At 73.8% G+C, this 55,977-nt stretch carries 48 protein-coding genes; 27 read left to right on the top strand and 21 right to left on the bottom strand.

What is annotated here, in order from left to right; all coding sequences use genetic code 11:
- Position 1: 1 nt before the first annotated feature.
- The gene (locus AB0G11_RS27290) at positions 2 to 676 is read left to right on the top strand and encodes a winged helix-turn-helix transcriptional regulator (RefSeq protein ID WP_219509368.1); all 675 of its coding nucleotides are present in this window, start codon (positions 2 to 4) and stop codon (positions 674 to 676) included.
- A gap of 49 nt (positions 677 to 725) precedes the next feature.
- Positions 726 to 1,571 (top strand): MBL fold metallo-hydrolase, encoded by an 846-nt coding sequence (locus AB0G11_RS27285; protein ID WP_357589226.1) that lies wholly within the window; start codon positions 726 to 728, stop codon positions 1,569 to 1,571.
- Between the two features lie 40 nt (positions 1,572 to 1,611).
- Here the strand turns inward: AB0G11_RS27285 and AB0G11_RS27280 are convergent, their stop codons facing one another.
- Complete coding sequence (locus tag AB0G11_RS27280) at positions 1,612 to 2,388, bottom strand: MerR family transcriptional regulator (RefSeq protein WP_357589224.1); 777 nt, start codon at positions 2,386 to 2,388, stop codon at positions 1,612 to 1,614.
- A 158-nt stretch (positions 2,389 to 2,546) separates the two neighbouring features.
- Between AB0G11_RS27280 and AB0G11_RS27275 the strand changes: the two genes are divergently transcribed.
- A complete protein-coding gene (locus AB0G11_RS27275) occupies positions 2,547 to 3,770 on the top strand; it encodes a serine hydrolase domain-containing protein (protein ID WP_357589222.1) in 1,224 nt (407 codons plus the stop codon).
- Positions 3,771 to 3,785: 15 nt separating this feature from the next.
- On the opposite strand, the gene AB0G11_RS27270 is transcribed toward AB0G11_RS27275, so the two are convergent.
- Positions 3,786 to 5,297 (bottom strand): phosphodiester glycosidase family protein, encoded by a 1,512-nt coding sequence (locus tag AB0G11_RS27270; RefSeq protein WP_357589220.1) that lies wholly within the window; start codon positions 5,295 to 5,297, stop codon positions 3,786 to 3,788.
- A gap of 144 nt (positions 5,298 to 5,441) precedes the next feature.
- Here AB0G11_RS27270 and AB0G11_RS27265 point away from each other — a divergent pair, with 144 nt between their 5' ends.
- The 8 genes from AB0G11_RS27265 to AB0G11_RS27230 all read left to right on the top strand — a co-directional run bounded on the left by AB0G11_RS27265 (position 5,442) and on the right by AB0G11_RS27230 (position 13,672).
- Positions 5,442 to 6,710 carry an extracellular solute-binding protein gene (locus AB0G11_RS27265; protein ID WP_357589218.1) on the top strand — a complete coding sequence of 423 codons (1,269 nt, stop codon included), beginning with the start codon at positions 5,442 to 5,444 and terminating at the stop codon, positions 6,708 to 6,710.
- Positions 6,707 to 7,549: a sugar ABC transporter permease gene (locus AB0G11_RS27260; RefSeq protein WP_357589216.1), complete on the top strand. Its 843-nt coding sequence runs from the start codon at positions 6,707 to 6,709 to the stop codon at positions 7,547 to 7,549. Before AB0G11_RS27265 ends, AB0G11_RS27260 begins: the two co-directional genes overlap by 4 nt.
- Positions 7,546 to 8,364, top strand: coding sequence for a carbohydrate ABC transporter permease (locus AB0G11_RS27255; RefSeq protein WP_219509374.1), 819 nt, complete (start codon positions 7,546 to 7,548; stop codon positions 8,362 to 8,364). The genes AB0G11_RS27260 and AB0G11_RS27255 overlap by 4 nt, the downstream gene beginning before the upstream one ends.
- Positions 8,365 to 8,412: 48 nt before the next feature.
- Positions 8,413 to 9,600, top strand: coding sequence for an ROK family transcriptional regulator (locus AB0G11_RS27250; RefSeq protein ID WP_219509375.1), 1,188 nt, complete (start codon positions 8,413 to 8,415; stop codon positions 9,598 to 9,600).
- 10 nt (positions 9,601 to 9,610) lie between these two features.
- Positions 9,611 to 10,852 carry a Gfo/Idh/MocA family oxidoreductase gene (locus tag AB0G11_RS27245; protein WP_357589214.1) on the top strand — a complete coding sequence of 414 codons (1,242 nt, stop codon included), beginning with the start codon at positions 9,611 to 9,613 and terminating at the stop codon, positions 10,850 to 10,852.
- Between the two features lie 32 nt (positions 10,853 to 10,884).
- Positions 10,885 to 11,838, top strand: coding sequence for an endonuclease/exonuclease/phosphatase family protein (locus AB0G11_RS27240; protein ID WP_357589212.1), 954 nt, complete (start codon positions 10,885 to 10,887; stop codon positions 11,836 to 11,838).
- A 78-nt stretch (positions 11,839 to 11,916) separates the two neighbouring features.
- Positions 11,917 to 12,489, top strand: a complete 573-nt coding sequence (locus tag AB0G11_RS27235) for a TetR/AcrR family transcriptional regulator (protein ID WP_357589211.1) — start codon at positions 11,917 to 11,919, stop codon at positions 12,487 to 12,489.
- 1 nt (position 12,490) lies between these two features.
- On the top strand, positions 12,491 to 13,672 hold the full coding sequence (locus tag AB0G11_RS27230; protein WP_357589209.1) for an FAD-dependent monooxygenase: 1,182 nt from the start codon (positions 12,491 to 12,493) through the stop codon (positions 13,670 to 13,672).
- A gap of 24 nt (positions 13,673 to 13,696) precedes the next feature.
- Here the strand turns inward: AB0G11_RS27230 and AB0G11_RS27225 are convergent, their stop codons facing one another.
- From AB0G11_RS27225 to AB0G11_RS27215, 3 genes are read right to left on the bottom strand one after another with little or no spacing between them, the layout of a single operon-like run.
- Positions 13,697 to 14,761 (bottom strand): saccharopine dehydrogenase NADP-binding domain-containing protein, encoded by a 1,065-nt coding sequence (locus AB0G11_RS27225; protein ID WP_357589207.1) that lies wholly within the window; start codon positions 14,759 to 14,761, stop codon positions 13,697 to 13,699.
- Entirely contained in the window at positions 14,758 to 16,701 is a 1,944-nt protein-coding gene (locus AB0G11_RS27220; RefSeq protein ID WP_357589205.1) for a phosphopantetheine-binding protein, read from the bottom strand. Before AB0G11_RS27220 ends, AB0G11_RS27225 begins: the two co-directional genes overlap by 4 nt.
- 21 nt (positions 16,702 to 16,722) lie before the next feature.
- Positions 16,723 to 17,841 (bottom strand): class I SAM-dependent methyltransferase, encoded by a 1,119-nt coding sequence (locus AB0G11_RS27215; protein ID WP_357589203.1) that lies wholly within the window; start codon positions 17,839 to 17,841, stop codon positions 16,723 to 16,725.
- A gap of 115 nt (positions 17,842 to 17,956) precedes the next feature.
- Between AB0G11_RS27215 and AB0G11_RS27210 the strand changes: the two genes are divergently transcribed.
- Genes AB0G11_RS27210 through AB0G11_RS27180 form a run of 7 tightly spaced genes read left to right on the top strand, consistent with a single transcriptional unit; the run spans position 17,957 to position 35,354 of the window.
- Positions 17,957 to 21,709, top strand: a complete 3,753-nt coding sequence (locus AB0G11_RS27210) for an amino acid adenylation domain-containing protein (RefSeq protein ID WP_357589201.1) — start codon at positions 17,957 to 17,959, stop codon at positions 21,707 to 21,709.
- The gene (locus tag AB0G11_RS27205) at positions 21,706 to 28,140 is read left to right on the top strand and encodes an SDR family NAD(P)-dependent oxidoreductase (protein ID WP_357589199.1); all 6,435 of its coding nucleotides are present in this window, start codon (positions 21,706 to 21,708) and stop codon (positions 28,138 to 28,140) included. The genes AB0G11_RS27210 and AB0G11_RS27205 overlap by 4 nt, the downstream gene beginning before the upstream one ends.
- 2 nt (positions 28,141 to 28,142) lie before the next feature.
- Positions 28,143 to 29,684: an ABC transporter substrate-binding protein gene (locus AB0G11_RS27200; RefSeq protein ID WP_357589197.1), complete on the top strand. Its 1,542-nt coding sequence runs from the start codon at positions 28,143 to 28,145 to the stop codon at positions 29,682 to 29,684.
- A 1-nt stretch (position 29,685) separates the two neighbouring features.
- A complete protein-coding gene (locus AB0G11_RS27195; RefSeq protein ID WP_308125948.1) occupies positions 29,686 to 30,621 on the top strand; it encodes an ABC transporter permease in 936 nt (311 codons plus the stop codon).
- The gene (locus AB0G11_RS27190) at positions 30,618 to 31,409 is read left to right on the top strand and encodes an ABC transporter permease subunit (protein ID WP_357589195.1); all 792 of its coding nucleotides are present in this window, start codon (positions 30,618 to 30,620) and stop codon (positions 31,407 to 31,409) included. Before AB0G11_RS27195 ends, AB0G11_RS27190 begins: the two co-directional genes overlap by 4 nt.
- Complete coding sequence (locus AB0G11_RS27185) at positions 31,406 to 32,875, top strand: ATP-binding cassette domain-containing protein (RefSeq protein WP_357589193.1); 1,470 nt, start codon at positions 31,406 to 31,408, stop codon at positions 32,873 to 32,875. The genes AB0G11_RS27190 and AB0G11_RS27185 overlap by 4 nt, the downstream gene beginning before the upstream one ends.
- The gene (locus tag AB0G11_RS27180) at positions 32,862 to 35,354 is read left to right on the top strand and encodes a class I SAM-dependent methyltransferase (protein WP_357589191.1); all 2,493 of its coding nucleotides are present in this window, start codon (positions 32,862 to 32,864) and stop codon (positions 35,352 to 35,354) included. The genes AB0G11_RS27185 and AB0G11_RS27180 overlap by 14 nt, the downstream gene beginning before the upstream one ends.
- Before the next feature lie 33 nt (positions 35,355 to 35,387).
- On the opposite strand, the gene AB0G11_RS27175 is transcribed toward AB0G11_RS27180, so the two are convergent.
- From AB0G11_RS27175 to AB0G11_RS27145, 7 genes are all read right to left on the bottom strand, one after another.
- A complete protein-coding gene (locus tag AB0G11_RS27175) occupies positions 35,388 to 36,335 on the bottom strand; it encodes an NAD(P)/FAD-dependent oxidoreductase (RefSeq protein ID WP_219509207.1) in 948 nt (315 codons plus the stop codon).
- Positions 36,335 to 37,063 carry a class I SAM-dependent methyltransferase gene (locus AB0G11_RS27170; RefSeq protein ID WP_219509205.1) on the bottom strand — a complete coding sequence of 243 codons (729 nt, stop codon included), beginning with the start codon at positions 37,061 to 37,063 and terminating at the stop codon, positions 36,335 to 36,337. The genes AB0G11_RS27175 and AB0G11_RS27170 overlap by 1 nt, the downstream gene beginning before the upstream one ends.
- Positions 37,064 to 37,140: 77 nt before the next feature.
- Positions 37,141 to 37,929: an SDR family oxidoreductase gene (locus AB0G11_RS27165; RefSeq protein ID WP_357589189.1), complete on the bottom strand. Its 789-nt coding sequence runs from the start codon at positions 37,927 to 37,929 to the stop codon at positions 37,141 to 37,143.
- 25 nt (positions 37,930 to 37,954) lie between these two features.
- A complete protein-coding gene (locus tag AB0G11_RS27160) occupies positions 37,955 to 38,530 on the bottom strand; it encodes a TetR/AcrR family transcriptional regulator (protein ID WP_219509201.1) in 576 nt (191 codons plus the stop codon).
- Positions 38,531 to 38,616: 86 nt separating this feature from the next.
- A complete protein-coding gene (locus tag AB0G11_RS27155; RefSeq protein WP_357589187.1) occupies positions 38,617 to 39,801 on the bottom strand; it encodes an MFS transporter in 1,185 nt (394 codons plus the stop codon).
- Positions 39,798 to 40,118, bottom strand: a complete 321-nt coding sequence (locus tag AB0G11_RS27150) for a hypothetical protein (RefSeq protein ID WP_357589185.1) — start codon at positions 40,116 to 40,118, stop codon at positions 39,798 to 39,800. The genes AB0G11_RS27155 and AB0G11_RS27150 overlap by 4 nt, the downstream gene beginning before the upstream one ends.
- A 607-nt stretch (positions 40,119 to 40,725) precedes the next feature.
- Complete coding sequence (locus tag AB0G11_RS27145) at positions 40,726 to 41,562, bottom strand: NmrA/HSCARG family protein (protein WP_219509196.1); 837 nt, start codon at positions 41,560 to 41,562, stop codon at positions 40,726 to 40,728.
- A gap of 87 nt (positions 41,563 to 41,649) precedes the next feature.
- Between AB0G11_RS27145 and AB0G11_RS27140 the strand changes: the two genes are divergently transcribed.
- Positions 41,650 to 42,303 carry a helix-turn-helix domain-containing protein gene (locus tag AB0G11_RS27140; RefSeq protein ID WP_357589183.1) on the top strand — a complete coding sequence of 218 codons (654 nt, stop codon included), beginning with the start codon at positions 41,650 to 41,652 and terminating at the stop codon, positions 42,301 to 42,303.
- A gap of 248 nt (positions 42,304 to 42,551) precedes the next feature.
- On the opposite strand, the gene fxlM is transcribed toward AB0G11_RS27140, so the two are convergent.
- Together fxlM and AB0G11_RS27130 are read right to left on the bottom strand one after the other, a co-directional pair.
- Positions 42,552 to 43,781: a methyltransferase, FxLD system gene (gene fxlM / locus AB0G11_RS27135; RefSeq protein ID WP_357589181.1), complete on the bottom strand. Its 1,230-nt coding sequence runs from the start codon at positions 43,779 to 43,781 to the stop codon at positions 42,552 to 42,554.
- Positions 43,782 to 43,875: 94 nt separating this feature from the next.
- Complete coding sequence (locus tag AB0G11_RS27130; RefSeq protein ID WP_357589179.1) at positions 43,876 to 44,388, bottom strand: helix-turn-helix domain-containing protein; 513 nt, start codon at positions 44,386 to 44,388, stop codon at positions 43,876 to 43,878.
- 97 nt (positions 44,389 to 44,485) lie between these two features.
- Here AB0G11_RS27130 and AB0G11_RS27125 point away from each other — a divergent pair, with 97 nt between their 5' ends.
- The 3 genes from AB0G11_RS27125 (at position 44,486) to AB0G11_RS27115 (ending at position 47,174) form a co-directional block, all read left to right on the top strand.
- Positions 44,486 to 45,268, top strand: coding sequence for a DUF899 domain-containing protein (locus tag AB0G11_RS27125; protein WP_357589177.1), 783 nt, complete (start codon positions 44,486 to 44,488; stop codon positions 45,266 to 45,268).
- A 67-nt stretch (positions 45,269 to 45,335) separates the two neighbouring features.
- Positions 45,336 to 46,547, top strand: a complete 1,212-nt coding sequence (locus tag AB0G11_RS27120; RefSeq protein WP_357589175.1) for an MFS transporter — start codon at positions 45,336 to 45,338, stop codon at positions 46,545 to 46,547.
- 117 nt (positions 46,548 to 46,664) lie between these two features.
- Entirely contained in the window at positions 46,665 to 47,174 is a 510-nt protein-coding gene (locus AB0G11_RS27115) for a GNAT family N-acetyltransferase (protein WP_219509181.1), read from the top strand.
- Positions 47,175 to 47,220: 46 nt separating this feature from the next.
- Here the strand turns inward: AB0G11_RS27115 and AB0G11_RS27110 are convergent, their stop codons facing one another.
- Positions 47,221 to 48,129, bottom strand: a complete 909-nt coding sequence (locus AB0G11_RS27110; protein ID WP_357589173.1) for a LysR family transcriptional regulator — start codon at positions 48,127 to 48,129, stop codon at positions 47,221 to 47,223.
- Between the two features lie 121 nt (positions 48,130 to 48,250).
- Between AB0G11_RS27110 and AB0G11_RS27105 the strand changes: the two genes are divergently transcribed.
- Positions 48,251 to 49,003, top strand: coding sequence for an SDR family oxidoreductase (locus tag AB0G11_RS27105; RefSeq protein WP_219509179.1), 753 nt, complete (start codon positions 48,251 to 48,253; stop codon positions 49,001 to 49,003).
- Between the two features lie 34 nt (positions 49,004 to 49,037).
- Here AB0G11_RS27105 and AB0G11_RS27100 read toward each other — a convergent pair whose 3' ends face one another.
- The 3 genes from AB0G11_RS27100 to AB0G11_RS27090 are packed head-to-tail and all read right to left on the bottom strand — an operon-like array spanning position 49,038 to position 51,244.
- The gene (locus tag AB0G11_RS27100; protein ID WP_357589171.1) at positions 49,038 to 49,436 is read right to left on the bottom strand and encodes a VOC family protein; all 399 of its coding nucleotides are present in this window, start codon (positions 49,434 to 49,436) and stop codon (positions 49,038 to 49,040) included.
- Between the two features lie 15 nt (positions 49,437 to 49,451).
- On the bottom strand, positions 49,452 to 50,966 hold the full coding sequence (locus AB0G11_RS27095) for an FAD-dependent monooxygenase (protein WP_308125946.1): 1,515 nt from the start codon (positions 50,964 to 50,966) through the stop codon (positions 49,452 to 49,454).
- Positions 50,967 to 51,022: 56 nt separating this feature from the next.
- The gene (locus tag AB0G11_RS27090) at positions 51,023 to 51,244 is read right to left on the bottom strand and encodes a hypothetical protein (RefSeq protein WP_357589169.1); all 222 of its coding nucleotides are present in this window, start codon (positions 51,242 to 51,244) and stop codon (positions 51,023 to 51,025) included.
- A gap of 116 nt (positions 51,245 to 51,360) precedes the next feature.
- Here AB0G11_RS27090 and AB0G11_RS27085 point away from each other — a divergent pair, with 116 nt between their 5' ends.
- Positions 51,361 to 52,257 carry a LysR family transcriptional regulator gene (locus AB0G11_RS27085; protein WP_357589167.1) on the top strand — a complete coding sequence of 299 codons (897 nt, stop codon included), beginning with the start codon at positions 51,361 to 51,363 and terminating at the stop codon, positions 52,255 to 52,257.
- Positions 52,254 to 53,030 carry an endonuclease/exonuclease/phosphatase family protein gene (locus tag AB0G11_RS27080; RefSeq protein WP_357589165.1) on the top strand — a complete coding sequence of 259 codons (777 nt, stop codon included), beginning with the start codon at positions 52,254 to 52,256 and terminating at the stop codon, positions 53,028 to 53,030. Before AB0G11_RS27085 ends, AB0G11_RS27080 begins: the two co-directional genes overlap by 4 nt.
- A 9-nt stretch (positions 53,031 to 53,039) precedes the next feature.
- Here the strand turns inward: AB0G11_RS27080 and AB0G11_RS27075 are convergent, their stop codons facing one another.
- On the bottom strand, positions 53,040 to 53,237 hold the full coding sequence (locus AB0G11_RS27075; protein WP_357589163.1) for a hypothetical protein: 198 nt from the start codon (positions 53,235 to 53,237) through the stop codon (positions 53,040 to 53,042).
- A gap of 69 nt (positions 53,238 to 53,306) precedes the next feature.
- A complete protein-coding gene (locus AB0G11_RS27070; RefSeq protein ID WP_219509168.1) occupies positions 53,307 to 53,624 on the bottom strand; it encodes a TetR/AcrR family transcriptional regulator C-terminal domain-containing protein in 318 nt (105 codons plus the stop codon).
- A gap of 26 nt (positions 53,625 to 53,650) precedes the next feature.
- Between AB0G11_RS27070 and AB0G11_RS27065 the strand changes: the two genes are divergently transcribed.
- Together AB0G11_RS27065 and AB0G11_RS27060 are read left to right on the top strand one after the other, a co-directional pair.
- Positions 53,651 to 53,998 carry a hypothetical protein gene (locus AB0G11_RS27065; protein WP_357589161.1) on the top strand — a complete coding sequence of 116 codons (348 nt, stop codon included), beginning with the start codon at positions 53,651 to 53,653 and terminating at the stop codon, positions 53,996 to 53,998.
- A gap of 159 nt (positions 53,999 to 54,157) precedes the next feature.
- The gene (locus AB0G11_RS27060) at positions 54,158 to 54,724 is read left to right on the top strand and encodes a dihydrofolate reductase family protein (protein ID WP_219509161.1); all 567 of its coding nucleotides are present in this window, start codon (positions 54,158 to 54,160) and stop codon (positions 54,722 to 54,724) included.
- 49 nt (positions 54,725 to 54,773) lie between these two features.
- On the opposite strand, the gene AB0G11_RS27055 is transcribed toward AB0G11_RS27060, so the two are convergent.
- The gene (locus tag AB0G11_RS27055; RefSeq protein ID WP_357589159.1) at positions 54,774 to 55,784 is read right to left on the bottom strand and encodes an RNA polymerase subunit sigma-70; all 1,011 of its coding nucleotides are present in this window, start codon (positions 55,782 to 55,784) and stop codon (positions 54,774 to 54,776) included.
- Positions 55,785 to 55,977 lie beyond the last annotated feature (193 nt).

Below are 55,977 nucleotides of genomic sequence, written 5' to 3'. Positions count from 1 at the left end.
CATGGCGGGCAAGCGGAAGTACGACGACGGATGCGCGGTGTCGCACGGGCTCGACCTGATCGGGGAGCGGTGGACGCTGCTGGTGGTGCGCGAGCTGCTTCTCGGCCCCAAACGCTTCACCGACCTGCGTACCGGCCTGCCGGGCGTCAGCCCGGACGTGCTGACCCAGCGACTCCGCGAGCTGGCCGAGGCCGGCATCGTGCAGCGGCGCAAGCTGCCCGCCCCGGCCGGCTCCTGGGTGTACGACCTGACCGAATGGGGCATGCAGCTCGAACCGATCGTCCGGCACCTCGGCCGCTGGGCCAGCCGCTCGCCGAGGCTCCGGCACGACGCCGCGATCGGCGTCGACTCGCTGGTCCTGTCCTTCAGGGCGCTGTTCGCCCCGGAAGCCGCGGCCGGGCTCGACGCCGTCATCGCCCTCACCATGGGCGAGCAGCGCTTCCGCGTCGAGATCGCCGGCGGCCGGCTCGACGCCGCCCGCGGGGAGGCGGAGCACGCGGACGTGGTCATCGGCACCGATCCCGCCACGCTGACCGCGCTGCTGCACGAGGGCCTGCCCGTCGCCGACGCGCTGAAGGCCGGCGACCTGGTGATCGACGGCCCCCTGGACCTGGTCGAACGGTTTCTCGGCCTCTTCCCGCTCCCCGAGCCGGCCCCGCTCCCCGGTCCCCAATGATCACGTGCGGGTGACCGCCCCGTGCGGAGCGCGTGGCAGGATCGCGGCCATGTCCCTGCGTGTTCCCCGCCTCCGGGTCGGCTCGGCCGAGATCATCGCCCTGGCCGACGCCGAGGGCCCGTTCTTCTCCCCGCGTGCCGAGGCCTTCCCCGAGGCCACGGCCGCCCAGTGGGCCGAAGCCGACCGCTACGACCCGGGCGCGGTCGACGCCGAGGGCCGCTGGCGGCTCCAGTTCCGCGCGTACGCCATCCGCGGGGACAAGGGCCTCACCGTCGTGGACGCCGGGATCGGCCCGGCGGACAGCCCGGCCGGCTCGTGGGCGCCCGTGCCCGGCAGGCTCCCCGATTCACTCGCGGCCGCGGGCCTCGACCCGGCCGAGGTCGACACCGTGGTGCTCACGCATCTGCACACCGACCACGTCGGGTGGGCGGTCGTGACCGGGGCGGCCGTCCCGCCGGCGGACGGCGCGCCCGCGCCCGGCGGCCGTCGCCCGTACTTCCCGAATGCCGACTACCTGCTCCAGCGGGCCGAGTTCGAAGCCCTCGACGCGCTCAACCCGCAGCTTCGCGAGACCTTGACCGACCCGCTGGAGGCGGCCGGCCGGCTCCGGCTTCTCGACGGGGACACGCGGCTGCGCGCCGGGCGCATCGTCGCGACGCCCGGTCACACGCCCGGGCACCAGAGCGTGGTGGTGGGCGACGGGCGCGAGCTGGTGCTCGTCACCGGCGACCTCCTGGTGCACGCGCTCCAGGTGCTCCACCCCGAGCTCGCCTACGCGCACGAGCTCGACCCCGGGGCGGCCAGGCGGTCAAGGAAGCGCATGCTCGACCGCGCACCCGCCACCACGCTGCACCTGGCGACACCGCACCTGACGGAGCCGTTCGTCGCGGTGTGACCGCGGCCGGCTCCGGTGCTCAGGCGACCGCGAACCCCGGTCATTGACGCGGGACGTCGATGCCCGCCGCGCGTAGTTCCGCCTCGACCAGCGCGTTCAACCGGGCGATGCTCGGCGCTTCGTCCTCCCGGTGGTGGTTGACCAGGCCGTAGCGGGCGGCGGCGTCGGACCGGCTCCGGGACGCGGGCGGCGGCGCCAGCAGCGCGCGGTCGGCCAGCAGCCTGTCGGCCAGCGCCGACGCCAGCTCCTCGATCCGCGGGTCGCCGGGATCCCAGGACATCGCATCGACGCCGCGCTTGGTCAGCTCGACGAGCTCGGGATCGTCAAGCGAGTGTTCGAGCCGGGTCAGGAAGCTCTCGAAGATCTCCGGAACGAGTGCCCGGGCCAGCAGCAGAGCCTCCCGCTGGGCGGCCACGTAGTCAGGGCCGAAGCCGAGTTCGGCGAGCCGCTCCAGGACCGCGCAGGCCCGGTCGGGCAGCAGGGCCCGGTCACCGTGGGCGAGCCGGTGCAGCGTGTCGCGGCGCGCGGTCAGGTCCTCGATCCGCTGGGTGAGCCGCCGCTCGACGTCGTGCAGCGACGCGGCGAACTCCTCGGGGCCGGAGTCGAGCAGGTCACCGATCTCGGCCAGCGGCACACCGGCCTCGGCCAGCGTGCGGACCTGGACCAGCCGCAGCAGGTCGGTCGACCGGTAGCGCCGGTAGCCCGACCCGTCCCGCTCCGGCTCCGCGACCAGGCCGAGCCGGTGATAGTGCCGCACGGTCTTGATCGTGACGCCCACGAACGCCGCCGCCTGACCGATCGTGAGCCCGTCTGCCATCGGCACAGCGTACCGGCGGCCCTCGCGTCCACGGGTGACGCGACCGGGTTGACGTTGACCTAAGGGCAGGGTGCACGCTCCCCGCAAGGCCCCTCGGAGGGGCGAACACCACGCTCACCGCACGCCCCCTCGAAGGGGCGAACACCAGGAGGTTCAGGATGGGACAGAGCACCGGCGGCTTCTCCGACGCGGGGCTGCGCAGACTGCGCGAGGTGCTGGCGCGCCATGTCGAGTCCGGGAAGATCCCCGGGCTGGTCGCCCTCGTCAGCAGGGGAGACCGGACCCACGTCGAAGCGCTCGGGACGATGCGGCACGACGGCGGCGCGCCGATGCGCCGGGACACGATCTTCCGGATGGCGTCGGTGTCCAAGCCGGTCACGATGGCCGCGGCGATGGTCCTGCTCGACGAGTGCCGGCTGCGGCCGGACGACCCGGTCGACGAGTGGCTGCCCGAGCTCGCCGACCGGAAGGTGCTGAAGCGTCCCGACGGGCCGCTGGACGACACCGTGCCGGCCGACCGGCCGATCACCGTACGGGACCTGCTCACCTCGACGCTCGGGCTCGGCATGGACTTCGAGCTGCTGAACGCCCCGATCAGGGCCGCGCTCTTCGAGGCGACCGACTACGGCGTGGCGTCCGGACCGGCGCCGGATCCGGACGAGTGGATGCGCCGCCTCGGCGAGCTGCCCCTGTCGTACCAGCCCGGGCAGCGGTGGCAGTACGACCTCAGCCACGAGGTGCTCTGCGTGCTCGTGGCCAGGGTCACCGGCCGGCCGTTCGGGACGTTCCTGCGCGAACGCGTCCTCGACCCGCTGGGCATGACCGACACCGGCCACCACGTGCCCGCCGCCAAGATCGACCGGCTGCCGCCCCTGTACGGGCCCGATCCGCGGACCGGGGAGTTCGTCGTGTGGGACGAGGCCGAGGGCGGACGGGTCAGCCGGCCCCCGGTGTTCCAGGGCTGCGCGCTGGTCTCCACCGTCGACGACTTCCACGCCTTCTTCCGGATGCTGCTGAACCACGGCGTGCACCAGGGGCGGCGGATCCTGTCCCGGCCCGCCGTCGAGCTGATGACCACCAACTGCCTCACGCCCGAGCAGCAGGCCGCCCGCGACAGCATGTACCGGAACATCGCGCACCTGTCGGCCGGGCTTGCGCTGCACGGCGGCTGGGGCTACGGCATGGCGGTGCGCACCCGCCGGAGCGACTACGCTCCCGTCGGCCAGTTCGGCTGGGACGGCGGAACGGGCACCACCGTCTACGCCGACCCGGCCAACCAGCTCACGGGAATCCTGCTCACCCAGACCGGGATGTCCACCCCGGCCCCGGCGCGGCTGTTCCACGACTTCTGGACCACCCTCTACCAGGCCCTCGACGACTGAATGCCGGGGCCCCGGCTACGGTCTGACCAGGATGGCGTTGCCCAGGGAGCGTTGTCCCGTGGCGTCGGAGGGCCGGTTGACGATGCCCGCTCCGGACGTGGCGAGCACGCTGGAGCCGCCGCCGTCGAGGTTCATCGCCTCCACCGCGCCGAGCCGCTTCATCAGCTCGGCCGTCTGCGCGATGCCGAGCCCTTCGCTGTATCCGGCCTGCCTGCCGTCGACGACCACGAGCATCAGGCGCCCGCGGTCGTCCATGCCGATCATGGATCGCGGGTTGGCGCGCAGCGTCCAGTTGTAGGTGAACGTCTGGTCGGCGCCCTCCCGGATCAGCCCGTCGGCGCCGGCGTTGACGGAGATCCTGCCGTCACGGACCAGGGTGGGCCCGACCTGCAGGATCGTGGTGTCGGGGGTGAGGGGTACGCGGTGGCCCCTGCTGTCCTCGACGCGCTCGGTGACGGTCAGCTTGCTTCCCGGGGCGGCGTGGCCGAGCAGCCAGGCGGCGCTGTCGCCGATGGCCTGGACGACCGATCCGCCGGCCGGGACGGCGGCGCCGCGCGTGGTGTTGACCGCGAGCACGGTGCCGTTGGCGTCGAGCACGGCCTCGGCGCCCTCGCCCGCGGGTGGCACGCCCCATTCGGGGGTGAAGAGCACCAGCTCGCTGGAGTCGGTGCACCTGAGGTCGTGCTGGGGCTTCTCGGTGGGCTGGTCGCCGCCGACGCCGCCGCAGTTCCACACCTCGCCGGGCAGCCGGTTGACGCCGTCGATCTCGGCCGTCGCCCCGCCCGCGCGCAGCGTCACGCGCGCGGTGAACGCGTCGACGTCGACCCGGCGGCCGCCGTGCGTGATCTTGATGCCACCGCGGCCCTGGGTGGCGGAGCCGATGAGCTTGCCGTTCTTGACGTACAGGCCGCCGGGCGCCCGGTTGTAGAACCACTGGGCGTTGATCCCGGCGGCGGCGCCGGTCGCGGCCATGAGGTCGGTCAGCGTCTCGGGGCCGTTGAGCGCCTGCCCGAACTCGGTGTCCACGGTGCCGCGGAACTCGCGGAAGTCGACGCGCAGCACGTGCACCTTCTGGGGCGCGTTCGCGTCGGCGCCGTCCTGCGCAGTGTAGCGGGTGCCGCCGGCGAAGCCCGCGGCCCTGACGCGGGTCAGCTCGGCGGACGCCTCGCCGCTGGTGGCGTAGCGGCCCACCCGTACGGTCCACCCGAGGACGTCCGCCGGGCGGTCGGCGAAGTCCGGGAGGTCGACCCGCTCGACGCGGGGGGTGAAGCCCTTCTCGCGCAGGGCGGCGGCGATCCGGTCGGCGATCTGTCTCGGTCCGAGCGCGGTGCCCGCCGTGGCGGCCGGGCCGTCGAGGGTCGCGGGCAGGTAGACGTGGACCGTCCAGTGGTCGTCGGCGTCCTGGGCGCCCAGCGAGAGCGTGGTCAGGCTGACGCCCGGGGGCAGGCCGGGCGGGGTCGCTCCGGCCGTGGCGGGCAGCAGCACGGTCAGGGCCGCTACCAGGGACGTTAAGGCTGTGCTGGGCATGTGCGTCCTTCGTTCTCGTGGCCGGCCCGGCGGAGACCCGTGTCTTGACGGCGCATCGAGCGGCTCCTATTCTTCAGGGTCAATTAATAAATGACCCTGAAAAAAAGAGCAACCCTCCGCACCCCACCGACCCAAGGACCCTTCATGAGGAATCTGCTTCGGCTCGCGGCGGCCGCACTCACCGCCCTGCCGCTGACCGCGTGCGCCGCCGCCGGGAGCGACGGCCCCGTCGCGCTCACCTGGTGGCAGGGCCCGAACGCCGAGACGCCCACGCGGGAAGCCGTGGCCGCCTGCACGCGCGACGGCAAGTACACGATCAAGGTCGAGACCCTCCCCGAAGGCTCCGACAAGCAGCGCGAGCAGCTCGTCCGGCGGCTGTCGGCCAAGGACCGGGCGGTCAACCTCATCACCATGGACGTCGTGTGGACGGCCGAGTTCGCCGAGGCCGGCTGGATCCTGCCGCTGCCCGGCGCCACCGCCAAGACCGTCACCGACGGCACGCTCGACGGCGCTCTCAAGTCCGCCACGTGGAAGGGCGAACTCTACGCGGCGCCGCTGCTGTCGGGCTCGCAGCTGCTCTGGTACCGCAAGTCGCGAGCCGCGCAGGCGGGCATCGACCCGGCCAAGGGCGAGCTGACCTGGGAACAGCTCCTGGCCGCGGCCGGCCGCCTGCCCGAGGGCGAGCGCGGAGTGGCCACGCCCGGCAACCGCTACGAGGGGTACACGGTCTTCGTCAACGCGCTCGTCGCCTCGGCGGGCGGGCAGGTCGTCGACGCCGAGGGCCGTCCGGGACTCGACGGCGACGCCGGGCGGGCCGCCGCCACCGTCATCGGCTCCCTGGCCACCGGCCCGGCGGCGCTGAAGGGCCTGAGCACGCTCGACGAGGAGACCATGCGCGCCGCCTTCGAGCAGGGGGAGGCGTCGTTCATGACGAACTGGGGCTACGTCTACGCCGCGGCCGCCGAGCGCGCCGCGAAGGAGCCCGCGTTCAAGAAGGTCTTCGACGACTACGGCTGGGCCCGCTACCCGAGGGTCGCCGCCGACCGGCCCAGCGCCCCGCCGCTCGGCGGCTCCAACCTCGCCATCGGCGCCGGCACGCCGGAGGACCAGCGCGAGAGCGCCTACGCGGCCATCGCCTGCCTGACCTCCGCGCAGTCGCAGAAGGGCTTCATGATGGGCGCCGGCATCCCCGCCGCCCGCGCGTCGGTCTACGACGACGCCGAGGTACGCGCCGCGTTCCCGTTCGCCGACGTCATGCGCGACTCGATCGCCGAGGCGGAGCCCCGGCCGATGGTGCGCAAGTACAACGCCCTGTCGACCGCGATCCAGACCGCCTTCCACCCGCCCGCGTCGGTGACCCCCGACACCGCGGCCAAGGCCCATGCGGCCGTCGCCGAGGCCGTGGGACAGTGAACCGGATCCGCACCGAGCGGCGGCTGGGCTGGCTCATGGCCGGCCCGGCGCTGCTCCTCATGACGGCGGTGACGGTGGTGCCCGTCCTGCGGACCGTCGCGCTGTCGCTGGAGAGCTACTCCCTGAGCGCCCCCGGCGAGCGCGCGTTCGCTGGGCTCGGCAACTACCGTGAGATCCTCGCCAGCGGCGACTGGTGGCGCGACCTGTCCTCGACGGTCATCCTGACGGTCACCAGCGTGGGCATCGAGTTCGTGCTCGGCTTCGCCCTGGCGCTGGCCATGCACAAGGTCCTGTGGGGCAGGCAGCTGCTGCGCACCGTCGTGCTCGTGCCGTACGCCGTGCTCACCGTGGTGTCGGCGTTCGCCTTCCGCTTCGCCTTCCAGCCGTCGGTGGGCTTCGTGGGCGGCGACTTCAACTGGCTCGGCGAGACCTGGTCGGCGTACACGGTGATCGTGCTGACCGAGGTGTGGAAGACGACGCCGTTCATGGCGCTCATGCTGCTGGCCGGGCTGGTCACGGTGCCCGGCGAGGTCCACGAGGCGGCCAGGGTCGACGGGGCCGGCGCCTGGCAGCGCCTGTGGCGGGTGACGATCCCGGCCATCCGATCGGCGATCATGGTGGCGCTGCTCTTCCGCACGCTCGACGCGTTCCGGATCTTCGACACCGTCTACATCCAGACGCAGGGCGCCGTCGGCACCGAGACCCTGTCGTTCCTGAGCTACCGCTTCCTGATCAGGGATCTGGAGGTCGGCCTCGGCTCGGCCGTCTCGGTGCTGCTGTTCGTCTGCGTGGCGATGATCGCGGCCGGATTCGTCAGAGCGTTCAGAGGTGAATCATGAAACGGCGCGTCGCGGACATCCTGGTCACCCTGACCGTCGCGGTCTGGACCCTGGCCCCGATCGCCTGGGTCGTGAGCCTGTCGCTGAAGCCCGCCACCCTGCAGAACGACGGCCGCTTCCTGCCCGCCTCGCCGACGCTCGACAACTACACCGGGCTGTTCACCAAGCCGGTGTTCACCAGCGCGCTGGGCAACTCCGTGGGCATCTCGCTCATCGCCACGACCGTCTCGGTGATCGTCGCCATCTTCGCGGCCTACGCGATCGCGCGGCTGGCCTTCCGCGGCAGCGGGCTGGTGCTCGGCACGGCCCTGTGCCTGACGATGTTCCCGGCGATCGCGCTGGTCGGGCCGCTGTTCACGCTGTGGACGGAGCTCGGCCTGTTCGACACCTGGCTCGGCCTCATCATCCCGTACGTCTCCTTCTCGCTGCCGCTGGCGATCTGGCTGCTGACCTCCTTCTTCCGCACCATCCCGCGCGCGCTGGAGGAGTCGGCGCAGGTCGACGGCGCCACCCGGCTCCAGGCGCTGGTCCGGGTCGTCCTGCCGGCGGCCGTCCCCGGCGTGGTCACCACGTTCCTGCTCACCTTCCTGGGCTGCTGGGGCGAGTTCCTGTTCGCGATCTCGCTCACCTCGACCGAGGCCTCGCGCACGGTCCCCGCCGCGCTGGCCTTCTTCACCGGTGACTCGGAGTTCCAGCAGCCGTACGGCGCCATCGCGGCGGCCGCCCTGATGGTGACGGTGCCGGTGGTCGTCCTCGTCCTGCTCGCCCAACGCCGCATCGTCGCCGGGCTCACCTCCGGCGCCGTGAAGGGGTGACACCATGCCTCACGCCGGAACCCACCGTCTGCCCGAGAGAGTGCTGCCATGACGTCTTCCGCGACCGCTCCCTTGCTGCGCCGGCTGAACGCCGAGAAGGCGCTGGCCGTCCTGCGGGAGGTCGACACGATCCGCCTCGCCGAGCTGGCCGACGCCTCGGGCCTGTCCAGGCCCACGGTCGACGCGGTGATCGAGGATCTGCGCAGGATCGGGCTGATCGCCGAGACCGAGGACGCCACCGCCGGCCGCCGCGGCCGTCCCGCCAGGCTCGTCCGGCTGCGGGCGGAACGGGGCTACGTCGTCGGCATCGACATCGGCGTGCACAAGTGCGTCGTCTCGGTGGCCGACCTGCGCGGCGCAGTCCTGGCCACCGAGGTGCGGCAGCTCGGGCAGGAACTCGGCCGCAAGGCCCGGCTCGACGGTGTTCGGAGGACCGTACGAGCCGCGCTGAAGCCCGCCGGGGTCGACCGGTCCGCCGTCCTGGCGGTGTGCACGGCCACGCCCGGCGTCGTCGACCCCCGCACCGGGGTGGTGCTGGCCTGCGACGTGCTGCCCGACTGGAAGGGCCTCAACCTCAGGACCGAGCTGGGCCGCTCGTTCGGCGCGCCGGTCCTGGCCGACAACGACGCCAACCTCGCCGTGGTGGGGGAGCGCTGGCGCGGCGTGGCCGCCGCGAGCGAGGACGTCATCTACGTGCTGGCCGGCGAACGCCTGGGCGCGGGCATCGTCTCGGGCGGCCAGGTCTTCCGCGGCCACGACGGGGGCGCCGGTGAAATGGCCTTCCTCAGCCTGCTGGAGCACACCCCGGGAGCCGAGGGCATCGGCGCGCTGGCCAGCCATGTCGGCAAGGAGGTCGTGGCCAGGCTGCGCGAGCACGGCGAGCCGCAGCCCGGCCAGGCCGAGGGGCTGACGGGCGACGCCGCGCTCCTGATGGCCGCCGCCCGCGACGGCGACGAGGAGGCCCAGCAGGTCCTCGAGCAGATCCTGGCCCGCATCGCCAGGGCGGTCGGCACGCTGGCCCTGCTCCTGAACCCTGAGCTGATCGTCATCGGAGGCGGCGTGGCGGCCGCCGGCGAGCAGATCGCCGAGCCGATCCGCCGCAGGCTGCCGCAGATGACCTCGCTGCCGCCCCGGCTGGAGGTGTCGTCGCTCGGAGACCGGGCCGTCACCGCCGGGGCCCTGCGCACCGCCCTGGACGTCGTCGAAAGTTCCCTGCTGGACAACCTGAATGGCTGAGAAGAGAAGCATGTCACCTGTGTCGCTGGCCATTGTCGGAGCCGGGGACCGCGGCAGCGGATACGCCCGGTGGGCGCTGGAGCACCCTGACCAGGCCCGGATCGTGGCCGTCGCCGACCCGGTCGAGGAACGGGCCCAGGCCCTGGCCCGCCCGAGCGGCGCCCGGGTCTTCCCCGATTGGAGGCAGCTGGCCGAGGCGGGCCGGATCGCCGACGCCGTCGTGATCGCCACCCAGGACTCCGACCACGCCGAACCGGCCCGGACCTTCGCCGGGCTCGGCTGCCACCTGCTCGTCGAGAAGCCGCTGGCGCCGACCGAGGCCGAGTGCCGCGCCATCGTCTCGGCCGTCCAGCGGACGGGGGTGATCTTCGCCGTCTGTCACGTGCTGCGGTACGCGCCGTACACCGACACCGTGCGATCCGTGCTGAGCTCGGGCCGGATCGGCGAGATCGTCTCCGTCCAGCACCTCGAACCCGTGGGCTTCTGGCACCAGGCGCACTCCTACGTGCGCGGCAACTGGCGCAGGTCCGACCAGGCCAGCTTCATGCTGCTGGCCAAGTCGTCGCACGACCTCGACTGGCTCCAGTACGTGGTCGGCCGCCCGGTCCGCCGGGTGTCGAGCTTCGGCGGGCTCAAGCACTTCCGCCCGGAGAACCGCCCCGAGGGAGCGGCCTCACGCTGCCTCGACTGTGCCGTCGAGCCCGGCTGCCCGTACTCCGCGACGCGCCTGTACTTCGGGCGGCTGCGCGAGGGGCGGCACGGCTGGCCGCTGAGCGTCGTCACACCCACCTTCACCGAGGAGGCCCTCACCGGCGCCCTCCGGCACGGGCCGTACGGCAGGTGCGTCTACGACTGCGACAACGACGTCGTCGACCACCAGGTCGTCGCCCTGGAGTTCGACGGGGGAGCCACCGGCACGTTCACCATGACCGGCTTCAACACCGGCGGGCATCGCCGTACCCGGATCTTCGGCACCCACGGCGAGCTGTCGTGCGACGGCCGGAGCGTCGTCGTCGAGGACTTCCGCACCGGCGACTCCACGACGATCGCCGTCACGCCGACCGGCGACCCCACGGCGGGCGGCGGCCACGCGGGCGGCGACGAGCGGCTCATGGAGGCGTTCGTCCGCGCCGTCGCCACCGGCGACCGCGGCCTGATCCGCTCGGGCCCCGCCGAATCACTCGCCTCCCACCTGGCCGTCTTCGCCGCCGAGCGGGCCAGGCTCACCGACCGGGTCATCACCGTGGAGTGAGGCCGGAACCGCAACAGGAAGGAGCTCGCCCCATGCGAGCAGCGCTCAGAACGGTCCTTTCCGCCCTCATCTGCTTAGCCCCGCTGCTCGCCCCCGGGCCCGCCCATGCGGACGCGCCCGACGCCGAGAACTGGCCGCGCCCGCGGTTCATCAGCTACAACGTCTGCGGCGGCGCGAGCCACTGCCCGCCGATCTACGAGGACTCCGCGATCGCGTGGCGGGACGTGGTCGTGCGCGCCCTGGACGCCTGGGACGCCGACCTCGTGATGCTCCAGGAGGTCTGTTACGGGCAGTGGACCCTGCTGCGTGACCACCTGCGCGGCCGTACGGGCGAGCCCCGGTACGACTCGGTGTGGGCGGCGGCCCTGCCGTCCGCCCCCGGCTGCTCGCGCTGGGGCGACGACCTGCGCTTCGGCCTGGTGATCTTCGCCAAGGGCGGGACCGGGACGATCGACAACGGCTCCCGCGTCGTCCACCCGCTGCCCGAGGCGCGCGACGTCGAGAACCGGATCCTGCTGTGCGCCCGCGCCACCGTCACCGGCCGCCAGGTCCGCGCCTGCAACACCCACATCGACCCCGACGACGCGACCGCCAGGCTCCAGGTGGAGCGCGTGGCGACCCTGACCGAGGGCTACGCGGGCCAGGGCGAGCCGGTGGTGCTGGGCGGCGACTTCAACGTGCTCCCGGCGGACGACACCCTCGACCCGCTGTACGGCCACACCGGCGGGCACGGCGTGTTCCAGGAGGTCGACGAGAACGACAAGGAGCACTTCGGGGCAGCGTGCGCGCAGACCCGGGACCGCTGCAGGAGCGGTGAGGCGACGGCGAAGCTGCCCTGCTCGCCCCACGTCAGCGAGCCCGGGAAGATCGATTACATCTTCCTCAGCCACTACTGGTTCACGACCGTCCGCGGCGACGCGGCGGCGTGCACGCCGGGCATGTCGGACCACCACCTGCTGCGCGGTGCGGCGGCCTGGGAACACTGACCGGCCCTTGCCCGTGGCCTCGTCCGGGCATACGATCAGGGCAGTCGTACAGGACGACTGCCCTGATCGGAGGAAGCCATGACGTCCCCGGCGGCCGAGCGCGGACGCGACGTGCGGAAACGCCTGCTGAACGCGGCGGTGGAGCTCATCCCCGAGCGCGGCTGGGCGGCGGTGAGCACCCGGGTCCTCGCCGAGCGCGCCGGGGTGACGCCGAGCGTGGTGCACTACCACTTCCCCTCGCTGCCGAGCCTGCTGCGCGAGGCCGCGACCGGCCGGATGAGGGAGCTGCTGGCCGGGCTGAACGAGCTGCTGGAAGGCGCCCGGTCGCCCGGCGACGCGATCGGGACGATGCTCGCGTCGGCCGAGGAGTACACCGGCGCCGACGCGAGCTCGCTGCTGTTCGTCGAGGCGTACCTGGCGAGCACCCGCGACGACGAGCTGCGCGGGCAGATCGCCGAGCTGGCCGCCGAGTTCCGGCAGCGGTTCGGCGGGTGGCTGGAGCGGCACGGGGTGCCCGCCCCGTTCGAGACGGCCGCCGTCCTGGCGGCCTCCGTGGACGGCCTCCTGCTGCACCGTGGCCTGGGCCTCAGGGCGGACGATCTCTCGGCGGTGCTCCGCAGGCTCGTCCCCGCGCCGGTCGAGGAGGGATGACGTGCGAACGGTGATCTGCGGGGCCGGGATCAGCGGCCTGGCCCTGGCCCACCGGCTCGCCGCCCTGGGCGGCGAGGTCGTGGTGGTCGAGCGCGCCCCCGGGCCCCGACCGCAGGGATACATGATCGACTTCTTCGGCCCCGGGCTGGAGGCGGCCGAGGCGATGGGCCTGCTGCCCGCGCTGGAACGAGCGGCCTACCACTACGACGAGGGGCGGCTGGTCGACCGGGACGGCCGCCGCCGCGCCACGCTCCGGACCAAGAGCTTCTCACGCGGCCCGCTGCTGAGCCTGCTGCGCCCCGACCTCGAGGCCGTCCTGGCCGACGCCCTTCCGGCCTCCGTCGACCTGCGCTACGGCACGGCCCTGACCGGCGTGGCGAACCGCCCCGGCGGCGTGACGGTGACGCTGGCCGACGGCGGTGTCCTGGACGCCGATCTGCTCGTGGGCGCCGACGGGATCCACTCGACCGTCCGCCGGCTGGCCTTCGGGCCGGAGGACCGCTACCTGCGCTACCTCGGCCTGCACACGGCGGCGTTCGTCTTCGACGCGCCGGACGTGCACGCCGCCGTCAGGCACGCGTTCTGCCTCACCGACTCCGCCGACCGGCAGATGGGCTTCTACGCGCTCCGCGACGGCCGGGTCGCCGCGTTCACGGTGCACCGCAGCGCCGACCCCGCGACTCCGGACGACCCCCGGGCGGCCGTCCAGCGGGCCTACGCCGGCCTGGGCTGGGTGACGCCGCGCGCGCTGGAGCGGTGCCCGCCGGCCGAGGAGATCTACTACGACCAGGTCGCGCAGATCGAGCTTCCGGAGTGGAGCACCGGCCGGGTCGTCCTGGTCGGGGACGCCGCCCACGCCGTGTCGCTGATCGCCGGGCAGGGCGCGTCGCTCGGGCTCGCCGGCGCTTTCCTGCTCGCCGACCGGCTCGCGCACGAGCCGGCGATCGAGCGGGCCACGGCCGGGTTCGAGCGGCTGTGGCGGCCCGTGGTCGAGGACAAGCAGCGCAACGCCCGGTCGATGGCCCGCTGGTTCCTGCCCTCCTCACCGGCCGACCTGCGGGTCCGGCGCCTGATGCTCCGGCTGAGCCGGGCGCCCCTCGTCATGGGCTACGTCAGCTCGGTCCTCGCGGGCAAGGACACCAGGCTCGCCGACGTCGCGGGGCCACGTCACCACCCCTGCTGAGCCGTCCCCGGCCCGGCGCGAGGGTCAGCTGACGACGAAATCCTCGACCAGTGGGTCGTCGCGCAGCTCGGCGGCGGTGGCGTCCGGGTCCAGGACCTCCGCCGCCAGATGGACGCCCGGCGGCACGGAGCCGGTGAGCACGGCGCGGGCGGCGAGCGCCATCACCACCCCGCTCAGCGCGTACGAGTCGACGGCCGTGAGGACGATCCGGCCGGGACCCGGCGGCTCGCCGGGACGGGGGCGGGCGGTGAAGAGCATGACGTAGAAGGCGCCGAAGTCGGCGTTGTCCGCCAGCGAGGCGCGCACGACGGAGCCGGCCAGCGCGGCGGGATCGGCGCCGTCCGCCTCGGCCCAGGCCGCCGCGAGAGCCTCGGGGAGCCGGCCGGAGACGAAGACGTTGTAGCACCGCACCTCGTCGGCGCGGGTGTCGGCGGCCAGGGTCTGCGCCTCGGTGGTGAGGTACGGCCAGGCGTGCACGGGGACGGGGAAGCCCGGCAGCCGCACTCCGTGCAGCGGCGCGAGGGCGTTCGGCTGGACCCGGCCCCCGCGCCAGGCCGCCATCGGCGCCCCGAACCTGGGCCCCCTGGTCAGCAGCGCGTCCACGGCGGACAGGGGGGTGAACACGGCCGCGCCGCCCACGTACACGTCGAGCCGGCGCGGCGCCCGTCCCTTCGCCAGCAGCCTGGGCAGGAGCCCGGACAGGCCCGGCATGACTCCGGCGGAGAACACCGCGATACGGTCGCCCGCCAGGGGGTGGCCGGTGAGGGCGTCCTTGGCGGCCAGCTCGCCGCCGATGTCGACGTAGTCGGCCCCGGCGGCGAAGGCGGCGCGGGCCACGGTGTCCAGGACCCGGTACGTGGGCCCGGCGCAGCTGACCACGATCCGGCAGCCGTCGCAGAAGGCGGCCAGCTCGGCGGGGTCGTGGAGGTCCACGCGCACGGCGTGGGCCGGGCCGGGGAGGGAGGCGGCGACGTCGGCGGCTGCCGCCACGTTCCTGCCGCCCACGCGCAACGGGCCGAGGCCGAAGGCCGCGATGCGCTGAGCGGCCGTCCGGCCCACCGCGCCGGTGGCGCCGAGCAGCCCGATCATCGCCCGTCCCCGAGACGGGCGCGGACGGCCAGCGCCACCCCGGCCACGGTCGGGTCGGCCAGGAACTCGCGTACCGGAACGGACGCCCCGGCCTCCTTGGCCAGGCGCACCACGGCCCGCACCGCGAGCAGGGAGTCCCCGCCCAGGCCGAAGAAGTCCGCGCCCCGGTCCAGCACGGGAACCTCCAGGAGCTCCTCGAAGACGTCGGCGACCGCCTGCTCCAGGTCGTCGGCGGGCGGGCCCTCCTGGTGGCGGACGGCCGCTTCCGGCAGCAGGCCGAGACGCAGCCTCTCGTCCGGCGCGGGTTCAGCGGCCTCGGGCAGGTCCGGCACCCGGTCCCAGCCGGAGCCGTCGGCGAGGGCGTCCACCAGGTCGACGAACTCGGCGAAGGCCGCCGTCACCTGATCGAGGTCGAAGAGCTCCTCGACGAGGGAGAAGACCGCGACCATCTCCGGGCCGAGCTCGAAGCAGCGCACCTCGATCGCGACCTGCGGGGTGCGCAACTGGTGGAAGTAGTCGGAGGCGACCACCCGGCCCAGCGGCCCGGCGTCCTCTGGAGGGCGGCCGCCCATCGCGGCGTCGACGCCGAGCACGCTCTGGAACACCACCGGCCCGACCGGCCGCCGGCTGCCGCGTCGGCGGGCCAGCTCCCGGCCCACCTCCACGCCGGTGACCAGGTTGTGCGCCGCGTGCTCGCCGGAGGCCACCTGCGCGGCGGTGGCGAGCTCGGCGAACGTGGCGGCCGGGTCGAGGTCGAGGGGGAGCAGCATGGTGGCGGCGAAGGCGCCGACGACCCGCTGCACGTCGGGGTGGAGCGGCAGCCGGTTGAGCTGCAGGGCGTTCAGCAGCATCCGGCGATGCCCGGCCCAGCGGGCCAGCACCACGCCGAACGCGGTGAGCATGGCCGTGGACGGGGTGACGCCCCGGCTCGTGCACTGCTGCCGCAGCGCGCTCCAGCGATCGGCGCTCCAGCGATGCTCGCGGTTGCCCATCGTGACCGGGCGCACCCGCTGCGGGTCGGCGGCCAGCGGCAGGGCCGGCGGGCCGGGAAGCGCTTCCAGGCGGGACCACCACCAGTCGCGGTCGGCCTGCCACGCCTCGGTGGCGGGCAGGCCGGCGAGCGAGGCCACGTAGTCGCCGAAGTGGATCTCCAGCGGCGGCAGGGCGGCGTTCCAGTCGGCGACGAAGGCGAGCAGGTCGCGGCTGAGCACGCTGGACGACCAGCCGTCGAAGACGAGCAGGCTCAGGCCCAGGTGGAGCCGCCCCTCGTCCTCCGGGAGCAAGGTCAGCCGCACGTCCAGCCCGGGGCCGCGGGCGGGGTCGGGGCCGCTGGTGCTCATCTCGTGCCGTACGTCCCGCAGCGTGGCGGCGATCTCGTCCGGGCTCGCCTCGCGCAGGTCGTACACCCGCACCCGCGGCACGGCGCCGGGCGCGCCGGCGGGCAGGACGTGCTGGCGGCCGTCGGAGGTGACGCGCGCCCGGAGCGTGGGCTGGTGCGCGGCCAGCCGCTCGATCGCGTCCGTGAGCGCGTCGGCGGCCTCGTCGCCGTCGACGCCGGTCAGCGCGTGGTCGAGGTAGTAGTGGGCCGAGTCGTAGGACAGCTCCCAGCCGTCCTGCTGGCCGACGAAGTACCCCTGCTGCAGGGGGAGCAGGGGGAACTCGGCGTGCGGGTCCGGGCGCGGGGTGACCGTGATCGGCAGGGCCCGCGGTCCGGGGCCGCCGGCCGCGCGTCGCCGGACGAGCTCGGCCAGCTCGTTCAGCGTGGTGTCCACGCGCACGTCGGACAGGGCCAGCGCGACGCCGAGGCGTTTGCGCACCAGCGCGGACATGCGCACCGCGAGGACGGAGTCGCCGCCCAGGCGCAGGAAGCCGGTGTCGTACGGGATCTCCTCGGGCGGCAGGTCGAGCAGCTCCGACCAGATCTCGGCCAGTTCCTTCATGGGCACTCCCATCGTCAGTGATCAGCGGGTGGCGGCGAACAGGCGCTGCGACAGCGCGGTCAGAGGGTCGTCCCGTCGGGGCAGGTCCACGTCGACGCGCAGCCCGCTGCCTTCCAGGGCGGCCAGCCATTCCTCGCGGCGCAGGTAGGTGCGGGTGGTGCCGGCTCGGGCGTCGTGCCGCTCGGGCGGCCCGTCCGCGGTGGACAGCGCGAACGGCATGGAGGTCAGCGACTGAGGGTGTTCGCGGACGGTCTCGATGAGCAGCACCCGGCCGCCGGGGGCCAGCAGCGCGGCGATCCGGTCGAGCAGTCGGCCGACGTGCGGGGCGTTGTGCGCCATCGTCGCCGCGACGACCAGATCCAGCTCTCCCGGCTGGCGCGGCAGGTCGCGGGCGATGTCGAGCAGCGCGTAACGCAGGAAGCCCGCGCCGAACCGCCGCCGCGCGGCGTCGAGGAAGAACGGCGACAGGTCGGTGAACAGGTAGAACTCGACCGGACGGCCGTCCAGCGCGGGCAGCAGGTCGGCGGTGGTCGCGCCGATGCCGGCGCCCAGTTCGAGGATGCGCAGTGGACGGCCGGTCCGTCCGGCGAGATCCCTCAGCACCTCGGCCGCGGCGGCGTTGAGGTAACGGCTGATCAGGTTGCCGCGGTACACGGCCTCGGCCGTGCCCGGCTCGCCGTCCGGGTAGAGCAGCGCCTGCACGCCGACCTCGTCGCGCAGCAGCGCGGGCAGCTCCCGCAGCGACCGCAGCATCAGGTCCGCGAGCTCGGCGGGGTAGCCGAGCGCCGCCCGCGCGGACTCCATGCGGGCCCGGGCTTCGGTCAGCTCGGCCCGGCGTGGTGCGCGCAGGCCGTGGTAGCCGCCGGCGGCGTCGCGGCCGGCCAGGCCGTGCTCGTGGAGGGCGGCGAGCCAGTGCCCGGGGATCCACCGGTGGCGGGGTACGGCGCCGAGGTCCTGCGCGACCGCGCCGGGATCGTGCGTTCCGCCGTCGCGCAGCCGGGTGCGCCGGTGCAGGTCGGCGGCGATGCCGAGCAGGATCAGCCGGTCCAGGTCCTGTACGGCTGCCGCGGCGCCACCGGTGGCGGATCCGGCGATCGCGGTGCGCCCGGCGCGGTCCGCGCGGTCGTTCAGTGGCGACATGAGGCGAGATCGTACGAAATAACGGTAATCATTTTCAAGATCTAGACAAAAGCCCTCGAAGCATGTAGCAATGAAAACCGTTTTCGTTTTACTGTCTCCGTGGAAGGGGCCTCCCTTGGGTTCGGCCACCGTCGATGAAGTACTGGCCTGTCTGGCCGACGTGCTGGAACTCCGGCCTTCGGACCTCGACCCCGACGTCCCGCTCACCGCCCTGGGCCTGGAGTCCTTCACCGCCGTGCGGCTGCGGCGGCGGCTGGTCGAGGACGCCGGGCTGAACCTGCCGCTGACCGCCTTCCTCGGCGACGCGACCGCCCGCACCGTCGCCTCCGGCACCGTGCCGGAAGAGCCGGCCGAGGAGGAGCAGTCGTTCCCGCTCACTCCCGTCCAGGCCGCCTACCTGGTCGGCCGGGACCCCGCGTTCCCGCTCGGCGGCGTGGCGACCTTCTACTACTTCGAGTACGACCGCACGCCCCAGGACACGCCCGAGGCCGACCTCGACCGGCTGGAGAGCGCGTGGAACCGGCTGGTGCGACGGCACCCGATGCTGCGCATGGTCGTCGGCCCCGACGCCCGGCAGCGCGTGCTCGCCGAGGTCCCCGGCTACGTCATCCCGCGCACCGACCTGCGCGGGGAGTCCGCCGAAGCCGCGGCCGAGGCGCTGGACAAGCTGCGCGCCGAATGCTCCCACCAGATGCTCCCCGTCGACCGCTGGCCGCTGTTCGACCTGCGTGCCGCGCTGCTGCCGGACGGCCGCACCCGGCTGTTCGTCGGTGTGGACGTGCTCGCCCTGGACCTCATGAGCTGGATGCGGCTGATGAGGGAGTGGGGCCGGCTCGTCGCCGACCCCACCCTGGAGCTGCCCGCTCCGCCGCTCGGCTTCGCGGATCTCGTACGGCGCAAGGCGGCCGACCCCGTCGAACGGCGGCGGCGTGAGACGGACGCGGCCTACTGGGCGCGCCGCGCGCCTGCCCTGCCGGACGGGCCGGCACTGCCCTGGAGCCGGGGCCCGGCGGAGTTCAGCGGGCACAGGCTCACCCGGCACGCCGCCGAGCTGTCCGCCGAGGAGTGGACGCGGCTCCGCAAGCAGGGCGCGGCGCACGGGCTGAGCCCGACCGGGCTGCTCCTCGCGGCCTTCGGCCTGGTGCTCCAGCGGTGGGGCGCCCGCGAGCCCTTCTGCCTGAACACCACCCTGTTCGACCGGGACGACCTCGCGCTCGGCGACGACACCCCCGGCCTGGAGAGCGTCGTCGGCGACTTCACCAGCACGGTCCTGGTGGAGATCCCGGTCGCGGACCCGGGCCGCTGGTACGGCTTCGCCGGCTATGCCGCGTCCGTCAACCGGCAGTTCTGGACCGACCTCGACCACCGGGCCGTCTCCGGCATGGAGGCGCTGCGCGCCGCGATCGAGGCAGGGGAACGGCCCAGGGAGACCGACGCGGCCACCGGGCTGCCCCTGCCCACGCACACCGTGGTCTTCACCAGCGGCGTCGGGCTGGCGGGGGCCGGGCAGGCGCCCGCGGCCTGGCTCGGCACGGAGGTCTTCGGCGTGTCGCAGACGCCGCAGGTGCTGCTCGACCACATCGTGTGGGACGAGAACGGCCGGCTCCGCATCGCGTGGGACGCCGTGGACGGAGCGCTGCCCGACGGGTTCGTCGACGGGATGCTGGCCGCGCACGTCCGCCTGCTGCGGCGGCTGGCCACCGAGCCGGATCTGTGGACCGACCCCGCCCTCGGCTGGGACCCGTCGTTCCTCCCTGACGAGGACGTGCCCGGCGGGGCGTTCGGCGAGGCCGGGCCGCTCCTGGACGATCCGCTGCGCGCCGCCGCCTCGCGCGACCCCGGCGCGCCTGCCCTGCTCGGCCCGGCCCGCAGCGTCGAGGCGGGGGAGCTGGCCGAGCGCGCCGCTCGCAGCGGGCGGGCGCTCGCCGCCCTCGGGCTCAGGCCGGGGGAGCTGGTGGCGGTGGCGGCGGACAAGGGCATCGCCCAGGTCACCGCGCTGCTCGGGGTGCTCGCCGGGGGAGCGGCGTACGTGCCCGTCGAACCGTCCTGGCCCGCGAGCCGGGTGGCCTCGCTGTGCGAGCAGGCGTCCATCCGGCACGCGCTGCTCGCCCCGGAGGCCGACGCCACGCTGTGGCCGGACGGGATCACCGTCCATCGGCTGGACGACGACGGCGTGCTCGCCGGCCCCGAGGCCGAGCCCCGGCGCCCGGAACCGGACGACCTCGCCTACGCGATCTTCACGTCGGGCTCGACCGGACGCCCCAAGGGCGTGGCCGTCGAGCACCGTGCCGCCCGCACCACCCTCGACGACCTCGCCGGACGCTTCCCCCTCACCGCCGAGGACCGGGTGCTCGCCCTGTCCGCGTTCAGCTTCGACCTGTCGGTCTACGACATCTTCTCCGTGCTCGGCTCGGGCGGCGGCGTCGTGCTGCCCGAAGCCGCCCGCCAGCGCGACCCCGGCCACTGGCTGGAGCTGATGGCACGCCACCGCGTCACCGTCTGGAACACCGCGCCGGCCCTGCTGGAGATGCTGGTGGAGTACGCCGAGCTGGAGCCGGAGGCGACCCGGCGGGCGCTGGCCACGCTGCGGCTGGTGTTGCTGTCGGCGGACTGGATCCCCGTCACGCTGCCCGATCGGCTGCGGGCGCTGGCCCCGCAGGCCGAAGTGGTCAGCCTGGGCGGGGCGACCGAGGCGTCCATCTGGTCGATCTGCCATCCGATCGGCGAGGTCGACCCCGCCTGGCCGAGCATCCCGTACGGCAGGGCGCTGCGGGGGCAGTCCTTCCACATCCTCGACGAGCACGGCCGGCCCTGCCCGGTCGGCGAGCCCGGCGAACTGCACATCGGCGGGGACGGGCTGGCCCGCTGCTACGTCGGGGACCCGGCGCAGACGGCCGAGCGCTTCATCACCCATCCGATCCTGCGCCGACGCCTCTACCGGACCGGCGACCTGGGGCGCTGGCGGCACGACGGCACGATCGAGTTCCTCGGCCGGCTCGACCGGCAGGTCAAGATCCGTGGCCATCGCATCGAGCTGGGCGAGATCGAGGCCACGCTGGACCGGCTGCCCTCGGTCCGGCAGGCCGTGGCCCGCGCGGTCCCCGGACCCGACGACCGGCCCCGGCTGGTCTGTCACGTGGTGCCCGCGGACCCCGCCGCGCCGCCGTCGGACGACGACCTGACAGAGGCGCTGCGGGCAAGCCTTCCCGCCTTCATGGTGCCCAACAGGTTCCTGATCGCGGACGCGCTGCCGATCACCGACAACGGCAAGATCGACTACCGGGCGCTCGCCAACCCGTACAGCCGACCGCGGGAAGAGGCCGCACCGCCCGCCCCGGCGGCGGCCCGTCCCGGGACGGACGCACGCACGGTCACCGCGACCGTGACGCGCGGGCTGCGGCTCAGCCTGACCGTGTCGGCCGACGGCGTGATGGAGCTGGTCGTGGAAGGCGACGCGGGCGACCCCGCGCGGACCGTCACCCCGGCCGCCCAGCCCGAACCACCGCCCGCGCCGCCTGCCGCCCCGGGGCACACGGAGCCGGATCCCCAGGTGGAGCGGGCCGTGGCCCGGGTGTTCAGCGAGCTGCTCAAGACGCCGGTCGACGTCACCACGCCGTTCTTCCGGCTGGGAGCGTCCTCCCTGACCGTCGTCCTCGCCCACCGCACGCTGAGGGCGGAGCTGGACGAAGGGCTCACCGTGGTCGACATGTTCGCCCGGCCGACCGTCCGGGAGCTGGCCGCGTTCATCACCTCCCGCAAGGAGGCGGCCCAGGCCGGGCCGGAACCCGTACCCGAACCCGATCCCGTCGCCGGACGGGCCGCCGCCCGCCAGGCGGCGCGGGCACACGCCGCGGAGCTCGCCGGATGAGCGCCGTGCCGGACACCACCGGGCCCGGGCCGATCGCCGTCGTCGGCCTCGCCTGCCGCTTCCCCGGCGCCCCGGACGCCGACGCCTACTGGGAGCTGCTGCGCGACGGCCGCACGGGCCTCACCAGGTTCACCGAGAGCGAGCTGGACGGGCGCGGAGTCCCCGGACGGCTGCGCACCCATCCCGGGTACGTGCCGGTCGGCGGGATCATCGACGGTCAGGCGGACTTCGACCCGGAGCCGTTCGGGTTGAGCGACGCCGAGGCGGCCCTCCTCGACCCGCAGCAGCGCCTGTTCCTCGAATGCGCCTGGCACGCCCTGGAGCACGCCGGCCACGGTGGCGGGCGCGACGCCGGCGCGGTGGGCGTCTTCGCGGGCGCCATGCAGAGCGCCTACCTGGCCGGCAACCTCGCGGGCCGCTGGGATCCGACCGGCTCCGGCCGCGATCCGCTCGGCAGCCTGCAGACCGCGATCTCGACACAGGCCGACTACCTGCCCCTGCAGACGGCGTACCGGCTGGATCTCACCGGACCGGCGGTGGCGGTGGCGACGAGCTGCTCCACCTCGCTGGTCGCCGTGCACCTGGCCGCGCAGTCGTTGCTGTCCGGCGAGTGCGACACCGCCCTCGCCGGCGGGGTGTCGCTGATCGTGCCCCAAGGGCAGGGGTACGTGCACGTCGACGGCGGCGTGTACTCGGCGGACGGCACCGTGCGGCCGTTCAGCGAGCACGGCACCGGCGTCGTCTACAGCCAGGGCGTCGGCGTGGTGGCGCTGCGCCGCCTGGCCGACGCGCTGGCCGACGCGGACCCCGTGCTGGCCGTGCTGCACGGCTCGGCGACGAACAACGACGGAGCCGGCAAGGCTGGGTTCACCGCGCCGTCCGTGCGCGGTCAGGCCCGCGTGGTGGCCGAGGCGCTCGCCGTCGCCGGTGTCTCGCCCCGTGAGATCGGCCTCGTCGAGGCGCACGGCACCGCCACCCCGCTGGGCGACCCCATCGAGGTGGCCGCGCTGCGGCGGGTGTTCGGGGACAGCGGCCCGGCCTGGTGCGGGCTCGGCTCGGTGAAGGGCAACATCGGCCACGCGAACTCCGCCGCCGGCATCGCCTCGTTCATCAAGGCCGTCCTGGCCGTGCACCACCGCGTACTGCCCCCGACGCTGCACGCCCATCCGCTCAACCCCCTTCTCGACCTGGAGCGATCGCCGTTCGAGGTGATCACCGCGGCCCGGGAGTGGGACACGCCTTCGCTGGCCGGGGTGAGCTCGTTCGGCATCGGCGGCACCAACTGCCACGCCGTGCTGGGACCGGCCCCGCACCGCCCGCCGGTCCCGGCCGACCGGCGGCCGCAGCTGCTGGCCGTGTCAGCGGCCACCCCCGAGGCGGCGCGCGCCACCGGACGGGCCCTCGCGGCCCGGACCGAGCTCGACGAGGCCGACCTGGCCTACACGCTGGCGGTCGGCCGCTCCCCGCTGGCCTACCGCGTGGCGGGGGTGGGCCGGGCCGGGCTCGCCGCGGCGGCGCCGGTCGAGGCGGCCGGCCCGGCCCCGCGCGTCGTGTTCGCCTTCCCCGGCGCGGGCAGCGCCGGCCCCGGCATGGGCGGCGGGCTCTACCAGGACGAGCCGGTCTTCGCCGAGGCCGTCGACGCGTGCGCCCGCCTGCTGCTCCCGCTGCTCGGCGCTGACGTCCGTGACGTCCTGGACCCGGGGATCGCCGAGGATCGCGTCCGCGACGTCGCCTTCGGGCTGCCCGCCCTCTTCGCCGTGTCGTACGGCGCGGCCCGGCTGCTGGAGTCCTGGGGCGTGCGGCCCGACGCCCTCGTCGGCCACAGCCTCGGCGAGTGCACGGCCGCGGCGGTGAGCGGCGCGCTGCCCCTCGCCGAGGCCGCCAGGCTGGTGGCGGCCCGGTGCGCGGCCGCCGCCCGCGCGGCCGGGGGCGGCGCGATGCTGGCTGTGCCGCTCGGCGAGCACGACGTGCGCGAGCTGCTGTCGCGCCATCCCGGGCTCGATCTCGCCGCCGTCAACGCCCCGGGCGCCTGCGTCGTGTCCGGCCCCGCCCCGGCCGTCGACCGGCTGGCCTCCGAACTGCGGACCGGTACGAGGCTGCGGGTGACCGCGGCGATGCACTCCCGGCTGATGGAGCCGGAGCTCCCCGGCCTGGGCGAGGCGCTCGCCGGGCTGACCGGCGGCGTCCCGGCCGTCCCCGTGTTCAGCACGGTCACCGGCGCCTCGATCGGCGCCGAGCTGGGCCGGGCCGGGCACTGGACGCGGCAGTTGCGCGAGCCGGTGCTGTTCGAGCGGGCCCTGCGGGCGGCCGTCGGCGACGAAGGGCAGGCCCTGGTCGTCGAGGTCGGCCCGGGTACCGCCCTGGCGGCGCTGACCCGCAGGAACGCGCTGCCCGGCGTGCGCTCGGTCGTCACCACGATGACGCCCGACGAGCCCGGGAGCGCAGCAGTGCGGCAGGCGGCGGGAACCCTGTGGGCGCACGGCGTGCCGGTGGACCTGGCCGCGCTGCCGGCCCCGGGCAGGCGGCGGGTGCACGCACCCGGGTACGCCTTCCAGCGCCGCCGCCTGTGGATCGACCCGCCGGCTTCGGGCACGCCCGGCGAGCATCCTGACATCACCGGGGACGAGCCGCTGCAACTGCCCGTCTGGAGCCAGGTGCCCCCGGCCGAGCCCGCCGCTGCGCCCGGCGGCCGCTGGGCCGTGACCGGAACCGGCGCCCTGGCGGACGCGCTGCGCGCTGAACTGGCGGCCGGTGATCTTCCGGCCGCCGGCGAACCGCCGACCGGGCTGGTCGTCGTGGTCACGGAGGACGGCGACGACTCCCCGGACGGGGTCTCCGCCGCCGTCCTGGACTTCGGCGCGGTCGCGGGCAGGTGGGCCGCACAGGCCGAGCAGCCGGTCCTGTTCCTGGTCACCCGGCACGCCGAGCAGGTGGCAGGCGATCCGCCGCCCGATCCGGCCAGGGCGGCGCTGAAGGTGCTGCCGCGGGTGCTCGGCCAGGAACAGCCCGGCCTGCGCTGGGCCACGCTCGACCTCGGCAGCCCCGCCGATCCCGGAGCCGAGGCGGGCGCGGTGCTCCGCGAGCTCGCCACGCTGGCGGCCGGGACGCAGGCGGGCGCCGAGACGGCCCTGCGGGGCGCGACCCGGTGGCGGCGCGGCACGACCTCCTGGCGGCCCGGCGGCGGCGAACGGGCGCCGTCACCCGGCACCGTCCTGATCACGGGCGGGCTGGGCGCTGTGGGCCAGGTGCTCGCCAGGCATCTGGCCGGTCGCGGCCATCGGGTGGTGGTCACCTCGCGCACGGCGGGGCGGGGCGGCAAGCTCGGCGAGGCCGGCGTGGAGGTGCGCGTCTGCGACGCCACCGACCCCGCCGCCACGGCGGCCCTGGTCGAAGAGCTGTCCGCCGACGGGCCGCTCGAACTCGTCGTGCACGCGGCCGGCGTGATCGCCGGGGCACGGCTGGACCCGCTCCGATCCCTGGAGGCCGGGCAGGTCACCGGGCAAGTGGGGGCCAAGCTCGGCGGCGCGGTGGCGCTGCGGGACGCGATCGCCGCACTGCCCGAAGCGAGGCGTCCCAGGACCGTGCTGCTCATGTCCTCGGTGACCACGCTGGTGGGCGGCGTCGGCATGGGCCCCTACGCGGCCGCCAACGCCGCGATGGACGCCTTCGCCCGCGCCGCCACCGGCCCCACCCGGTGGGTCAGCGCGGTCTGGGACGGCTGGCGGGCGGGCCTCGACGGCGCGGAGGCGGCCGTGGTGCTCGCCGGCGCGCTGGACGAGGCCACCGGCACCGGAGCGCTGGACCGGCTGCTGGCAGCCCGGGACTCCGGCCACCTGCCCGCCGCCGTGGTGATCGCGGCGACCGACCTCCGGCCGCGGATCGCCGAGGCCGGCCGCCCCAGGCGGATCGCCGCCGCCGGGGACGTCACGCGGCTCAGCCCGAGTGAGCGGGCCGTGGCCGGCATCTGGTCCGAGCTGTTCGGCACCCCCGTGACCGATCCTGACGCCGACTTTTTCTCGCTCGGCGGGCACTCCCTGCTGGCCGCGCGCATGCTGGCCGCGCTGGGCGAACGCTTCGGCGTCCGGCCCGGGATGCGGGAACTGCTTGCCTCACCCACCGTGGCCGGGATCGCCGGACTCGTCGCCTCCGCGCACCCGCGCGAGAGGACGGCAGAGGAGGACCTGCCGCCCGAGCCCGCCGTCGAGCCCGGCGGCACGTTCCCGATGACCCGCGTCCAGCACGCCTACTGGGTCGGCCGGGACGGCGGCTACCGCTGGGGAGACCTGCCCTGCCACTTCTACCTCGAACACGACTGCCCCGCCCTCGACCTCGACCGCTACGAACAGGCGTGGAACCAGGTCGTGGCCCGGCATCCCATGCTGCGCGCCGTGGCCACCCCCGAGGGGGAGTTCCGCGTGCTGGAGAGCCTGCCGCGTTACCGGATCCGGGTGCACGACCTGGCCTCGACGCCGGAAGAGCGCAGGGCGGAGCGGCTGGCCGCCCTGCGGGAACGCCTGTCGACCAGGCCGGGACCGCCCGATCGGTGGCCGCTGGCGCAGATCCAGGCCGCCCGGCTGCCCGGCGGCGTCGTGAGGCTGTTCATCGGGGTCGACGTGCTCGTCTGCGACGCGGCCAGCTGGTGGATCATCGAGTCGGAGCTGCGCACCCTCTACCGGGACCCGGACGCCGCCCTGCCACGCCTCGACCTCCACCCGGCGGCCTGCGCGGCCGCCCTGGAACGGCAGGACGAGCGCGCCGCCGCCTACTGGCGGGAACGGCTCGGCACGCTTCCCGGCCCGCCCCGCCTGCCGGTCGGCGATCCGGCCGGCACGCCGCCCCGCTTCGTGCGGCGTGCCGTACGGCTGGACCGCGACGCCTGGGCGGCGCTGCGGGCCGCCGCAGCCCGTCACCGGGTCACGCCGGCGGCGGTGCTGCTGACCGTGTACACCGACGCGCTGGCCCGCTGGGCGGGATCCGCCGGCTTCTGCGTGACGCTGACCCTGTTCGACCGGCCGCCCATCCACCCGCACGTCAACCGCGTCGTCGGCGACTTCACCTCGCTGCTGCTGCACGAGGTGCCGGTCGCTCCCGCCGCCACCTTCGCCGAACGGGCGGCCGCCACCCAGGCCCGCATGTTCGACGACCTGGACCACCGGGGCTTCTCCGCGCTGGACGTGCTCACCGAGCAGGCGGCCGGAACGGGTGAGGTGCGGCCGGTGCCGGTGGTGTTCACCAGCGCGCTCGGCGTCGCCGACATGGTGGAGGGGGAGGAGAGCCTGGAATGGGCCGGTGAGCAGGTGTACGCGGTCTCCCAGACGCCGCAGACCTGGCTCGACCACCAGGTGCTTGAGCACGACGGCGAGCTGCGGCTGCAGTGGGACGCGCTCGACGGCGTCCTGCCCGCCGACGAGCTGGACGTGGTGATCGCCGAGCACGCCGCGCAGGTCCGGGACCTGGCGGAGAACCCGGCCGCGTGGACGGGCGACCGGCCCCCGCGGGCCGCCGTCCCCACCGTGCCGGACACGGTACGGGCCGGCGCGCGGGACATCGTGCTGCCGTTGCGGGCCGAGCCCGGCGGAGCCCCCAGGCCCACCCTGTACCTGGCCCATCCCTCGGGCGGCGACGTGCTCTGCTACGCCGAGCTGTCCCGGCTGCTGGATCCCCGCGTGGACGTGGTCGCGCTGGCCGACCCCGAGCTGGCGGGAGCGGCCGGGCCGCAACCCGGGACCGTCGAGGGAATCGCCCGGCAGTACCTCGCGGCGATCGACGCGGCGGGTGGTCCCGGCCCCTGGCTGATCGGCGGCTGGTCCATGGGCGGCACGGTGGCCCAGGAGATGGCCCGGCACCTGCACGCGGGCGGCCGGCACACCGCGCTGCTGGTGATGCTCGACTCCAACGACCCGGCGCTGATCCGCGACGTCCCCGGCCATGACGCGGACGAGGTCGCCTGGCAGGTGGCGGTCCGGCACCTGCACGCGCTGGAGGCGTACCTCGGCATCGACCTGGACGCCGGCGACGCGCTGGCCGCCGTTCCCCCGGAACGGCGCATGGCCGCGGTCGCCGACCGCCTGCGCGGGCACCGGCTGCTGGGCCGGGGCGAGGACCTGACCGTGCGGCTGGGGGTGTTCGCCAGGCACCTGCGCGCGCTGGCGGCCCACACCCCGCGCTACCTGGCCGACCCGGACACCACGACCCTGCTGATCAGGGCGGACCGCCCTTCTCCCCGCAACTCCGGCATCGGGATGGGCGTCGACGACACCCCGCCCGGCCGGCCCGACCTCGGCTGGGGACGCCACCTGGCCGGAGTGGTCCAGTCCGCCGGGGTCGACGCCCACCACTACGGCCTGCTGCACCCCCCGGTGCTGCCCGCCGTCGCCGATCTGATCAACGCCGCGCTCGACAAGACGCTGGCGCGACTTCGCGAAAGGTAACCATGCACTCCCAGTTCCGCCGCCGGACGGCGGCGGTCGTCACCGCTGTCGCCGTCCTGGCGGGCTGCGCCGGCAACGCGCCCGCAGCCGCCCCCGCCCCCGCCGGACCTCCGGGGGCGGCGAACGACACCGTGCGCTACGCGGCGCCCGGCTCCCCGTCCAACGCCGTCACCGACCCGCACGGCCTGCTGCCGGGGGAGAGCGACATGGTCAGGATGGCCCTGACCTACGACGTCCTCACCGTCCCCGGCGCCGACGGCTCCACGCGGCCGCGCCTTGCGACCGAGTGGCGGCCCGACAAGACCCTGACCAGGTGGCGGATCACCGTCCGCGACGACGCGACGTTCTCCGACGGCCGTCCGGTCAGGGCCGCCGACGCGCTGTTCTCGCTGCGCCGCATGGGGGAGAAGGCGGCGGAGAACTTCGGCCGCATGGCCATGTTCGACCTCGGCGCCTCCAAGGTGATCGACGACACCGCCTTCGAGCTGGTGACCAGGAAGCCCTACGCCGAGGTGGGCAGGGCGCTGGAGGGCGCCACCTTCGTGGTGCCGGAAGGCAGCGACGACTTCGGCGAGCCCGTGCCCGGCTCCGGCCCGTTCCGCCCGACCGCCAGGGGCGGGGCACAGGCCGTCGTGTACGAGCGGAACGACGACTGGTGGGGGCCCGCCCCGCCCTCCAGGTTCATCGAGGTGCGCGCCGTCCCCGATCCGCAGGCGCGCGCCCAGGCCCTGCTGTCCGGTCAGGTCGACCTGGCCGGCGGCGTGCCCGCCACGCTGGCGAAGCAGCAGGAGGGCAACAGCGCGGTACGCCTGCTCCGCAGGCCGGGCGCCACGCTCTACCCCCTGGTCATGCGGATGGACACCGAGCCGTTCGACGACCACCGGGTCCGCGAGGCCGTCCGGCTCGCGCTGGACCGCCGGCAGCTCCTCGACACCGTCTTCCTCGGGTACGGCGAGATCGGCAACGACCTCATCACCCCCAAGGACGCCTCCAGCCCGCGGGACCTGCCCCAGCGCACCCGCGACCTCGGCCGGGCCAGGAAGCTCATGGCCGACGCGGGACTGGCCGGCGGCGTCGACCTCACCCTGCACACCACCACCGCCTACCCGGGCATGGACAGCGCCGCGACCCTGATCTCCCAGCAGCTCGCCGGCATCGGGATCCGGGCCGAGGTCAGCCTGGAGCCGGCCGACACGTACTTCTCCGAGATCTACGGGCGCAAGCCGTTCTACCTCAGCTACCTGGGCGGCATCCCGTTCCTCGACGTGGTCAGGGTGGCGCTCACGCCCGGCTCGCCCACCAACGAGACGGCCTGGAAGGACCCCGCCTGGTTCGCCGGCCTGGACGAGGCCCTGGCCGAGGCGGACGACGCCAGGCGGAGCTCCCTCCTGGCGGACCTGCAGACCGAGCTGCGTGACCAGGGCGGCTACGCGGTCTGGGCGGTGAGCGACCGGCTCGACCTCGCCAGGGCCGGGCTGAGCGGCGTGCCCGAGGGGATCGGCTTCGCCTCGGCGTTCATCGACCAGGTGAGCCTGGACGGCTGAGGTGTTCCAGCTCCCACGGCCGGCCGGCGTGCCGGTCAGAGCGGCGCTGCTGCTGGCCGCCGCCTCCGTGGTGATCTTCCTGTGCACGGCGGCGCTGCCCGGCGACGCGGCCGACGTCCTCGGCGGCGGCCGCGCCACCGCCGAGGAGCTCGCCCGGTTGCGCGCCGAACAGGGGCTCGATCGTCCCTTGCCCGTCCGCTACCTGGACTGGCTGTCGGGAGTGCTGACCGGCGAGCCCGGGGTCTCGCTCATCACCGGCCGGCCGGTCGCCGAGCTCGTCGCCGAGCGGGCCGCGGTGACCCTGGCCCTGGCCGTGGCGGCGCTGGCGCTCGGCCTCCCGCTCACGACGGCACTGGCCTGGGCCGCCGTCCGAGGGCCCCGATGGGCGCGGCCGGCCGTGAACACGCTGATCGTCACCGGTGCGGCGCTGCCCCAGGCCGTGGTGGCGGCCGCGCTCGTCGCCTGGCTGTCGACGGCCTGGGGGGCGTTCCCCCCGGTGTCGATGCTGCCGGCCGGCGAGCCGCCGTGGCACCGGCCTGACCTGCTCGTGCTCCCCGTCCTCACGCTGGCGCTGCCGACCGCCGCGTACGGCGCCGCCCTCCTGCGCGGGGCGATCGCCGACGTGGTCGCCCAGCCGTACGTGCGCGACGCGGAGCTCCGCGGCCTGTCACCCGTCACGGTCCTGTTCCGGTACGTGCTGCCGATGGTCGCCGCGCCTGCCACCCGACTGTTCGCGGTGCTCCTCGGCGGGCTCGTGGCGGGGACGGCGGTGGTGGAGATCCTGTTCGGCCTGGCCGGGCTGGGCGAGCTGCTGGTGACCGCCATCTCGACGCGGGACGTGCCCGTCGTCCAGAACGTCGCCCTGCTCGCCGCGGCCGTCGTGGTCGCCGGGCTGCTCGTCGCCGACGCGGCCGCGCCTGAGGCGGTCCGTTCGTGAGGCGCCGCACCGCTGGCGCCCTCGCCGCGTGGGCGGGCGCCGCCGTCCTGGTGGCGCTCGGCGGCCGGGCCCTGACCGGACACGACCCGGCGGCCGTCGGGGCGACACCGTGGGCGGGCCCCGAACCCGGGCTGCCGCTGGGCGCCGACGGGCTGGGCCGCGACGTGCTGTCCCGGGTCCTGGCCGGTGGGCAGGACCTGACCCTGACCGCGCTGGCCGCCGCCCTGACCGCCTCCGCCCTGGGGGTCGCGGGCGGCCTGTGGGCGGGATGGAACCGCGGCCGGCTCTCACGAGCCGCCGCCGCGACAGCGGACCTGCTGCTGGCGCTGCCTCTCCTGCTGCTGGCGCTGCTCGCGGTGGTCGCCCTGCCGGGACCGGCGGCGGTGATCGCCGGCACCGTCCTCGGCGGCACGCCGCTGACCCTGCGGGTGGTCGCCGACGCCACCGCGGGGGCCAGGCACGCGGGATACGTCGAGGCGGCGCTGGCACGCGGCGAACGGGGGGCGTCCGTGCTGATGCGCGAAGTCCTCCCGGCGCACGCCGGGATCGTCGGCGCCGACCTGGCCCAGCGGTTCGTGCTGTCCGTGCAGCTCGCCGTCGCGCTCAACGTGCTCGGCTTCGGGCCGGCGCCGCCCGCGCCGGACTGGGCCGCCATGCTCCGCGAGAACCTGCCGGGCCTCGGACTCAACCCCGCGGCGACGATCGTGCCCGCGCTGGCCCTGACGGTCCTGACGGGCAGCTTCGCGGCCCTCTCCCACGCCCTGACCAGCCGGGACGGCGCCCCGTGAGCGGCCGGGGGCTGACCGTCCGCGGCCTGACCGTCGTCGGCGGGCCGGGAACGCCCGTCGTGTCCGGGCTGGACCTGCGCGTCCTCCCCGGGGAGGTGCTGGCCTTGACCGGCCCCTCCGGGTCCGGCAAGACGACCGTGCTGCGCGCCGTGCTGGGGGCGCTCCCCGACGGGCTGACGCGTACGGCCGGGGTGATCGAGTGGCACGGGACTCCCGTACGGGCGCCGCGACGCTGGCGGCGGCGGACCGCCGGCTTCCTCGGCCAGGACCCGGCCTCGGCGCTGCACCCCCTGAGGGACGCGCGAGCCTCGGTGGGCGAGGCCCTGCCCGGAGCCGCGCGGGTGAGCGGAGCGGAACGGGCGCTCGCCGGGGTCGGCCTGGACCCGGCCGCCATCGGCCACCGCCGCCCCCACCAGCTCTCGGGCGGCCAGGCACAACGCGTGGCGCTCGCCCGGGCTCTGGCCGCCGACCCCGAGCTGCTCGTCCTCGACGAGCCCACCAGCGCGCTGGACCCCACGGCGCTCGCCCTCGCACTGGACCTGGTACGCCGACGCCGTGGCGACGGCCGGTCCGTGACGCTCGTCGTCTCGCACGACGCGGGCGTGGTGACCGAGCTGGCCGACCACGTCGTCCGGCTTGGCGCGGAAGGGGCCCGGGCTCGTCCCGCTGGGCGCGGCCGCGTGCGCGTGGCCGGGCAGTCACCGGTGACGCTGCGGGTGCGCGGGCTGACCCTCGCGCAGCCGCCCGGCGGCCCGCCGCTGCTCTCGGACGCCGGCCTCACCGTGGCGGCGGGGGAGTCCGTGGCGGTGCTCGGCGCGTCCGGCAGCGGCAAGAGCACGCTGCTGCGCGCCCTGGCCGGGCTGCACCCCGTCGAGCACGGCCACGCCACCGTGCTCGGCGCACCGCTTCCCTGGGCGGTGGCGGACCGGGACCCGGCCGCCCTGCGCGCGCTCGCCCTCGTCGGCCAGAACCCCGTGGCCGCGCTCAACCCGGCGCGCACGGCCGGAGCGGCACTGCTGCGTCCCCTGCGGACCCTGCGCGGACTCTCCCGGCGGGAGTCCCGTACGGAAGCACTCCGGCTGCTGGCCGCCGTCGGCCTGCCTCGGGAACTGGCGCGCCGCCGTCCCGCCGCGCTGTCCGGCGGGCAACGCCAGCGAGCCGCGCTCGCCAGGGCGCTGGCCGGGGGCCCGGCCGTCCTGCTGGCCGACGAGATCACCGCCGCCCTCGACGACCGGACCGCCGACCTCGTCCTCGACCTGATCGACACGCTGCGCCGCGACACCGGCCTGGCGGTCCTGACCGCCACCCACGACCCTCTCGTGGCCGCCCGCGCCGACCGCGTGCTGCGGATCGAAGCGGGCCGGCTGCACGACTGCCCTTCCCCGCCACCGCCCTTCCCGCCACTGTCCTGCCCCCACTGCCTGTCCCACCACGACGACCGGAGGCCACCCGTTGACGCCCGATGAACTCCTGCTCGCCCACCCGTGGATCGCCCGCGTCGACCACACCCGCGACGGCGGCCTCGTGGTCACCGCCGACCCCGCGGCGCTGACCGTACGGCACGAGCCCGGACACCCGCCCGTCCTGGGCGACCTGGTGGCCGAGCACCTCGAACACTGGGGCGAGGTCTACGACTGGACCTACCGCTCCGGCCGGGACACCGGCCGGCCGGACCTCGACCTGTCCGGCTGGCGCGCCACGGACACCGGCGAGCCGCTGCCCGCCGGCCACATGGCGGAATGGGCCGACCGCACCGCCGAGCTCGTGCTCCGGCACCGGCCGTCCCGGGTGCTGGAGCTCGGCTGCGGCACCGGGATGCTGCTGCACCGCCTCCACCCCCACCTCAAGGGGTACGTGGGGACCGACCTCGCCGAGCCGGTCGTGGCCCGCCTCGGCGGGCTCGGGCTGCCCGGCGTCAAGGTCGTACGGGCCGCCGCGCACGAGATCAACGGCGAGGCGGTCCGCGTCTCCCTGGCCGGCCTCGGCGACCGGCCCGACTGCGTGCTGCTCAACTCCGTCACCCAGTGCTTCCCGAGCGTGCAGTACCTGGCCGCCGTGCTGCGCGACGCGATCGACGCCGTGGCCCCCGGAGGGACCGTGATCGTCGGCGACGTACGCCACTCCGGGCTGCTGGGAGAGCACTGCCGACGCCTGGAACCGACGGCGGACGCGGCGGAGCAGCGCGCCGCGGCCGACACCGAGCTGCTGTTCGACCCGGTGACGCTGGCCGCTGCCGCCGCCCGTTCGAACCGGAGCGTCACCGTCAGCCTCCACGCCAAGACCCTGACGGCCGACACCGAGCTGACCCGGTACCGGTTTGACGCCGTGCTGCACGTGGACGCGCCGGCCGGCCCGGCCGCCCCCGTGCGCGCCTGGGACGAGCTGGGGCCTGATCACGCGGCCGCGCTGGCCGCGCTGGCGGCCGGGGACGGTCCCGTCCGGGTGACGGGCATCCCCAACCGCCTGCTCCGGCCCGTTCCGGGAGCGGAGTCGGGCGCGAGCCTGCGCGCGGTGCTGGAGGGCACGGACAGCGCCGTGCTCCTCGATCCCGCCGACCCGGCGTTCTTGCAGGTCGCGGTGCCTTCGGAGGCTGCCGCCCTGCCTGTCGACGCGCTGGCCGGGGCAGGCATGCCGCACGAGCCGCTGGGCGCGTTCGCCCGCGCGAGGCTCGTCGAGGTGGCCAAGCGAGAGCTCCGCCGCGCCGGGCTGCCGGTCCCCGCCGAACTCGCCGCGCGGGTCCCCGACGGCGCCGGCCGGGACGCCGTCAGCCTGGCCGAGGACGCCGCGGAGGCAGACCGCGCCGGACGCCTCGCGCTCGCGCGGACCGGCAGAACGGGAGCGCGCCTGCCCGCCGATCGGGCCGCGCAGCCGGTGCCCGACGCCGCGCTCGCCCACCTTCCGGCCGCGGTCCGGACCTTCGACGAGATCGCCCTGCGGGCACTGCTCACGCTGATGAGCGACGTCCTGCCCCCGGGGACGGCACGGACGGCCGGGGAAGTCGTCGCAGCGCTCGGCACGGCGCCACGGCATGCGTGGATCGTCGGACGCTGGCTGGAGGTCCTCACCGCGGAAGGGCTCCTGCGCCGCGACCCCGGCGGCCGGTACGCGGCCACGGCCGGGCCGGACCCGACCCGGGACGACGGCGGCGACCTCGAACGCGCCTGCGCCGCGCTCGGGTACCCGGACGAGATGGCGGTCTTCTTCCGCACCGCCCTGGCTCACCTGCCCGAACTGCTGCGGGACGAGATCCCGGCCCAGGCGCTGCTCTTCCCCGACGGCGACCTGCTCACCTCGCTCAGCAAGGACCAGCACAACGTCAGCAACACCTATCTGAACGCCGCCCTGGGACACGTCCTCGCCCGCGCCGCCGCCACCCGCGCGAGGCCGCTGCGAGTCGTGGAGCTCGGAGGCGGAGCGGGCGGAAGCACCGCCGCCGCGCTGGACGGGCTCGCGGACGCGGAGGCGGACTACCTGTTCTCCGACGTGTCGAGGTTCTTCACCACGGCGGCCGAGGACCGGTTCGGCGACCGGCTCCGCTACGCGCTGCTGGACGTCAACGCCGACCTCGTCGCCCAGGGGGCGCGGCGCGCTGGCGCCGACGTGGTGATCGCCGCCAACGTCCTGCACTGCGCGCGGAACGCGGGACGGTCGCTGCGCTGGATGGGGGAGCTGCTGGCGCCCGGCGGCCTGCTGGTGGTGACCGAGGCGATCCGCGAGCACTACCTGGTGCTCGCCACGATGCAGTTCCTCATGTCACCGCGCGAAGGGGAGCCGGACCTCGGCGTGGGAGACCGGCGAGGCGGTACGGGCCGCGTCTTCCTCACCGGCGGCGAGCTGCCCGCCGAACTGGCCGAGGCGGGGCTGCGCCCGATCCTGGAACTGCCCGGGGCCGCCTCGCCGCTGGCCGCCCCGGCACAGCACCTGTTCGTCGCCGCGAAGCTCTGAACCGGGGCGGGGGCGGGGATCCGCCCCCGCCGCTCAGCCCAGCGCCACCGGCAGCCCGGCACGGAACAGCTCCTGCTCCAGCCACACGGCTGCCCGCACGCCGTCGGCGGCGCTCGGCCCCACCAGCGTCACCGGATCCGGCACGGCCTTCAGATGAGCCGCGTCCCCCGCCGCGTAGACACCGGCGACGCTGGTCCGGCCGTACTCGTCCACCTCGACACAGCCGTCCGGCAGCAGCTCGCAGCCGAGCTGCACGGCCAGCCCGGTGTTCGGGCGGGTGGGGGCGCGGTGGTAGACGGCCTCGCGCGCCAGCGTCGTCCCGTCGGCGAAACGCAGGATCAGCGCGTCCAGATCGCCGTCGACGCCCGTGAGCGGCGTCTCCTTCACCGGGACGCCCCGGGCCTTGAGGACCGCGGCGACGGGCTCCGGCATGGCGGCGGGACCGTTCGTGCACAGGACCACGTCGTCGCTGTAGCGGTCGGCGACGTAGGCCGCGAGCATCGCGTCGGGGCCGTTGCCGATGACGGCGAGCACCTTGCCGTTCGTCTCGTAGCCGTGGCAGAAGGGGCAGTGGAAGACGCTCCTGCCCCACCGCTCGGCCAGCCCCGGAACGTCGGCGGGCTGGTCGGTCAGCCCGCTCGTCAGCATCAGGCGGGACGTCTCGACGCGTTCCCCGTCCGCTTCGCCGCCCGTTTCACCGTCCGTCAGGGTCACCGTGAAGCGGCCCGGCTCGCCCTCCGCCGAGGTGACGCGTCCCTGCCGGAACTCGACCGTCGGGTACGCCGCGAGCTCGGCTCGCCCGTCGGCCAGCAGGCGTGCCGGGGAGCCGCCGTCCCTGCCGAGGTACATGTGCATCTCCGCGGCGGGGGCGTTGCGGGGCCGTCCGGCGTCCACCACGAGGACACGGCGGCGCTGGCGGCCCAGCACCAGCGCCGCGCTGAGCCCCGCCGGGCCGCCGCCGACCACGATCACTTCGTACATCACGCGTCTCCTCTGCTGATGAGGTACATGCCGAGTTCGGCCGGGCCGGTGCGGGCGGGCCTGAGGCCGTGCCGGGCGAGCTCCGTCGTGAGCCGCCGCTCGTCGAGGACCCACCAGGCGTAAGTCGCGGTCACCTCGTCGGCCAGGCGGCCGTCGTGGTGGGTGCGGTAGGTCATGTGCCAGGTGACGCGGTCCGGGCCGGCGGGCTCGGCGCGGGCCCAGCCCTCGTAGCGGCGTCGTCCCAGGCGTACGTCGGCGGACCGGGTCTCCGGCACCACCTCCGGTGTGGCAGGCGGCTGGAGGTTGAGCACCGCCAGGCCGCCGGGGACGAGACGCTCGGCGAGCAGCGCCCAGATCCGCTGCCGGCCGGCCGGGTCGAAGTGGCCGAGGACGTTCATGGCGACGACGGCGCCGAGCCGGTGCGGCAGGTCGGCGTCGAGCAGCCCCTCCGGCAGCACGGTCACCCGGTCACGCAGCTCGGCGGCCTCGTTCACCCGGGCCAGCAGGACGGACCGCAGCCCCGGCGACGGCTCGACGGCCACGATCTCACCGTCGCACGCCTTGGCGATCACCCGGGTCCCGTGCCCGCCGCCGGCGCCCACGTCCACGACCGGATCGGTGACCCCGCGCAGCGCCTCCTCCAGCGGCGGCCCCAGGACCGCCCAGTGCGGAGCCATCATCACGTCGATGAACTCCGCTGATCGCTCGTACTCGTCGGGCACGCGCACCTCTTCATTTTGTAGTGATAATCATAATCATTTCATGAGACTATGAAGAGGTGGAAGTGATCGTCAAGAGCCGGGCGTCAGCGCCAGTGGAGATCTCCGATCAGCGCCGACTCCGCGCCGCCGTCGGCGAAGATGACCTGGCCGGTGACGAAGCGGTTGTCCGCGCCGGCGAGCCAGCAGATGAGCTCGCCGACCCACTCCGGCCGCCCGGGGAAGCCGCCGAACGGTTGCGGCGCCGCGGCTTCCACGGCGGTGCGCACGTCCTCGCTCGCGAGGATCCAGGAGGCCGCGGGCGTGTCGACGACGCCGGGCGCGACGGCGTTCAGGGCGATGCCGGCTCCCGCCCATGCGGGCGTCGGGGCGACCCTGCGCACCCAGCGGTTCAGCGCGCGCTTGGCGATGCCGTAGGCGCCGGCGCCGCCGCCGCCGGACGGGGCCGCGGCGGCGTAGGCGACGGCCGCGGCTTCGTCGCCGTCGAGACACGCCCGCACCACGCGCTCGTCCGCGGGCGCCAGCGAGGAGGTCGACGACACGGCCACGGCTCGGGGCGCCTCGCTCCGCGCCAGCAGCGGCCGGAGCCCTTCGAGCGTCGCCACCGCGCCGAAGTAGTTCGTCTCCAGGAGCCCCGTCCTGCCGCCCCCGGCGACGGCGAGCACCGCGTCGACGGGCCCGCGCTCGGTCACCTGGCCGACCAGCGACCGGCGGCCGTCGGGCGTGGACAGGTCGGCCTCGATATCGGCGTCGGCGAGGTCGCAGCCGATGACCTCGGCGCCACGCTCGCGGAGCATCGCCGCGGTCACCGCGCCGATGCCCGATGCCGAGCCGGTCACCACGTACCGCCGTCCCGCGATCCCTGCACAGGTCATTGCCACTCCTCGTGTTTCGTAGGCGTCATGCGGTCGTGCCGCGGTCGAAGAGTTCGACGAGTTCATCGGCGCACGGATCGGGGGCGAGCCCGGCGGCGAGGAGCGGAGCCGTGCTGTCGATCGAGGCTCGCAGCGCCGCCGCCATGACCTGCGGATCGAAGGGGCGGAAGGCGCCGCTGCGCTGCCCTTCGGCGAACAGGCCGGCCAGCCGGTTCTGCGATGCGACGTGGTGATGCTCCCAGGCGCCGGCGCCGCCGTTGAGGAGGATCTGCTGGAGCGCCCGCATCTGCGGCGAGTGGCTCGCGATGTACGCCACGTTCGCCCGGATGACGGTGGCGAGCTGTTCGCGGGCGCCGGTCACGCCGTCAAGGGCGGCCCGCATGCAGGCCTCGGAGTCGGCGACGACGTGATCGGCGACGGCCGCGAACAGCTCGTCCTTGCTGGAGAAGTGGTACGTGATCAGCCGCTTGCTGCTGAGCCCGGCCTCCTTGCAGATGGCCTCGAACGTGGCGGCCTGGTAGCCGCCTTCGGCCAGGAGCGTGATCGCGGCACGGGTGATCTGCTTCCTGCGAGCCGCGGTCGCCTCGTGATGGGTGGTCATGGTTGACCGTCTTTGTTATCCACACGGATAACATTATCCGAGCGGATAACACCTGGCAACTGTCTTCCGAAGCCGGCCGAGCCGCGTCACCGGACGGTCTCGCACGCCGGCGCCGTCACCGGTCGCGGGCTCCTGCGCCCGGCCGTCCTGACCGCGATCCAACCGGTGAGCGCCAGCGCGAGCACGGCGGGGACGAGCGCCCAGGCCGCGAGGTCGGCCGGGCCGGTGCCGGCGGTGAGAAGCGTGCCGCCGAGCGCCGCGCCGGCCGCGGAACCCAGGTACATCGCCGCCATCTGGAACGCGATGATCGGCATCGCCTGCGCGGGCCGGTCCGCCGTGAGCGCCTGCTGGAGCGTCGGCACACTGGCCCAGCCGGCCGCGCCCCAGACCGCCGCGGCGGCCAGCCACGCCCCGGGCGAGGCCGAGAGCCAGGCCACGGCGAAGCTCAGTGCCAGCAGGGCCGGCATCGCGACCAGCAGCGGCTTGGGGCCGTAACGGTCGAGCGGCCTGCCGATCAGCGCGGACCCGGCGACGCCGCCGATGCCCCACGCCCACACCAGGGCGAAGCCCCACGCGCCCAGGCCGCGGTCCTCCGCCATCGGCAGCAGGTACGTGTAGAGCCCCAGGCTCGCGACGCCGAGCAGGAAGGCGGCCACGACGCCGGCGCTGGTTCGTCCCGCGCGCAGGACCTTGAACACGGGCTCGCCGGACGCCGCGTCGAGCCGCGGGAGCGTCCTGGCGCGCAGGGCGAGGGCCGCCATGCTGACCACGCCGATGAGCACCACCAGGGTCATGGTCCAGCGCCAGCCGGCGCCCTGGCCGATGAGCATCCCGACCGGCACGCCCGCCACGGTGCCCGTGGACAGCCCGAAGGTCACCATGGCCATGGCGCGGCCCCGCTCATGGCCGGCGACCATCGCGGCGGCCGTCGCCGTCGCCACCGCGGTGAGGATGCCGGCGCCCGCACCCGCGACGGCGCGCGAGGCCAGGAACACCTCGATCCCGGGGGCGACCGTCGTGGCGAGGTTCCCCAGGTTGAACACCCCGAGCGCGATCAGCATGGCCCGCGCCGTGCTGCCACGGGTCAGGCGCCCCGACAGCAGCGGCCCGGCGACGGCGTAGGCGGCGGTGAACGCGGTGACGCCCAGGCCGATCATCGCCACCGTGGCCCCCAGCGAGCCGGCGATGGACGGAAGCACCCCGGCCAGCACGTAGGCGTCGATCCCGAGCGCGACGGCGGCGGCGACGAGCGGCCAGACACGGCGGATCATGCGTCATCGTCCTCGTAGCCGGCGAGCACGGTGCCGAGCAGGCCGGGGAACCGGGCTTCGAGGTCCTCGTCCCGGAGCCGGATCATGCACTTACGGCCCTCGGCGCGTACGAACACGACCCCGGACTCGCGCAGCAGGCTCGTGTGATGGGTCAGCGTCGAGCGCGGCAGGTCCGGGCCGAGGTCGATGCTGTCGACCTCGCCCCGCTCCGCGAGCATCCGCACCATGTTCAGCCGCAGCGGCTCGCTCAGGGCGAAGAGCACGCGCGGGATCGCGATCTCGTCGATCGTGGGGTGCTCGTAGGTCCGTGGAGGCATGGTCGTCTCCTATCGTTCGAAAATAGTCGCACAATGATTGTGCGAGAATTCTCGCACGATCGGCCTGCGCCCGGCAAACCGCCCCTACCTTGCGGGGATTCGCTCCTCGTCGAGGCGGCGGCCGAAGCTCATGACCCCTCCTGGCCGGTGTGCCTGTGATCCGTAGTTGGCGGCTGTGAACGACAGGTGGCGGACGTTGGTTGTTGCAACGTCACCTTGATCGACTCTGGTAGCGCTGGCCGATCCTGCCGGCTCACACTGCGCCACCGGAACCGCTCCCAGATCCCGGATCGCGCACACCACCTCGACACCCGAAGTCCGCCAAGCACCCGTCCACCGCCGGGCCCGGTCGGGCCGCAACGCCAGACGGCCACGCTCCGCCTCGCCGACCCCGAAGGCCAGAAAAAACTCATCCAGCCCACAGCGATCCGACCGCACCAACCCCGAGTCGCGCAGAGTCACTGACAAAGCACAGCATGTCGTGCAGAAATCGACGGCCCCTACGCTGTCGATGATTCCGAGCCGAGATCAACTGGCGGCGTATAGGTGATTGTGCAGAGGCAAGCACGCCCTGAGGGCGTGGACCGGGGCGGCGGCATGCGAACGGTCAGGATCGGGCCGGACCCAGCCGCCGGGTGAGGAACTGCTCAAACGTCAGCAGTTCCGGATGCCGTCGGCGCAGGTCCGAGATGTCGGCCTGGTAGCCCTCTTCGGCGAACCATTCGAACATGCGCTCATCTATCGGCAGCGCCTCGAATCTGGTCGGAGTTCCGGTGACACGCTCATAGGTCTCCGCGACTTCGGGGAAGGTGAGCTCGTCGCCGGCTAGTTCGACCTGCCGGCCGATGAACTGTCCGGGGTTGTCGAAGGCATCGGCGGCGAAGATCCCGATGTCGTCGGTGGCGATGAGCTGCATCGGCTTGTCCGGCTTGACCGGCAGTGCCAGGAGTCGCTCGCCGTCGGCGTTGGCGTAGTGCAGGAGATTGTTCATGAAGAACACCGGCCGCAGGATGGTGGCGGGCACGCCGAGGGTCAGGATGTGCCGCTCGATCTCGGCCTTGCTTTCGAAGTGATCGATGCCGGTCTCGCGTTCGGCGCCGCCCACGGAACTGTAGACCAGGTGGGCGACGCCGCTGTTGTGGGCGATGTCGGCCACGGTCTTGCCTTGGCGTACCTCGGCGGCCAAGGTCTCGGGCTCGTAGGCCAGCGCCTGGACGCTGAACACGCCGTGTACGCCGCTCATCGCCTCGCGCAAGGAGTCGGGGTTGTCGAACTCGCCCTGAACCAGCTCCGCGCCCTGCTCGCGCAGCGCTTGCGCTGCGGGCTTGCGCGGATCACGGACGAGCGCGCGGACGGTCCAGCCGCGGGCCAGCAGTTGGCGGGCGGTGGCTCCGCCCTGGTTGCCGGTGGCACCGGTGACGAGAACAACTCGGGAAGCAGACATGGTCAGGTAACCGCCTCTTACTCGGAGCGTTTTGCTCCGAGTAATGTAGCCCGGAGCGGAACGCTCCGCAATCGGTATCCTGGATCCATGTCCGACCCCGTGACTCGCCGCAAACGAGGCCCGCAGGCCTTGGCGGCCCGCAACGACCAGGCGCTGATCGAGGCCGCCCGCCACGTGTTCACCACTCAGGGCTTCGACGCGCCTGTATCAGCCGTCGCCGAGCATGCGGGCGTGGGCATGGGCAGCCTCTACCGCCGCTACCGCACCAAGGAAGAACTCCTCCAACGGTTGTGCGTCGACTCGATGGAACGCGTCGCGGCCGCTGCCCAGGGCGGCCTGGCTCACGAGGACCCCTGGCAGGGACTGGCCCACTACATCCAGCAATGCGTGGCCTTCGGCTTCGGCATCCTGGCCCCGCTGGCCGGCGCCATCGACGTCACGCCCGAGATGCAGCAGGCCAACCAGCGAGCCCAGCACTTGGCCGACGAACTCACCGCCCGTGCCCACCGCGCCGGAGTACTCCGAACCGACGTAACCACCATGGACATCTCCCTGCTCATCGGCCAGTTCAGCCGCACCACCCCAGCTCCGCCCGGACGAGCCGAGGAAGAGATCCGCTCCCGGCTGCTGGCCATCGCCCTGGACGGCTTGAAGGCCCACAACACCGGCCCGCTGCCCGGCAAACCATCCAGCGTGCAGCACTACCAGACCCTCTGGGACGCCAGACGAACACAGCCCTGATGACGGCCTGCCCGCCACGGCGAGCGTTCCCCGATCACACCACCCCCACGGCCGCCGACCGGTCCGACAGGCCATACCAATTGATCTTCCGGGTATCGCCGACCACGTGCATCACCCTGCGCGTTTGCCCGTACTGCCTATGTACGTCTGCCTGTGCGCCGACATCAACGTCCGCCACCTGTCGTTCACAGCCGCCAACTACGGATCACAGGCACAGCCGGACCGCCGGAGGATTCGGCGGCCCGGGGTCAGGTCCAGGCCATGACCAGCTGCGTGTGGCGCTTGCGGAAGATGCGGCCGACAGCGGGGGCGGGCAGGACGGCGCTCGCAGGGTGGAGGGTGAAAACAGGGCCCGGGTGGTCCCGCCGGGAGCGGTCCCACGTCCGTACGTGATCGTGCAGTTGCCGGGCGAGCCCGGCGCCGTCGCGGCCGTATCCGCAGGCGCCGAACTCCCAGCGTGACGTGCCGGTCCTGTCGCTGGACGGCTCGCGGAGCGTGAGGTAGGCGAAGCTGTCGTGGGTGATCAGCGCGGGGCAGTACCAGCGCATGGCCGGTTGGATGAGGCCGCAGTCGCGGTCGGGATCCTGCCAGAACATGCCGAACCGCTCGTCGCTGGTGGCGATCCACAGGTGCATCGAATCGAAGGGCTGCCCAGCGGCGACGCTGACGCCGGTCCACAGCTCGGTGCGGTCGCCGTCCAGCGCCTGGTCCAGCTCGGCGGCGTCGAGTGCGGGGCCGCTTTCCAGGGTCAGTCTGACGGCGCCGCCGGCCAGGACGGGTTCCTGGTCGGGCAGCTTGCCGGCGCCCTGGCAGGGGACGAAACCGCAGACCTTCGGGTTGAGCCCGAGGAAGTGATCTCCCTCGCGGACGAAGGTGAACGAGCGGCTGATGGTGGAGAAGCGCAGCGGGACGATCATCCGGCCGGCCGGGGCGAGCAGATGCGTCCACGGGACATCCCAGACGCCGACAGTGACGATGATCGCGTCGAAGCCGCCGCTGGGAGCGTGCCGCCCGGCGGCATGTTCGGCGTCGCCCAGGACGACCTGCACCCGGTCATGGCCGGTGCGGGCCAGGAAGCGGCGGGCGCGCTCGGTGACGAAGGGGTCGATGTCGATGGTGACGACCAGCCCGTCGGGTCCGACGATCTCGGCGATCAGGGCCGCGTTGTAGCCGCCGGAGCCGATCTCCAGGACACGCGCGCCCGGGCGGAGCTGGGCCGCTTCGAGCATGTCGGCCTGCAACCAGGGCGCGCTGATCGAGCTCGTGGCTCTGCCGTTGTGATCGCGTTTGGTGACGACGACGTCGTGGGCCGAGTAGATCACGCCGAGCGGCGCCTCCGGAGCGAACCGCTCACGCGGCACAGTGGCGAAGGCCGCTTCGACCTCGGGGGAGCGGATCCAGGCGCCTTGCTTGAGCTCGGCGACCATGTCGGCTCGCAGGCGATCGGCGGACTGCGACGGCGGAGGGTCTGTGGCCACCGCAGCGAGAATAGCCAGGGGCAACGGTCCGTGCCGGGGATTCGCGGGATCGGCGCCGGGGGCGGCGGTCGTCTTGGCGCCGGGGGCGGTTCGGTCAGGTGCCGGGTGTGTGGTCGAGTGCGGCGGCGTAGGCGTCCTGCATGCGCGCTGTGATGGTGGGGCCGTCCGGTGCGGGCTTCAGGCGCGCCTCGGGTCCGAGGTGGGTTTCGCGGAGTTCGTCCATGAACGCCTCCAGGGCCGACTCGCCGCCGGCGGCGAGGACCTGCCCGCGGGCCGCGTACTCCTCGGCGACCGGGAGGTGCCGGGTTCCCCAGGCGCCGAGCTGGGCGAAGACGGGCACCAGCTGGATCGCCGGCTCGGTCAGGCTGTAGACGACCTTCTGCTTGTGCGACGGGTCCTCGGCCTTGGTGAGCAGCCCGTGCTCGACGAGCACGGCGAGCCGGTCGGCGAGGATGTTGGAGGAGATCCGCTCCGGGCCGTTGAGCAGTTCACGGAAGTGCCGGGCGCCGGTGTAGATCACGTCGCGCAGGACCAGCAAGGTCCACCGGTCGCCGAAGATCTCCAGCGACAGGTTGATCGGACACCTCGACCGCGTGTCTTTCCGCACCACACCCACCTTCGAACTGGTTGCATGTTCGTATCAGTGTGGCCTAGGTTGGGCCGCGTAGCAAGTTGCAAAACGAGAGCAGTCTGAGGAGGCTCAGATGTCGCTGGACAATCTGCCCGAGGTGGTTTCGCGCGAGGAGTGGCTCGCCGCCCGCAAGGAGCTCCTGGCCAAGGAGAAGGAGCTCACCCGGGCCCGTGACCGGGTCAACGCCGAGCGGCGCCGGTTGCCGATGGTCCGGGTGGACAAGCCGTACACGTTCGACGGACCGGACGGGAAGGTGAGCCTGCTCGACCTGTTCGAAGGCCGGAGCCAGCTGCTGATCTACCACCTCATGTTCGCTCCCGACGCCGACGAGGCCTGCCCGGCCTGCTCGTTCTGGATCGACAACGTGGGCCGCCTCACCCACCTGCACGCCCGCGGCACGACGCTGGCGGCCGTCTCGCGAGCGCCGCTGGACAAGCTCCAGCGCTACAAGCGCCGAATGGGCTGGGCGCTCCCGTGGTACTCGTCGTTCGGCAGCGACTTCAACTACGACTTCCACGTCAGCTTCGACGCCTCGATCACGCCCGTCGAATGGAACTACCAGGACTACGACCAGCTCGTGCGGGCGAACCCGGGCTGGGAGGGGTACACGGGCGAGGAGATGGGCGTGAGCGCCTTCCTGCGCCGCGACGGGGACATCTTCCACACCTATTCGTGCTTCGGGCGCGGCATCGACCTGCTCAACGGCACGTACAACTGGCTCGACCTCACCGCGCTCGGCCGTCAGGAGGACTGGGAGCAGCCGCCCGGCCGGGCCGACGGCCCGGCCATGAGCTGGCTGCACCGCCACGACGAGTACGATCCGGCCGCCATCGGCGGGGCGCACGGCCCACGGTGACCACGGCGACCTCACGACCGCCGCGCGGGTGCCATCCTGCGCGGATCCCCCACCGAGAAAGGCGCACATGAGTACCCCGCAAGCGACGCCGGGCCGGGGCGGAACGAACCTCGTGCTGGCCACGCTGTTCTTCGGCGTGTTCGCCCTGGGCTGTGCCGAACTGCTCGTGGTCGGCCTGCTCGAACCGATCGCCGCCGACCTCGGCGTCTCCATTCCCGCGGCCGGCGCCCTGGTGACCTCCTACGCGCTGGGCCTGGCGATCGGCGGCCCGATCCTGACCGCGCTGACGATCCGGCTGGACAGGCGTGCCGTGCTCGCCGGCGCGCTCGTCCTGTTCGCCGTGGCCAACCTGGCCCCGGTGCTGATCGCCGACTATGCCCTCTTCGTCGTGGCGCGCGGTGTCGACGGCGCGGCGCAGGGGCTGTTCGTCGCCGTCGCGTTCGGGGTCGGCACCTCGATCGCCCCGCCGGAGCGCGCGGGCCGGGCGATCTCCGTGATCATCTCGGGCGTCGCCGTCTCGGCCGCCCTGGGCCTGCCGCTGGGCACGGCGATCGGCCAGACGCTCGGCTGGCGCGGCTCGTTCACCGCGATCATCGTGCTCAGCGTGATCGTGCTGATCGCCACCCTGGCGCTGGTTCCCGCCGTGCCCGGCAGCGGCAGCGGCTCCTCCGGCCAGGCCAGGTACGCCCTCGCCCCCCGGGTGCTCGCCGTGCTGGGCCTGAACCTGGTGGTGTTCACCTCGCTGTACGCGGCGCTGACCTACATCGTGCCGTTCCTGCGGGACGTCACGGGCGTCCCCGCCGCGATGGTCAGCGTGTACCTGTTCGTCTACGGCCTGGCCACCGCCGTGGGGTCCTTCTCCGGCGGCTGGTTCGCCGACAGGAACGCCGCCCGCACCCTGGTCGTCGGCACCACCGGCATGGCGGCCGCCCTGCTGATGCTCCACCTCGTCGGGGGCAACCCGGTCCTGGTGGCGCTGACGATGCTGCTCTGGGGCCTGTTCGCCTTCGTCATGGTGCCCTCGCTCCAGCTCCGCGTGGTGAGCCTGGCCGGCCCGGGCGGCGAGCTGGCGCAGTCGCTGCCCGCCTCCGCGATCAACATCGGCGTCGCCCTGGGCCCGATCGCCGGCGGCATCGCGCTCAGCAGCAGCGCCTCCGCCCCGGTGATCACCGGCCTGGCCATCGCGCTGGTCGGCATCGCGGCCTCCGTGGCCACCGGCTACCTCAAGCCACCCCCGGCCACGACGACCGCTCCGACCGTTCAGTCCACACGCCGCTAGCGCACGGGACCAGCCAGTCAGGCCAGAGCGCGAACCGTACGCGCCGCGTAATCGTCCGCGGGTGTCCACCCGCAAACGCGTTGCCATGCCGCTGCGTCGCTTGACATCCTCATCCCGGTGATCGAAACCCATCGCCCCGTCAAAGCCACCGTGGCCATCCCCGTCACCGTGCGCGACCTGCTTCCCCGCGATCTGCCGGCGTGCGCATGGTCGGGGTCGGCCGGCCACCTGCGCCTCGTGGAGCGGGAGCTGACGCGCGCCGCGAAGGGAGAGGTGGACTACCTGGCGGTATGCACCCCCGTGGACCTGCCGGTGGCCATCGGCGGTGTCGACTACCGGCTCCGCGAGGGGGCCGGCACCCTGTGGCAGCTCGCCGTGCTCCCGGCGCTGCAGTCCCGTGGCCTGGGAACGTTACTGATCCAGGCCGCCGAACAGCGCATCGGTGAACGGGGGCTGCGCAGGGCGGAACTCGCCGTCGAGGAGGGCAATCCTCGAGCTCGCGCTCTGTACGAACGCCTGGGCTATGTCGCCTATGGCCGCAAGCCGGAGGCCTGGGACGAGGAAGCGCCGGACGGCTCGGTCCATCGCCATGAGACCACGTGCGTTCTCATGCGCAAGGATCTCTGATTTCCGGGAAGCGCCGATCCCCGGCCGATACGGCGCCTGTCCCTGGTCAGCGGGGGCTGGTTACGGGGTCGGCGAGGTCGAGGGCGGTCGTCACGAAGGCCTTGACCCGGGAGGTGGCCGCGTTCGTGCGCCAGGCGGGCCCCCACTCCAGGGCCGGGCCGTCGTGGATCGGGACGTACGCCACGTCGGGCCGCGCGTAGTAGCGGACCCCCGCCGCGCCGCAGGGAAAGACGCCCTTGCCCGCGCTGACCAGGGTCAGGACCTCCTGGAAGGTGCCGGCCGTCGGGCCTTCCGGTATGGCCTTGCCCGAGGGCGTGGTGTGCAGGTGGCGGGCGGCGCGCAGGTAGGCGGGGATCGACGACGGGACCTGGATGACCTTGTCCCGTGCCAGGTCCTCGACCGAGACGGCCGTACGGCGGGCGAACGGATGGCGTGCCGGCACGGCGAGCACCATCGGCTCGGTGAACAGCACCGGCCCCTGCGTCAGCCCCTCCTCTTCGATGGGGAAGCAGATCAGCATCACGTCGACCTGCCCGTCGAGCAGCGGGTCGAGGGCGGTGCCGATCTGGACCTCCCTGACGTGGACCGCGCAGTCGGGGTGGCGCTCGCGGAACCGTTCGGCCGCCGCGAGCGCGATCTGCCCCGTGGCCGCGGTGAGAAACCCGACCGTCAGCGAGCCGGTGATGCCGCGTGCCGCCTCGATGACCGTCGCGACCGTGGACTGGATCTGGGCGTACGCGGGCCCGAGCCCGTCAAGGAGTTGCACGCCGATGGGCGTCAGCCGTACCTGCCGGGTGGACCGCTCGAAGAGCGGGACGCCGATGCGGCGCTCCAGTTTCTGGATGGTCTGGGTGACGTGGGCGCGCGAGACGAGCAGGCGGTCGGCGGTGCGGCCGAAGTGGAGTTCCTGGGCGAGGGTCAGGAACGTCTCGATCTCGCTGCGCTCCAGGGCCATCCACGCCTCCACCGCGACTGTTCACACTGACTGACCGATTATTGCGGCATTGGGCGTTTTTCCGGAATTAGCCGTGCGTCAGAGTCGGAACCACCGAACAACCGACCATGGAGCACAACCTATGTCTCTCGACCACCGCATCGCCGTCGTCACCGGAGCCTCCAGCGGCATCGGCGCCGCCACCGCCCGCCTCCTGGCCGCCCGTGGGGCCAAGGTGGCGCTCCTGGCCCGCCGCCTCGACCGGCTCGACGCGCTCGCCCAGGAGATCAAGTCCGCCGGGGGAGAGGCGCTGGCCGTCGCCGCCGACATCACCGATCCCGCCACGCTCGCCGCCGCCGCCGGACGGATCGGCGCCACGTACGGCACCGCCGACCTCGTCGTGAGCAACGCCGGCGTGATGCTGCCCTCGGCCATCCAGGCCCGCAACACCGCCGACTGGCGGCGCGAGGTCGACGTCAACGTCAGCGGCGTCCTCAACGTCGTCGACGCCTTCCTCCCCGGCCTCCTCGACGCCGCGGGAGCCGGACGCCCGGCCGACCTGATCACCATGTCCTCGATGACCTCGCACGTCGTCTTCCCCTACATGGCCGTGTACAACGCCACCAAGGCCGCCGTCAGCCACCTGTCGAGGACCATGCGCACCGAACTCGGCCCCCAGGGCGTACGGGTCAGCGTGGTGGAGCCCGCCATGACCGCCACCGAACTCCAGGGACACGTCACCGACGAGGGCGTCAACGCCTGGGTCGCCCAGGCGCGCGAGGCGTTCGCCTGGCTCGACCCGCACGACGTCGCCGAGGTCGTCGCCTTCACCGCCTCGCGTCCCGCGCACGTCAACCTCTCGCAGGTCGTCGTCTACCCCACCCGGCAGGCCTGACGCGATATCGACGTGACCGGGGGAGCGGTCGCCTCTACGCCGAAGACCCGGGGCCGGGCGCCGCCAGAGTCCGCAGGACGCAGAACTCGTTGCCCTCGGGGTCGGCCATGACCACCCAGCCTCGGCCCACGTCCCTCTTGACGGCGCCGAGGCCGAGCAGCCTGGCCACCTCGTCGCCGGTGCTGCGGTCGATCGGGCTCACGTCGAGGTGAAGCCGGTTCTTCACGGTCCTGCCCTCGGGCACCTGGATGAACTGCAGCGTGGGCGGCATCTGGCGGGCCAGCACCTCCTCGACGGTCGGCTCCCAGGAGCCGATCTCGACCTTGCCCTCCCTCCGGTCGATCACCGTGAAGTCCAGCACCTCGCACCAGAAGGCCGCGAGTGTCTCCGGATCGTGGCAGTCGATGGTCAGCTCGGTGAATCTGCTGGTCATGTCTCTCCTCAGGTCTCAAGACGTGCCGAACCAGGCGGACAGTGCCTCACGCAGCGAGGGCGTCGCGCTGTCCGCGGGTTCGTCGACGGTGGCGGCCCAGGCGATGTGGCCGTCCGGGCGGATGAGCAGGGCGTCGGCCGGCCGGTCACCGGTCTTGGCGGTGTGGACGCCGACGCGCGGCTGCCGGTCCCCGGCGGTTTCGCGCAGGTCCCGGCGGTCGGCGAGGTCGAGGAGGACGGGCCGGGCGGGGCGCATGAGCTCCGCCACGCTCGTCATGCCCCGCTCGGTGTGCAGGGTGAGGTCGGGGGCGAAGGCGCCGGTCAGCGGGTGGCGGCCGGCGCCGGGCATCGGGTAGCGGATGTCGGAGCCGGCGACGAGGGCGCCCATCCGGCGCAGCGGCTGCTCGTCGGTGAGCAGTTCCCGCACGACCTCCCGCAGCGCTTCGGCGGCCGGGTCGTGCCCGCGCCGCAACGCCACCTGGGCCCGGGTGTGCAGCATGGTGCGGGCGCCGGCGAGGTGACGTTCGCCGTGGTACGTGTCCAGCAGGCCGGCCGGGGCCCAGCCGTGCAGGCCGGCGGCCAGCTTCCAGGCGAGGTTGACCGCGTCCAGCATGCCGGCGTTGAGCGCCACGCCGGTGGCCGGGAACAGGTGCGCCGCGTCCCCGGCCAGCAGGATCCGCCCCTCGCGGTAGCGGTCGGCCTGCCGCGCCTTGAACGTGAACCGCGACAGCCGGACCGCCTCGGCCACGGGCAGGTCCACGCCGAGCACGCGGCGGAGACTGTCCTGGAGCTCGGTGACGGTCATCGGGGTGTCGTCGTCGTACTCGACGCTCTCGTCCTCGACGGTGTAGAGCGAGACGGCCTGGGAGCCAGGCGAGGCCCCGATGCCGAAGAGCCCGTGATCCGTCCGGGTGAACCCCGGGTGGATGACGCCGAAGCCGGGGACGTCGAGGCCGCCGTCGCCGCGCACGGTGACCGTGCCGGGCAGGGTGACCTGGGCCAGCCGGTTGACCTCCGGGTACGTGGTGCCGGGGAAGCCGATCCCGGCCCAGGCGCGGACCCGGCTGCGCGCGCCGTCGCAGCCCACCACGTACCGGGCCCTCACCTGGTACGGCCCGTCCGGGCCGCGGACGTCCACGGTGACGGCGGCCTCGTCCTGGCTCATCCCGGCCACCTCGTGCCCGCGGCGCAGGTCGACGCGGAGTTCGCCGGCCACCTCGCCGAGCAGGCGCTCGAGGTGCTGTTGCGGGAGCGGCAGCGCGCGCATCGGGGGATCGGCGAGCTCGGTGAAGTCCAGGTGCACGCCGCCGAACGGGAACCGGGGAGCCGGGACGGGGCCGGTGCAGGCGGCTTCGAAGCGTCCCAGCAGGCCTCGGTAGCGCAGCAGCTCGAGGATCTGCCCGCCGAGGCCACCGGCCTTGGGGGTGTCGCGGCGCCGCGGCTGCCGCTCCAGCACCAGCGGCCGCACCCCGGCCAGGCGCAGCTCGGCGGCCAGCATGAGGCCGGTCGGCCCGGCTCCCACGATGACCACCTCAGCGCCCCCTGACGGATCTTCTTCCGCGAGCCGGGCGGCATGGTGTTGCTCTGTCATCCCTGACCTTTCGATTCGTCGCGTGACACGTAGTCCCTGAGCCGCCCGAGGCCCGGGCGGGCCACCGTCGTGCGGTCGAGCCCTTCCGGCGAAGGCGCGTACGGCAGGCCGGCCAGGTCGTCCCGGAGGCTCTCCAGCCCGGTCGCGCGGATCGCCACGGCCTCGTGCGGCACCGCCGTGCCGCCCAGGCGCAGGTCCAGCGCAGGAGGTCCACCCACGTGCCCCCTCGACCAGGCGATTTCGTACGAATCGAGGATCAAGTACGGTGAACACCCGGAACAACGTCGAACATCGGAAGATCACCTTCAGTGGGAGTGAACGGAGCAGGTCAGGCGTGGAGCTGCGTGACATCGAGATCTTCCTGACCCTGGCCGAAGAGCTGCATTTCGGCCGCACCGCCGCCCGGCTGTGCCTGTCGCCCGCTCGCGTGACCCAGGCGATCCAGAAGCAGGAACGGCAGGTCGGTGTCCCGCTGTTCGAGCGCACCAACCGCACGGTCCGGCTGACGCAGGTCGGGCGGCAGCTCCGCGACGACCTCCGGCCGCTCCACGCCGGGCTGAAGGAGAGCGTGGAGCGCGCCCAGCTCGCCGGCCAGGGCATCACCGGCACGCTGCGCGTCGGCATGCTTCCCCTCAACGCCTACGACCTGCGCCCGTACTGGGACGTCTTCCGCCTCCGCCACCCGCGATGGCAGCTCCGCATCCACAAGACCCAGCTGGGCGAGGCCTTTCCCGCGCTGCGACGCGGGGACATCGACGTCCTGGTGACCTGGCTCCCCGTCGACGAACCCGACCTCACCGTGGGGCCGGTCCTGTTCGCCGAGCAACGCGTGCTGGCCGTCGCCGTCGACCACCAGCTCGCCCCGCGCGCGTCGGTCTCCCTGGAGGTGGTCTCCGACTTCCAGCACCCGAACGCCGACAACGGCCCCGGCTACTGGTACGACGCCTACGCCCCGCGCCTCACCCGGCGGGGCCGCCGGATCGAGCGCGGCCCCGTGGTGCGGGACGCGGAGGAGGCCATGACCCTCGCCAGCATGGACGGGCTCGTCGTGCTCTTCCCCGCCCACGTCACCCGCTACTGGGCGCGACCGGACATCACGTACCTGCCGGTCACCGATCTGGAGCCGCTGCCGTACGCGCTGGTGTGGCGCAGCGAGGCCGAGAGCGAGCACGTCCAAGCCCTGGCCGGGATCATTCGCGACCTGGGCCCCCTCCCGCAGGTCCCGGCATGATCCGGTACCTGCTGATCGCCGGGCTGTTACCCCTCAACGTGCCCGCCCAAGCCCCGTCGCTCCACGTGATGACCTGGAACCTCTGCGCGGGCACGAACAGCAACTGCCCCCTCTTCCGCCGCACCACCGCCGAGCTGGCCTGGCACGTCGCCGTGCTGGCGACCAAGGCGGACGTGATCTTCCTCCAGGAGTTCTGCACGGGCGCGGACGGCGACCTGAAGCGCGAGCTGGAGGCGCGTACCGGCAGGGCGTGGAGCGTCAAGTCGGCCGGGCTGGCCCGCCCCGACGGCTCCCCGTACCAGTGCCACCCGGACCGGAACGGCAGGCCGCGCGGGACGCAGAGCGTCACCCTGGCCGTGGCCGAGCGGAACGCCCGCTTCGGCGTGCACGCGCTGAGCTCGCCGCCGTGGAGTGCCCGGAGGTACGCGGTCTGTACGGCGGACCGGGCGTGGTGCACCGCGCACTTCTCGTCCGGCGCGCACTACGACGACAAGCAGAAGGGCGCGCCCTACCGGCACAAGCAGCTCCGTGAGCTGTTCGAGCTCGGCCGGGGCGTCGTCGGCGGCGACCTCAACCTGGTGCCGCGCGATGCCGCCACCGCCTACAGGGGCCGCGACGAGTGCGACCCGCGCAAGCGGTGGACCTACGTCACCCGCAAGCGGAAGATCGACTACGTGTTCGCCGGCGACGGCCGCATGCGCGGGTGCTTCGTCGACTACGCCAGGAAAGGCTGGTCGGACCACGTGCCGCTGCACGCGTGGGTGGCGCGGTAGTCACCGGTCCTAGGGGTGCTCGGGGAGGCGCTCAGCATGACGGCGAACCCGTGGGGAGCCGAGCGCGTACGACAGGGCCACGCCGAAGCAGAGGGACAGCGAGATGCCCAGGAGGAGGTCGGTCAGGGCCGCGGCGAACCCCATGCCGATGGCCAGGCCGCAGGAGAGACCGAGGATCCAGTTGGGGGAGTTCTTCGTGTTCGTCATGGCTCACATCCTTCCGCGGGGGCCGCAGCCGGAGTAGAGACGTAGATCATCGGCACCGTATGACATCTGTCAGCCGAAGGCGCGGAGGAAGGTGTCGGTGGCGGCGCGGGCGAGCTCCCGCAGGTCGGTGTCGGCGATCTGCCGGGTGCCCATGTGGGAGCGCGCCTCCAGCGGCCCGATGAGCAGGGCCAGGAAGTGCTCGGCGGCCTGGTCGGGGTCGGTGGCGCGGAGGCGGCCGGCGAGGATGAGCCGCGCCGGCCGGTCGGCGAGTGCCTGGCTGAGGCGGTGCGGGCCGCTCTCGACGGCGAGGTCGAGGATGTCGGGGAAGTGGGTGAGCTCCGCGTACAGCAGCCGCCGCAGTGCGCAGGAGCGGTCGTCGGCGTGCACGCGGCTACGACGGGATGGCCGCCCAGATGCAGGCGGGACGGGCCAACGACCTGCTCGCGGTCGCCTACGCCGCCCGCCACGCGACCGGCGGCACCCGGTACGTGCTGATCAACCCCGGCCCGGTGGCCTCCAGCTTCGCCGGTGAGTACGACCCGCCCATCGCCGCCCAGGTCGCCGCGCTCAAAAGGCACGGCCGGCCGGTCGGCGACGGCATCCAGCCGATCATCGCCCGCGTCGACGCCCCGCCGGCGGCGCCGGTGACCGCGTTCGCGCGCTTCGACCCCATCAGCCTGGACGGCCCCGCCTTCGACCCTCACGCCGCGGCCCGGCTGCACGACCTGACCCGTCGCCTGCTGTCCTCCCTGGAGACCTGACCCCGAGGAGGTCGCCCCGCTCTCCTGGGACCCGCACACCCGGCGCGACGAAGCCGAGCGCGCTCTGACGGGCCCGCCGGAGGCCGAGACCCATGCCGATTAGGCTTCCGCGCCGTGCCCGTCTGTACGTGTGAGACCGACTCACAGGAGGCTGACACGATGCGGAAACTGATCTTCGGCATGAACCTGAGCCTGGACGGCTACATCGCCGCGACCGGCGACGACATCGGCTGGAGCGGGCCGCCGAACGACGAGCTGTTCCAGTTCTGGCTCGACCACGAGCGGGCCAACGACCTGGTGCTGTACGGGCGCAAGCTGTGGGAGACGATGAGCGCCGCCTGGCCGACCGGCGACCAGCACCCCGACGCCACCCCGGCGCGGATCGAGTACGCGCGGAACTGGCGGGACACGCCGAAGGTGGTGTTCTCCTCGACGATCGACAAGGTCGACTGGAACACCCGCCTGGTCAGCGGCGACGCGGTCGCCGAGATCGCCCGGCTCAGGGCCGAGGACGGCGGCCAGATGGGCATCGGCGGCGCGACGCTCGCCGGGGCGGCCATGCGGGCCGGGCTGATCGACGAGTACGTCCTGGCCACCTACCCGGTCCTGGTGGGCGGCGGCACGCCGTTCTTCACGGCGCTGGACAGCTGGGTGAACCTCAATCTGGTGGAGACCCGGACGTTCCCCGGCGGCGTGACGCTGACCCGGTACGAGACGAGGCGATGAGCACGGGCCGGATCCTCGGCCCGTGAACGGTGTGTGCTGGGCCCGCGTCCTATGACAGTGCCGGGGGCAGGCCCAGCCACGGCTTGCCGGTGGCGTCGAATCCGGTGAGCTCGGCGATCTTCCCGTCGACGACGTGCAGGACCGCGATGGCGAACAAGCGGTGCTCGGGGTCGCCGGGGGCGCGCAGGTACAGCGCGGCGGCAGGCATGCGGTTGACCGTCGTGGCGATGCCGCGCCAGTCGTCGTGGCCGCGCCGGAAGAGCCCGCTGGAGACCCAGCCGTCCACCGCCTCCTTGGCCGACCTGACCACGGTGCCCGGGTCGGGCAGCATCGCGAAGCGCAGGTCGTCGCGGAGCAGCGACGTCAGCCCGTCCAGGTCGTTGCGCTCATGGGCGGCCAGGTACGACTTCACCACGCCGCGCTCGTCGTCCGACAGCTCGTGGGTGGCGGGGCTCCGCCAATCGAGGCGGCGGCCGGGCAGCCGCTCGCGCATCGTCACACGGGCCCGCTGCAGCGCGCTGGTCACCGACGCGACGGTCACCCCGAGGGCGCCGGCGGCCTCCGACGCCGGCCGGCCGAGGACGTCGCGCAGGATGAACACCGCCCGCTGCCGCGGCGGCAGGTGCTGGACGGCGACGATGAACGCCAGCTCGATCGTCTCCCGCGCCACCACCGCTTCCTGCGGGTCCTCCGGGAGCATCCGGTCCGGGTACGGCTGCAGGCACAGCACCTCGGAGTCGGGGTCCGGCAGCTCGGACGGCACGGGCACGCGGGCGTTGCGGCTGTCGAGGAAGTCGAGGCAGGCGTTCGTCGCGATCCGGTACAGCCAGGTCCGCAGCGCGGCGTCGCCCTTGAACGACTCCCGCTTGCGCCACGCCCGCAGGAACGTCTCCTGCGTCAGGTCCTGGGCGTCCTCGTAGTTCGCGAGCATCCGGTAGCAGTGCACCTGCAGCTCGCGCCGGTGGCGCTCCGTGACATGGGCGAACCGTGTCGTGTCGCCTGAGCGGGCCGCCGCGATGAACGCGGCCTCGTCGGCGCCCAGCGGTCTGGCGTCGGTCATGGTCGTCAATCCTTCCACCGGTGCGATAGGGGCTATCAGGACTGACGACGTGGCGGAGGATTCCTGATCGGTCGCACCGGGCCGTGCGCCGGGCCCTCGCCTAGATGATTGATTCCAAGGGGTTGGGATCAGTGGTCGTAGGCGGTGAGTGAGCGGGCGATGGGCTGACCGGTCTTGTCGTTGTGCCAGATCA

Origin of the sequence: Nonomuraea sp. NPDC023979, from assembly GCF_040639085.1 — a bacterium.
GTDB classification, from domain to species: Bacteria; Actinomycetota; Actinomycetes; order Streptosporangiales; family Streptosporangiaceae; genus Nonomuraea; species Nonomuraea ceibae.
This window is presented reverse-complemented; position numbering and strand designations above follow the sequence as displayed.

What these genes read in the sequence shown, in the direction of transcription:
- AB0G11_RS27220 (WP_357589205.1), bottom strand. Translation starts at nt 16,701, where the DNA reads ATGAAGGAACTGGCCGAGATCTGGTCGGAGCTGCTCGACCTGCCGCCC.
- AB0G11_RS27075 (WP_357589163.1), bottom strand. Translation starts at nt 53,237, where the DNA reads ATGACGAACACGAAGAACTCCCCCAACTGGATCCTCGGTCTCTCCTGC.
- AB0G11_RS27250 (WP_219509375.1), top strand. Translation starts at nt 8,413, where the DNA reads ATGACGTCTTCCGCGACCGCTCCCTTGCTGCGCCGGCTGAACGCCGAG.
- AB0G11_RS27105 (WP_219509179.1), top strand. Translation starts at nt 48,251, where the DNA reads ATGTCTCTCGACCACCGCATCGCCGTCGTCACCGGAGCCTCCAGCGGC.
- AB0G11_RS27290 (WP_219509368.1), top strand. Translation starts at nt 2, where the DNA reads ATGGCGGGCAAGCGGAAGTACGACGACGGATGCGCGGTGTCGCACGGG.
- AB0G11_RS27200 (WP_357589197.1), top strand. Translation starts at nt 28,143, where the DNA reads ATGCACTCCCAGTTCCGCCGCCGGACGGCGGCGGTCGTCACCGCTGTC.
- AB0G11_RS27255 (WP_219509374.1), top strand. Translation starts at nt 7,546, where the DNA reads ATGAAACGGCGCGTCGCGGACATCCTGGTCACCCTGACCGTCGCGGTC.
- AB0G11_RS27155 (WP_357589187.1), bottom strand. Translation starts at nt 39,801, where the DNA reads ATGATCCGCCGTGTCTGGCCGCTCGTCGCCGCCGCCGTCGCGCTCGGG.
- AB0G11_RS27240 (WP_357589212.1), top strand. Translation starts at nt 10,885, where the DNA reads ATGCGAGCAGCGCTCAGAACGGTCCTTTCCGCCCTCATCTGCTTAGCC.
- AB0G11_RS27080 (WP_357589165.1), top strand. Translation starts at nt 52,254, where the DNA reads ATGATCCGGTACCTGCTGATCGCCGGGCTGTTACCCCTCAACGTGCCC.
- AB0G11_RS27280 (WP_357589224.1), bottom strand. Translation starts at nt 2,388, where the DNA reads ATGGCAGACGGGCTCACGATCGGTCAGGCGGCGGCGTTCGTGGGCGTC.
- AB0G11_RS27150 (WP_357589185.1), bottom strand. Translation starts at nt 40,118, where the DNA reads ATGCCTCCACGGACCTACGAGCACCCCACGATCGACGAGATCGCGATC.
- AB0G11_RS27215 (WP_357589203.1), bottom strand. Translation starts at nt 17,841, where the DNA reads ATGTCGCCACTGAACGACCGCGCGGACCGCGCCGGGCGCACCGCGATC.
- AB0G11_RS27265 (WP_357589218.1), top strand. Translation starts at nt 5,442, where the DNA reads ATGAGGAATCTGCTTCGGCTCGCGGCGGCCGCACTCACCGCCCTGCCG.
- AB0G11_RS27140 (WP_357589183.1), top strand. Translation starts at nt 41,650, where the DNA reads ATGTCCGACCCCGTGACTCGCCGCAAACGAGGCCCGCAGGCCTTGGCG.
- AB0G11_RS27060 (WP_219509161.1), top strand. Translation starts at nt 54,158, where the DNA reads ATGCGGAAACTGATCTTCGGCATGAACCTGAGCCTGGACGGCTACATC.
- AB0G11_RS27270 (WP_357589220.1), bottom strand. Translation starts at nt 5,297, where the DNA reads ATGCCCAGCACAGCCTTAACGTCCCTGGTAGCGGCCCTGACCGTGCTG.
- AB0G11_RS27235 (WP_357589211.1), top strand. Translation starts at nt 11,917, where the DNA reads ATGACGTCCCCGGCGGCCGAGCGCGGACGCGACGTGCGGAAACGCCTG.
- AB0G11_RS27245 (WP_357589214.1), top strand. Translation starts at nt 9,611, where the DNA reads ATGTCACCTGTGTCGCTGGCCATTGTCGGAGCCGGGGACCGCGGCAGC.
- AB0G11_RS27225 (WP_357589207.1), bottom strand. Translation starts at nt 14,761, where the DNA reads ATGATCGGGCTGCTCGGCGCCACCGGCGCGGTGGGCCGGACGGCCGCT.
- AB0G11_RS27110 (WP_357589173.1), bottom strand. Translation starts at nt 48,129, where the DNA reads ATGGCCCTGGAGCGCAGCGAGATCGAGACGTTCCTGACCCTCGCCCAG.
- AB0G11_RS27125 (WP_357589177.1), top strand. Translation starts at nt 44,486, where the DNA reads ATGTCGCTGGACAATCTGCCCGAGGTGGTTTCGCGCGAGGAGTGGCTC.
- AB0G11_RS27055 (WP_357589159.1), bottom strand. Translation starts at nt 55,784, where the DNA reads ATGACCGACGCCAGACCGCTGGGCGCCGACGAGGCCGCGTTCATCGCG.
- AB0G11_RS27145 (WP_219509196.1), bottom strand. Translation starts at nt 41,562, where the DNA reads ATGTCTGCTTCCCGAGTTGTTCTCGTCACCGGTGCCACCGGCAACCAG.
- AB0G11_RS27205 (WP_357589199.1), top strand. Translation starts at nt 21,706, where the DNA reads ATGAGCGCCGTGCCGGACACCACCGGGCCCGGGCCGATCGCCGTCGTC.
- AB0G11_RS27285 (WP_357589226.1), top strand. Translation starts at nt 726, where the DNA reads ATGTCCCTGCGTGTTCCCCGCCTCCGGGTCGGCTCGGCCGAGATCATC.
- AB0G11_RS27120 (WP_357589175.1), top strand. Translation starts at nt 45,336, where the DNA reads ATGAGTACCCCGCAAGCGACGCCGGGCCGGGGCGGAACGAACCTCGTG.
- AB0G11_RS27065 (WP_357589161.1), top strand. Translation starts at nt 53,651, where the DNA reads ATGCAGGCGGGACGGGCCAACGACCTGCTCGCGGTCGCCTACGCCGCC.
- AB0G11_RS27160 (WP_219509201.1), bottom strand. Translation starts at nt 38,530, where the DNA reads ATGACCACCCATCACGAGGCGACCGCGGCTCGCAGGAAGCAGATCACC.
- AB0G11_RS27100 (WP_357589171.1), bottom strand. Translation starts at nt 49,436, where the DNA reads ATGACCAGCAGATTCACCGAGCTGACCATCGACTGCCACGATCCGGAG.
- AB0G11_RS27275 (WP_357589222.1), top strand. Translation starts at nt 2,547, where the DNA reads ATGGGACAGAGCACCGGCGGCTTCTCCGACGCGGGGCTGCGCAGACTG.
- AB0G11_RS27165 (WP_357589189.1), bottom strand. Translation starts at nt 37,929, where the DNA reads ATGACCTGTGCAGGGATCGCGGGACGGCGGTACGTGGTGACCGGCTCG.
- AB0G11_RS27175 (WP_219509207.1), bottom strand. Translation starts at nt 36,335, where the DNA reads ATGTACGAAGTGATCGTGGTCGGCGGCGGCCCGGCGGGGCTCAGCGCG.